Source organism: Terriglobia bacterium, from assembly GCA_020073205.1.
Classification (GTDB): domain Bacteria; phylum Acidobacteriota; class Polarisedimenticolia; order Polarisedimenticolales; family JAIQFR01; genus JAIQFR01.
Genome location: JAIQFR010000012.1, coordinates 1 through 56,438 on the forward strand (window position 1 = coordinate 1; position 56,438 = coordinate 56,438).

General features: G+C 71.1%; 54 protein-coding genes (1 of these 54 running past the window's edge). 35 read left to right on the forward strand and 19 right to left on the reverse strand.

All coding sequences use genetic code 11. The features are described 5' to 3' along the window. Positions 1-153: 153 nt before the first annotated feature. The 4 genes from LAO51_04080 to LAO51_04095 all read left to right on the forward strand — a co-directional run bounded on the left by LAO51_04080 (position 154) and on the right by LAO51_04095 (position 4,117). Complete coding sequence (locus LAO51_04080) at positions 154-471, forward strand: hypothetical protein (protein ID MBZ5637918.1); 318 nt, start codon at positions 154-156, stop codon at positions 469-471. Positions 472-499: 28 nt separating this feature from the next. Further along, positions 500-1,684 carry an aminotransferase class V-fold PLP-dependent enzyme gene (locus LAO51_04085; GenBank protein ID MBZ5637919.1) on the forward strand — a complete coding sequence of 395 codons (1,185 nt, stop codon included), beginning with the start codon at positions 500-502 and terminating at the stop codon, positions 1,682-1,684. 1 nt (position 1,685) lies between these two features. Next, positions 1,686-3,224, forward strand: coding sequence for a hypothetical protein (locus tag LAO51_04090; GenBank protein ID MBZ5637920.1), 1,539 nt, complete (start codon positions 1,686-1,688; stop codon positions 3,222-3,224). 305 nt (positions 3,225-3,529) lie between these two features. Continuing rightward, complete coding sequence (locus LAO51_04095; GenBank protein MBZ5637921.1) at positions 3,530-4,117, forward strand: hypothetical protein; 588 nt, start codon at positions 3,530-3,532, stop codon at positions 4,115-4,117. 12 nt (positions 4,118-4,129) lie between these two features. Here LAO51_04095 and LAO51_04100 read toward each other — a convergent pair whose 3' ends face one another. Beyond that, on the reverse strand, positions 4,130-4,657 hold the full coding sequence (locus tag LAO51_04100; protein ID MBZ5637922.1) for a flavin reductase family protein: 528 nt from the start codon (positions 4,655-4,657) through the stop codon (positions 4,130-4,132). A gap of 74 nt (positions 4,658-4,731) precedes the next feature. On the opposite strand from LAO51_04100, the gene LAO51_04105 reads away from it, so the two are divergent. Then, the gene (locus LAO51_04105) at positions 4,732-6,084 is read left to right on the forward strand and encodes a hypothetical protein (GenBank protein MBZ5637923.1); all 1,353 of its coding nucleotides are present in this window, start codon (positions 4,732-4,734) and stop codon (positions 6,082-6,084) included. A 5-nt stretch (positions 6,085-6,089) separates the two neighbouring features. Here LAO51_04105 and LAO51_04110 read toward each other — a convergent pair whose 3' ends face one another. From LAO51_04110 to LAO51_04120, 3 genes are all read right to left on the reverse strand, one after another. Further along, on the reverse strand, positions 6,090-6,740 hold the full coding sequence (locus LAO51_04110; protein MBZ5637924.1) for a hypothetical protein: 651 nt from the start codon (positions 6,738-6,740) through the stop codon (positions 6,090-6,092). Positions 6,741-6,865: 125 nt separating this feature from the next. After that, the gene (locus LAO51_04115; GenBank protein ID MBZ5637925.1) at positions 6,866-7,477 is read right to left on the reverse strand and encodes a hypothetical protein; all 612 of its coding nucleotides are present in this window, start codon (positions 7,475-7,477) and stop codon (positions 6,866-6,868) included. Beyond that, on the reverse strand, positions 7,474-8,106 hold the full coding sequence (locus tag LAO51_04120) for a hypothetical protein (GenBank protein MBZ5637926.1): 633 nt from the start codon (positions 8,104-8,106) through the stop codon (positions 7,474-7,476). The genes LAO51_04115 and LAO51_04120 overlap by 4 nt, the downstream gene beginning before the upstream one ends. A gap of 122 nt (positions 8,107-8,228) precedes the next feature. Here LAO51_04120 and LAO51_04125 point away from each other — a divergent pair, with 122 nt between their 5' ends. From LAO51_04125 to aroC, 4 genes are read left to right on the forward strand one after another with little or no spacing between them, the layout of a single operon-like run. After that, on the forward strand, positions 8,229-9,365 hold the full coding sequence (locus LAO51_04125; protein MBZ5637927.1) for a DUF2891 domain-containing protein: 1,137 nt from the start codon (positions 8,229-8,231) through the stop codon (positions 9,363-9,365). Between the two features lie 23 nt (positions 9,366-9,388). After that, on the forward strand, positions 9,389-10,441 hold the full coding sequence (locus tag LAO51_04130) for a 3-dehydroquinate synthase (GenBank protein ID MBZ5637928.1): 1,053 nt from the start codon (positions 9,389-9,391) through the stop codon (positions 10,439-10,441). Further along, on the forward strand, positions 10,438-13,521 hold the full coding sequence (locus tag LAO51_04135) for a hypothetical protein (protein MBZ5637929.1): 3,084 nt from the start codon (positions 10,438-10,440) through the stop codon (positions 13,519-13,521). Before LAO51_04130 ends, LAO51_04135 begins: the two co-directional genes overlap by 4 nt. Continuing rightward, positions 13,511-14,542, forward strand: a complete 1,032-nt coding sequence (gene aroC / locus LAO51_04140) for a chorismate synthase (GenBank protein MBZ5637930.1) — start codon at positions 13,511-13,513, stop codon at positions 14,540-14,542. The genes LAO51_04135 and aroC overlap by 11 nt, the downstream gene beginning before the upstream one ends. Before the next feature lie 12 nt (positions 14,543-14,554). Here aroC and aroF read toward each other — a convergent pair whose 3' ends face one another. Next, a complete protein-coding gene (aroF, locus tag LAO51_04145; GenBank protein MBZ5637931.1) occupies positions 14,555-15,349 on the reverse strand; it encodes a 3-deoxy-7-phosphoheptulonate synthase in 795 nt (264 codons plus the stop codon). Positions 15,350-15,497: 148 nt separating this feature from the next. Between aroF and LAO51_04150 the strand changes: the two genes are divergently transcribed. Genes LAO51_04150 through LAO51_04175 form a run of 6 tightly spaced genes read left to right on the forward strand, consistent with a single transcriptional unit; the run spans position 15,498 to position 21,942 of the window. Beyond that, a complete protein-coding gene (locus tag LAO51_04150) occupies positions 15,498-16,553 on the forward strand; it encodes a chorismate-binding protein (GenBank protein MBZ5637932.1) in 1,056 nt (351 codons plus the stop codon). Continuing rightward, entirely contained in the window at positions 16,541-18,157 is a 1,617-nt protein-coding gene (gene menD / locus LAO51_04155; protein MBZ5637933.1) for a 2-succinyl-5-enolpyruvyl-6-hydroxy-3-cyclohexene-1-carboxylic-acid synthase, read from the forward strand. The genes LAO51_04150 and menD overlap by 13 nt, the downstream gene beginning before the upstream one ends. Next, positions 18,154-18,942 carry an alpha/beta fold hydrolase gene (locus LAO51_04160; GenBank protein MBZ5637934.1) on the forward strand — a complete coding sequence of 263 codons (789 nt, stop codon included), beginning with the start codon at positions 18,154-18,156 and terminating at the stop codon, positions 18,940-18,942. The genes menD and LAO51_04160 overlap by 4 nt, the downstream gene beginning before the upstream one ends. Next, the gene (gene menB / locus LAO51_04165) at positions 18,942-19,772 is read left to right on the forward strand and encodes a 1,4-dihydroxy-2-naphthoyl-CoA synthase (protein ID MBZ5637935.1); all 831 of its coding nucleotides are present in this window, start codon (positions 18,942-18,944) and stop codon (positions 19,770-19,772) included. Before LAO51_04160 ends, menB begins: the two co-directional genes overlap by 1 nt. A gap of 17 nt (positions 19,773-19,789) precedes the next feature. Further along, entirely contained in the window at positions 19,790-20,689 is a 900-nt protein-coding gene (gene menA, locus LAO51_04170; protein MBZ5637936.1) for a 1,4-dihydroxy-2-naphthoate octaprenyltransferase, read from the forward strand. 29 nt (positions 20,690-20,718) lie between these two features. Further along, positions 20,719-21,942 (forward strand): AMP-binding protein, encoded by a 1,224-nt coding sequence (locus tag LAO51_04175; protein ID MBZ5637937.1) that lies wholly within the window; start codon positions 20,719-20,721, stop codon positions 21,940-21,942. Here the strand turns inward: LAO51_04175 and LAO51_04180 are convergent. Beyond that, a complete protein-coding gene (locus LAO51_04180) occupies positions 21,901-22,320 on the reverse strand; it encodes a thioesterase family protein (protein MBZ5637938.1) in 420 nt (139 codons plus the stop codon). The two genes, LAO51_04175 and LAO51_04180, sit on opposite strands and share 42 nt — an antisense overlap. 158 nt (positions 22,321-22,478) lie before the next feature. Here LAO51_04180 and LAO51_04185 point away from each other — a divergent pair, with 158 nt between their 5' ends. Both LAO51_04185 and LAO51_04190 read left to right on the forward strand, forming a co-directional pair. Beyond that, positions 22,479-24,284, forward strand: a complete 1,806-nt coding sequence (locus LAO51_04185) for a caspase family protein (GenBank protein MBZ5637939.1) — start codon at positions 22,479-22,481, stop codon at positions 24,282-24,284. After that, positions 24,281-25,486: a hypothetical protein gene (locus LAO51_04190; GenBank protein MBZ5637940.1), complete on the forward strand. Its 1,206-nt coding sequence runs from the start codon at positions 24,281-24,283 to the stop codon at positions 25,484-25,486. The genes LAO51_04185 and LAO51_04190 overlap by 4 nt, the downstream gene beginning before the upstream one ends. A 29-nt stretch (positions 25,487-25,515) precedes the next feature. On the opposite strand, the gene LAO51_04195 is transcribed toward LAO51_04190, so the two are convergent. Beyond that, complete coding sequence (locus tag LAO51_04195) at positions 25,516-26,454, reverse strand: hypothetical protein (GenBank protein MBZ5637941.1); 939 nt, start codon at positions 26,452-26,454, stop codon at positions 25,516-25,518. A 171-nt stretch (positions 26,455-26,625) separates the two neighbouring features. Between LAO51_04195 and LAO51_04200 the strand changes: the two genes are divergently transcribed. The 5 genes from LAO51_04200 (at position 26,626) to LAO51_04220 (ending at position 33,329) form a co-directional block, all read left to right on the forward strand. Continuing rightward, the gene (locus LAO51_04200; protein ID MBZ5637942.1) at positions 26,626-28,704 is read left to right on the forward strand and encodes an EAL domain-containing protein; all 2,079 of its coding nucleotides are present in this window, start codon (positions 26,626-26,628) and stop codon (positions 28,702-28,704) included. Between the two features lie 157 nt (positions 28,705-28,861). Then, the gene (locus tag LAO51_04205) at positions 28,862-29,821 is read left to right on the forward strand and encodes an ABC transporter ATP-binding protein (protein ID MBZ5637943.1); all 960 of its coding nucleotides are present in this window, start codon (positions 28,862-28,864) and stop codon (positions 29,819-29,821) included. Continuing rightward, entirely contained in the window at positions 29,814-30,554 is a 741-nt protein-coding gene (locus LAO51_04210; GenBank protein MBZ5637944.1) for an ABC transporter permease, read from the forward strand. The genes LAO51_04205 and LAO51_04210 overlap by 8 nt, the downstream gene beginning before the upstream one ends. Positions 30,555-30,557: 3 nt before the next feature. After that, complete coding sequence (locus tag LAO51_04215) at positions 30,558-31,991, forward strand: GldG family protein (protein MBZ5637945.1); 1,434 nt, start codon at positions 30,558-30,560, stop codon at positions 31,989-31,991. A gap of 9 nt (positions 31,992-32,000) precedes the next feature. Further along, positions 32,001-33,329, forward strand: coding sequence for a DUF4340 domain-containing protein (locus LAO51_04220; GenBank protein ID MBZ5637946.1), 1,329 nt, complete (start codon positions 32,001-32,003; stop codon positions 33,327-33,329). 224 nt (positions 33,330-33,553) lie between these two features. On the opposite strand, the gene LAO51_04225 is transcribed toward LAO51_04220, so the two are convergent. Together LAO51_04225 and LAO51_04230 are read right to left on the reverse strand one after the other, a co-directional pair. Then, positions 33,554-34,468, reverse strand: coding sequence for a phosphatidylglycerol lysyltransferase domain-containing protein (locus tag LAO51_04225; GenBank protein ID MBZ5637947.1), 915 nt, complete (start codon positions 34,466-34,468; stop codon positions 33,554-33,556). Further along, positions 34,468-34,887, reverse strand: coding sequence for a GNAT family N-acetyltransferase (locus LAO51_04230; GenBank protein MBZ5637948.1), 420 nt, complete (start codon positions 34,885-34,887; stop codon positions 34,468-34,470). The genes LAO51_04225 and LAO51_04230 overlap by 1 nt, the downstream gene beginning before the upstream one ends. Positions 34,888-35,004: 117 nt before the next feature. On the opposite strand from LAO51_04230, the gene LAO51_04235 reads away from it, so the two are divergent. Then, a complete protein-coding gene (locus LAO51_04235) occupies positions 35,005-35,625 on the forward strand; it encodes a hypothetical protein (GenBank protein ID MBZ5637949.1) in 621 nt (206 codons plus the stop codon). A 50-nt stretch (positions 35,626-35,675) separates the two neighbouring features. On the opposite strand, the gene LAO51_04240 is transcribed toward LAO51_04235, so the two are convergent. Beyond that, positions 35,676-36,578, reverse strand: a complete 903-nt coding sequence (locus tag LAO51_04240; GenBank protein ID MBZ5637950.1) for a zinc ribbon domain-containing protein — start codon at positions 36,576-36,578, stop codon at positions 35,676-35,678. A 147-nt stretch (positions 36,579-36,725) separates the two neighbouring features. On the opposite strand from LAO51_04240, the gene LAO51_04245 reads away from it, so the two are divergent. Together LAO51_04245 and LAO51_04250 are read left to right on the forward strand one after the other, a co-directional pair. Beyond that, positions 36,726-37,649, forward strand: coding sequence for a formamidopyrimidine-DNA glycosylase (locus tag LAO51_04245; GenBank protein ID MBZ5637951.1), 924 nt, complete (start codon positions 36,726-36,728; stop codon positions 37,647-37,649). A gap of 66 nt (positions 37,650-37,715) precedes the next feature. Continuing rightward, the gene (locus LAO51_04250) at positions 37,716-38,393 is read left to right on the forward strand and encodes a gamma-glutamyl-gamma-aminobutyrate hydrolase family protein (GenBank protein MBZ5637952.1); all 678 of its coding nucleotides are present in this window, start codon (positions 37,716-37,718) and stop codon (positions 38,391-38,393) included. 13 nt (positions 38,394-38,406) lie between these two features. On the opposite strand, the gene LAO51_04255 is transcribed toward LAO51_04250, so the two are convergent. The 6 genes from LAO51_04255 to LAO51_04280 form a co-directional block, all read right to left on the reverse strand. Continuing rightward, positions 38,407-39,294 (reverse strand): phosphatase PAP2 family protein, encoded by an 888-nt coding sequence (locus LAO51_04255; protein MBZ5637953.1) that lies wholly within the window; start codon positions 39,292-39,294, stop codon positions 38,407-38,409. A 75-nt stretch (positions 39,295-39,369) separates the two neighbouring features. Further along, a complete protein-coding gene (nrfD, locus tag LAO51_04260; GenBank protein MBZ5637954.1) occupies positions 39,370-40,659 on the reverse strand; it encodes a polysulfide reductase NrfD in 1,290 nt (429 codons plus the stop codon). 7 nt (positions 40,660-40,666) lie between these two features. Then, positions 40,667-41,431: a 4Fe-4S dicluster domain-containing protein gene (locus tag LAO51_04265; GenBank protein MBZ5637955.1), complete on the reverse strand. Its 765-nt coding sequence runs from the start codon at positions 41,429-41,431 to the stop codon at positions 40,667-40,669. 136 nt (positions 41,432-41,567) lie between these two features. After that, on the reverse strand, positions 41,568-42,104 hold the full coding sequence (locus LAO51_04270; protein MBZ5637956.1) for a hypothetical protein: 537 nt from the start codon (positions 42,102-42,104) through the stop codon (positions 41,568-41,570). A gap of 3 nt (positions 42,105-42,107) precedes the next feature. Continuing rightward, positions 42,108-42,584: a Crp/Fnr family transcriptional regulator gene (locus LAO51_04275; protein MBZ5637957.1), complete on the reverse strand. Its 477-nt coding sequence runs from the start codon at positions 42,582-42,584 to the stop codon at positions 42,108-42,110. Positions 42,585-42,590: 6 nt separating this feature from the next. Next, on the reverse strand, positions 42,591-42,905 hold the full coding sequence (locus LAO51_04280) for a hypothetical protein (protein ID MBZ5637958.1): 315 nt from the start codon (positions 42,903-42,905) through the stop codon (positions 42,591-42,593). Between the two features lie 257 nt (positions 42,906-43,162). Here LAO51_04280 and LAO51_04285 point away from each other — a divergent pair, with 257 nt between their 5' ends. From LAO51_04285 to LAO51_04315, 7 genes are all read left to right on the forward strand, one after another. Then, positions 43,163-45,037 (forward strand): PAS domain-containing protein, encoded by a 1,875-nt coding sequence (locus LAO51_04285; protein MBZ5637959.1) that lies wholly within the window; start codon positions 43,163-43,165, stop codon positions 45,035-45,037. Further along, the gene (locus LAO51_04290) at positions 45,034-46,395 is read left to right on the forward strand and encodes a sigma-54 dependent transcriptional regulator (GenBank protein ID MBZ5637960.1); all 1,362 of its coding nucleotides are present in this window, start codon (positions 45,034-45,036) and stop codon (positions 46,393-46,395) included. The genes LAO51_04285 and LAO51_04290 overlap by 4 nt, the downstream gene beginning before the upstream one ends. A 137-nt stretch (positions 46,396-46,532) precedes the next feature. Beyond that, positions 46,533-47,681: a hypothetical protein gene (locus tag LAO51_04295; protein ID MBZ5637961.1), complete on the forward strand. Its 1,149-nt coding sequence runs from the start codon at positions 46,533-46,535 to the stop codon at positions 47,679-47,681. 80 nt (positions 47,682-47,761) lie between these two features. Further along, entirely contained in the window at positions 47,762-48,223 is a 462-nt protein-coding gene (locus LAO51_04300; GenBank protein ID MBZ5637962.1) for a cytochrome c family protein, read from the forward strand. A gap of 11 nt (positions 48,224-48,234) precedes the next feature. Beyond that, positions 48,235-49,017, forward strand: a complete 783-nt coding sequence (locus LAO51_04305; protein ID MBZ5637963.1) for a 4Fe-4S dicluster domain-containing protein — start codon at positions 48,235-48,237, stop codon at positions 49,015-49,017. Positions 49,018-49,024: 7 nt separating this feature from the next. Next, the gene (gene nrfD, locus LAO51_04310; protein ID MBZ5637964.1) at positions 49,025-50,197 is read left to right on the forward strand and encodes a polysulfide reductase NrfD; all 1,173 of its coding nucleotides are present in this window, start codon (positions 49,025-49,027) and stop codon (positions 50,195-50,197) included. Positions 50,198-50,288: 91 nt separating this feature from the next. After that, on the forward strand, positions 50,289-50,699 hold the full coding sequence (locus LAO51_04315; protein ID MBZ5637965.1) for an iron-sulfur cluster assembly scaffold protein: 411 nt from the start codon (positions 50,289-50,291) through the stop codon (positions 50,697-50,699). Between the two features lie 69 nt (positions 50,700-50,768). Here LAO51_04315 and LAO51_04320 read toward each other — a convergent pair whose 3' ends face one another. Beyond that, positions 50,769-51,329 (reverse strand): DUF4382 domain-containing protein, encoded by a 561-nt coding sequence (locus tag LAO51_04320; GenBank protein ID MBZ5637966.1) that lies wholly within the window; start codon positions 51,327-51,329, stop codon positions 50,769-50,771. A 291-nt stretch (positions 51,330-51,620) separates the two neighbouring features. Here LAO51_04320 and LAO51_04325 point away from each other — a divergent pair, with 291 nt between their 5' ends. Both LAO51_04325 and LAO51_04330 read left to right on the forward strand, forming a co-directional pair. Next, positions 51,621-52,364 carry a hypothetical protein gene (locus LAO51_04325; GenBank protein ID MBZ5637967.1) on the forward strand — a complete coding sequence of 248 codons (744 nt, stop codon included), beginning with the start codon at positions 51,621-51,623 and terminating at the stop codon, positions 52,362-52,364. Between the two features lie 20 nt (positions 52,365-52,384). Continuing rightward, on the forward strand, positions 52,385-53,485 hold the full coding sequence (locus tag LAO51_04330) for an aldo/keto reductase (protein ID MBZ5637968.1): 1,101 nt from the start codon (positions 52,385-52,387) through the stop codon (positions 53,483-53,485). Positions 53,486-53,506: 21 nt separating this feature from the next. Here the strand turns inward: LAO51_04330 and LAO51_04335 are convergent, their stop codons facing one another. Further along, complete coding sequence (locus LAO51_04335) at positions 53,507-54,274, reverse strand: dimethylargininase (GenBank protein MBZ5637969.1); 768 nt, start codon at positions 54,272-54,274, stop codon at positions 53,507-53,509. 153 nt (positions 54,275-54,427) lie between these two features. Between LAO51_04335 and LAO51_04340 the strand changes: the two genes are divergently transcribed. Continuing rightward, positions 54,428-55,621, forward strand: a complete 1,194-nt coding sequence (locus LAO51_04340) for a trypsin-like peptidase domain-containing protein (GenBank protein MBZ5637970.1) — start codon at positions 54,428-54,430, stop codon at positions 55,619-55,621. A 16-nt stretch (positions 55,622-55,637) separates the two neighbouring features. On the opposite strand, the gene LAO51_04345 is transcribed toward LAO51_04340, so the two are convergent. After that, positions 55,638-56,438, reverse strand: partial view of a DHA2 family efflux MFS transporter permease subunit gene (locus LAO51_04345; protein ID MBZ5637971.1) — the 3' portion only. Its footprint extends 702 nt past the window's final position; 801 of the gene's 1,503 nt are visible here — the last part of the coding sequence; its start codon lies beyond the right edge, outside the window; it ends in the stop codon at positions 55,638-55,640.

The window sequence follows — 56,438 nt, forward strand, 5'->3', positions numbered from 1 at the left end:
GAATTACGAAGCGATGGTCGATCAGGCGCGGCAGAAAACCGCGCAGATGAACGCCGAGCTGCAAAAGTCCGGCGTCGCCGCGCAAGCGTCTTTTCGGCAAGTCGAGCAAAGCTCGATCAGTGGTCGGGCGCAGTTGGTTCCCTGAACCGACTGGTGGTGTCGGTCGGGGGCCTCGTCGGGGGCATCCTGGTCCAGGACCTCCTCCACCTCCTCGGCGGCCGCCTCCCGACCCTGACGCGCGACACCCTCGGAGCCGGGATCGCGGCTAGCTTGAAGCTCCGCAGGGGGCGGGCGACCCTCGCCGACCTCGAGGACGCGGTGCGCAGCATCTTCGTGAAGCGGCGTCACCGGGAGCGCCACCCGGACCGGCGCGCTTCGCTGCCCATCCTCGACGGCCTGTCGCTCGCTCTCGACATCGACACCGAGGACGAGGCGAAGGAGAAGACGGGGACGTCCCGCCTCTCCGCGTGAGCCGCTTCGCCGCTGGTAGACTGACCTCGTGAATTCCCTCGCGTCCTGCTTCTCGCTCGACCCCGGCATCGACTACCTCAACCACGGGTCGTTCGGGGCCTGCCCCGCCCCGGTGGTCGAGTTCGCGGAGGAGGTGAGGCGCCGGATCGAGCGCGAGCCGTTCCGCTTCCTTGCGCGCGACCTTACGCCGCTCCTCGACGCGGCGCGGGAGGAGCTGGCGCGCTTCGTGGGCGCCGCGGCGGACGATCTCGCGTTCGTTCCGAACGCGACCACGGGGGTCAACACGGTCCTCGCGTCGCTCCCGCTCGAGCCGGGGGACGAGCTGCTCACGACGGACCACGTCTACAACGCGTGCCGGAACGCGCTGGCGTTCGCCGCGGCCCGGGCGGGGGCCGTCGTCGTCATCGCGCCGGTCCCGTTCCCGATCGAGAGCGAGGATGCGGTGCTGGACGCCGTGCTGGCGCGCGTCTCGCCGAGGACGCGCCTCGCCCTCCTGGAACACGTCACCAGCGCGACCGCCCTGATCTTCCCGATCCGGCGGCTCGTGCGGGAGCTGCTTCGCGCCGGGGTCGAGACGCTGGTGGACGGCGCGCACGCGCCCGGGATGGTCCCGCTCGAGCTCGACGGGCTCGGGGCCGGCTACTACGCGGGAAACGCCCACAAGTGGCTGTGCGCGCCCAGGGGAGCCGCCTTCCTCCACGTGCGGCGCGACCTCAAGGACCGCGTCCATCCCCTGGCGATCAGTCACGGCCACGACTCCGCCCTCAGGGGACGCTCCCGGTTCCGCCTGGAGTTCGACTGGACGGGAACGCGGGACCCGGCACCGTGGCTCGCGATCCCCGAGGCGATCCGCTTCCTCGGCGGCCTCCTCCGCGGCGGGTGGACGGCGGTCATGGCCCGCAACCACGAACTCTGCCTGTCGGCCCGCGACATCGTCTCCGGCGCCTTCGGCGTCGCGCCCGCCTGCCCCGACTCGATGATCGGGTCGATGGCCTCGATCCCGCTGCCTCCACCCCGGCCCGGCTCCGATGCCGAAGCGCTCGACCCCGACGGACTCATGGATCGGTTCTTCGAGCGTCACCGGATCGAGACCTGGCTCTTCCCGCGGCCTTCGGGGGGTGGCCGCCTGATCCGGGTCTCGGCTCAGCTCTACAACGACGTCGCGCAATACCGCCGACTCGCGGAAGCCGTTCGGGCGCTGTGGGGGAAGTGAGGTGCGGCTCCGACCGCGCGGCCGGGAAGCGTGGGTGACCGGGCTCTTCTGGTTCGCCGTCGCGGCGTGCCTCCGCCTACACCTGATGTGGCCCGGCGACGCGCCTTTCATCAACGACGAGCCCGCGTTGCTGCACGCCGCGCTGGACGCCGATCGCACCGACCGCCTCGCGACCGAGGGGGCGCTCGGCACGGTCGGTGTGCGCTACGGGCCGCTGCCGACCTGGCTCTACCAGATCGCGCTGATGGCGACCCACGACGTGGTCGCGATCGTGCTCCTGAAGTCCCTGCTGTCCTTCGTGGCCACCCTGGCAGGCGTCCTGCTCATCTGCCGCTGGGTCGGCGCGAGCCGGTGGCTCGCGCTGACCGTCGCGGTCTCGCCCTTTCTCTGGCTCTACGATCGCATGCTGTGGGATCTCGTCTTCCAGATCCCGGTTTCGGTTTGGGCCGTGGCGGCCTATCTCGGGTTCGGCCGCCGGCGCTCCGGCTGGCGGCTGCTTGCGGTCGTGCTGCCGCTGGCGGCACTGGCAGGGATCCACCTCATGAGCCTGCCGACGCTGGCCGGCTTCTCGCTCTGCTTGCTCTGGCTCGACGGCCGCTGGCTGCTCCGCGAGTGGCGCCGGGCTCTGCCCGCCGTCGTGGCGGGAGCGGTCCTGTGCGTTCCCTACGCGTGGTACGTCGTGCACGTCGTCCAGTTCGGACGGGGAGAGCACACGTCCCTCGGATCGGCGCTCGGGGCCGGTTTGACGAGCGGCGGGATCTTCTCCTTCCTGGGATTCCACGAGTACTACGATCCGACTCTCTCGGCGAATGCGGGGCTGCTGAACGGCTCCACGCGCGAAGCTCTCGCGCTCGTCTCGGGGTCGGCGATCGCTGCGGTCCTCGCGGGCATCGCGATCGCCGGGTGGCTGCTTCTGCGCCGACGAAGCGCGTCCCGCGACGAGGCGGACGGCGCTCGCCGGGCCGCGGCGCTCGGGCTGTCGATCTTCGGTTTCGCGCTCCTGATGTTCGTGGTGCTGCGCCGGCAGCTCCACCCGCACTTCTATGCCGGCAGCGCCTGCGGAGTGCTACTGCTGCTGCTGCTGTGCGGACGTGCCGTCTGGAAGTTCCTGATCGCGCGGATCGTCTTCGGTCTTTACCTCGCCGTCATGACCGTGCTGCTGCTCGACCTCTCGCTTGCGCTGCACCGCAACGGCGGCGACTTGTCGCCCACGTACGGGCCCACCATCGGAAACCAGGTCGAGGTGGCCGGCCAGGCGGTCCGGATGGTCCGGGGCGGCGCGCGGACGGTGGTGCTGACCGGGCCCTACAGCATGTTCCCGTGGGCCTTCACGACGCTCTTCCGCCTGGATTCCGCTTGGAATGGCGCGCCGCTCGTCTACCGGAGCGAGCTGGGAGCGGGCTACGTCAGGCTGACGCTCGACGGCGGCGCGATGGGTCTCGGCCCGGCAAACGACGCGGGGGAGATCCTGGTGGGTATGCTTCCCGGTCCGCCGGTGAGGCTGGCCGCGGTGAGCCGCCCGCCGCGCCCGCGCTCCTGAGCGCTCGCGGTCGAGCGCGGTGCTTTCCGGATCACGGTATCGAAACGCGGGGTGCGAGTCCGTGACGGCCGGGCGGACCGAATGCCGGGCCGAGGCGAGATCTCGCGGTGCGCGATCCCGGCATGGACCTTGCGCGTCACCGCCGTGGGCGCGCGCCGTCGGTCCGTCGAGGAGGCGGATCCCGGCCGGCGCAGGGCGGGGGCACGATGCACGGCGCTTGCGAGTCTTGCGGCATCCTTCACGAGTCGTCGTCGGAATGTCCCGGTGACGCCCCGGCGGCGGGTCCGGAGAGGCCGGGCGCGAGGATGCGGGTCAGGACGGCGCGAGGGACCGAAGACGTCGGGGTCCTGATCGCCCGAACCCGAGGACGGTGGCGCGCCCGAATCGTGACCTACCCGAACGTGCTGTGGACGGCGCCGGGAGGGCGGACGACCCTGAAGTTCGTCTCGGACACCGCTGAGGAGGCCGAGAGGCAGGCGGTCGCTTTCATCCAGGGCCATTGCGCGCGGCGGCCGTCGGCCGCCCGGGGGATGCTGGTGCAGGTCGCGACGGCGGCCGAGCGATTCGAGTTCCCTGCGAAGCCGTCCTCCTCGAACCTGGCCGGAAAGCGGTGGCGAGTCGCCCTCCCGGTCCGGTACGGCGAGCTGCGCGCTTCGGATCTCGGCGCGACCGCGAACGTGTCGGCGGAGGGGATGTTCATCGCGGCCGCGTCGCCGAGCGAGGCGGGGTCGCCCCTCAGGATCCTCGTCGAGGTCCGCGGATGCACGATGCATCTCCGCGGCCTCGTGATGTGGAGCCGCCGCCGGCCCGAAGGGCGCCGCCCCGCCGGCATGGGGATTCGCCTCCTCCTCCCTCCGGCCCCCTGGGCGAGCTTCGTCGAGTCGATCTCCTGAGCGGGCCCACGGCTATCGGCCGCCCCGGCCCGCCACGAACCGCTCCTCGGCCCAGGCCGCGAGCACCTCGCCGAAGAACAGCCGGTGGTAGTCGTGCTGCGGGTACAGTTCCTCGATCTCCGGGTCCAGGAATCGTGACGGGTCCACGTCGACGGTGGACAGGACCCGGCACTCGAGCGACAGCTCGGCGCCCTCCACGCGAGGGACCGCGACGCGCTCGGACGGGACCTTCTCGATCCCGGCCAGGCGCCACTTGTCGAGGTCGCGCCCGGATCGCGTCCCGCACACGTCCATCGCCTCGCGCCGGGACTCCGGGAGGAAGTTCAAGGTGAACTCGGGATGCGCGTCGAGGAGCGAGAACGTGTGGCGCGTCGGCCGGACGTAGACGGTGACGACCGGGCGCTGCCAAAGGGTGCCGAGCCCGCCCCACGAGACCGTCATCGGGTTCGGGCGTTCCCTGCCCGCGACGAGAAGCGCCCACTCGAGGTCCAGCAGCTCGAACGGCCGGACGGCCAGGCTGGTCGGATCCACCTTCTTCACGTTCTCCTCCCCCGGAGCATTCTCCGTTGTCGAGGAGCTATATTAGCCGCGTCACGAGGGGAATGAGGAGGATCATGCGAACTCCGCTGTGGAAGCTCCTGGGACTCGCGGCCTTCGTCGGGCTGATGGTGTTTTGCGGCGCGTGCGTGGTGGCGGTCCGCGAAGGGCCCGCGAGGCGGGTCGACATGCCGCCTCCGCCTCCACCTCCGCCCCCCGCCGTTCCGGACGCGGCGGCCGACGACGACTTCGGGGCGTTCTACGACGGCCTGGCGCCGTACGGCGAGTGGTTCTGGCAGGATCCCTACGGCTGGGTCTGGGATCCCTCGACGGTCGACCCGGCCTGGCGCCCCTACACGGTGGGACACTGGATCTACACCGACGACGGGTGGTTCTGGAAGTCCGACGAGCCGTGGGGGTGGGCGACCTGCCACTACGGCCGCTGGTTCTTCGATTCGGATCGCGGATGGGTCTGGGTGCCCGGCCACGAGTGGGCGCCGGCGTGGGTCGCGTGGCGCCACGGCGACAGCTGGGTCGGCTGGGCGCCGCTTCCTCCCCGGGCCGTCTTCAGGGCGGGGATCGGCCTCGATCTGGGCGGCGTCGATCTGGACGTGATCATCCAGCCGTTCTGGTGGGGGTTCGTCGAGGAGCGCGACATCCTCGACCCGAGGATCGGCGTGAGGATCGCACCGGTCGCCCGCAACGTCACGCTGGCGCGGGTCACGCGAAATGAAACCAACTACGCCGTCGTCCGGAATCGTGTCGTGGTCCGGGGCATCGACGTGGCGGAGATCGAGCGGGAGAGCCACCGCCGCGTCGCCCCGGTCAAGATCGTCGACGAGGGCGCCCCCGGGAAGGATCGCCACTCGAAGTGGGTCGGCCAGGATCTCCACGTGTTCCGCCCGGCCATGAAGGATCCCCCGCCGTCCCGCGCGCCGCGCGGAGCCGTCCGGAACGAGGGCGGCTCGCCCGGGCGCGCGGCGCCCGACCTCGCGGTAGGGACGCCGCAGACGCCCCCGCGGCGCCCCGAAGAGCCGCAGCGCGAGCAGCGGGCCGCGCGCCCGGGTCCACCGCCCCGCGCCGCGGCCGAGACCCCGGCCGCCGTTCCCGAGCAGGTGCTACGCCGCCAGCAGGCGGAGGCTCGCGAGTTGGAGCGCCGCCACGCGGCGGAGCGTTCGGCGCTCGGGCGCCGGCATCAGACGGAGGCCAAGAGCGCCCCGGCGAGTGCCCCCCCCGAGGAGCTGAAGAAGCGCCAGGACGACGAGCGGCGCGCGATGGACGAGCAGACGAAGCGCGAGAAGCTCCTGCTCGAGAAGCGGCAGGAGCGCGAGCGCAAGGAGAAGGCCGCGGAGAGCAAGAACAAGCCGGCCGACGAGAAGAAGCCGAAGACCGGTGAGAAGAAGGCGCCGGAGGACCGGAAGGGAAGCTGACCGGGTCAGGGTGGGGTCGGCTCGGACGGGACCCGCCGCGCGGCGGAGATCAGCGTGGTGGCGGCGACGGCGGCGGCGAGGCAGCCCGCCATCCCGTACAGGCCGGCGCCGGGCTGCATCTCGAAGCGGGCGACGAGACCGCTCGCGGCGCGGTCCCGGAGGCTGTCGAGCGGGTGGAAGCCGTGGCGCCCTCCGGGGTCCGCGAACATCCCGTGCACTTGCCAGTTGATCAGCGAGATGTGGACGAGCGCCGCGAGGGCGAGGACCGCTCCCGCGGCCGAGAGCGCTCGCGCGCCGCGAGCCCCCCGGATCGCGAGGAGCGGCACGACCGCCGCGCAGGCGGTGGATCCGAGGAGCCAGAGCGCGAGGAGCCAGGTGAGGCGCACGGCGGGCGGCGTCCGGCGGGCCATCGGGCTCTCGGCGACCTTCTCCGCGGCCGCCTCCTGATCCCCGGCGTCGTCGGTCGCGGTCTCGGCCTCCGTGCGGAGGTCCCGGACCACTCGGGTCGCCTCGGTCACCAGGTCCGGGCCGCGCACGGTCCGGTCGTGCTTGATGGGAACCTGCAACCGGAAGAGCGGCAGGAAGAAAAAGGCCACCGCGGCGCACGCCAGGACCGACAGGACCGCCCGCTCCACCGCGCGCTTCGGCTCCGTCATCTCAATCTCGTCTCCGAGCGAGCTTCATCGGTGCAGTCTATCCCTCGCCTCGGCGGATCGACAAGACGAAAGGGCCTGGCTGCGGTGGGGACACCGCGACACCGCTTCGGCTTCGAGAGGCGGCGTCACCTCGGACGCGCGGCGAAGGGGCGGTGCCAGCCGATCTCGGGCTGGTCGCGGTACGGGCCGAGGTCGTGGAACGCGAAGAGCCGGGGGTTCGCCGAGTGGAGGAACCCCCAGCCGAGCCCGTTGATGCAGCAGGGGTCGAGCCGCGTCCCGTACGCGGCGAAGTGGTCGCGACCGTAACCGAGCGTGCGGTTGTACCCCGTGCGGTGGACCGGCCCCCGTTCGCGGCCGAGGAAATAGGGGTGGACGTGACTTCCGCAGAGCAGGAGCGCCGCGCCGCCCGCGTCGGGGAACGCCGGCCCCTCGGTGCGGTACCGCGGAACGAATACGTCGCCGCGGCGGGCGTCGTGCAGGATCCAGCCGGTGTGCCCGGCGAGGAAGTGGTCGACGAAGAAGTTCTCGCCGTGCGCGAGGCAGTAGATCCGCTCGCAGTCGTTGTACCGGTTCCCCGGGCCGGTCGCAGGCGTCCCGCCGCGTGCGCTCACCGGGTACGGCGACGGCTGGGCCCCGACGACGGGCGATGCGGCGCGCCGGACCACGGGCTCCTTGCCGCCGCAGCAGCCGGCCGCGGCGGCGACGAGGCAGAGGGACGCCATCGCCGCTCGCCTCATCGCAGAATCCTCGCGCCGAGGTGCCACGCAGCCTGGACCAGCCAGACGAGACCGACGAGGCGGAACAACCAGAGCGTGGCCCAAGTCCCGATCAGCGCCTGGACGTGGACGGGGAACGGGGAGCTGGCGCCGCCCGGGCGCGGCACCCCGCGCCAAGGGGCGAGCCAGCCGAGCGGGAGCACCGTGAGACTCACGCCGAGCTTGAACAGCGCGGCGGCGTCGGCGCCGGTCACGGGACCGAGGCGTCCCGTCCCCGCGAACAGCATCGCCGGCAGGTAGAGCGCGAGGGTGCCGAGGATCCCGGCGCGGAGGAGCCACGTCCGCCGGTCGGCCCAACCGAGGACCCGATCGAGACGCTCGCGGTGCCCGCCGGTGCAGGCGCGCCACGGGCCGCTCCCGATCGGTTCGGCGACGTCGAATCCCGGACCTCCCGACGCGCCGCCGCCGCACCAGAGGCATCTCCGGGCCGCGCGACGCAGCGCGAACGGGCGCGCGTAGAGCCGGTGCGTGACCATCAGCGCGACTCCCAGAACGAGCGACCCCGCCGCCCCGATCGGCGTCCGCGTGAACAGCCACAGGACCGCCGGGACCGGCAGGAAGAGCAGCGCTCCAAAGACGCGGTCGGCCACGGGGGATATGTAGGCCGCCGCGGTCTCCGGCGCAAGGGGCGGGGCGCCCCGAGCGCGTCTTGCCAACTCGCCGAGAGGCCGCTTAGCATCGACGCATGCGAAAACTCCACTTCGTCCTCACCATGGCCGCCACCCTCGTCCCGTCCGCCGCCCGGCATGCCATCGCGGCCGCGCCCGGGGCTCCGGTGCCCGCCGCCGCTCCGGCCGCGCCGGCCGAGGCGGAGGTGGGCCTCTCCTCGGCCGACGCGGGGCGCTTCGCCAAGCTCGCCCTGGACTGCGTCGGCAAGGAGTACCCGAACAAGATCGCGCACGTGATGAACGGGGACGGGGACGTCAAGCCGCCGCGCGAGCTGACCCCGGCGTTCTGCGGCTGCTTCGACTGGCACTCGGCCGTGCACGGGCACTGGCTCCTCGCGCGTCTCGCCAGGACGTTTCCGGACGCCCCGTTCGCTCCGGCATCCCGCTCGGCCCTCGCCCGGAGCCTGACGCCCGTGAAGATCGCCGCCGAGGTCGTCTACCTCGAGGGAAACGGGCGCGGGACGTTCGAGCGCCCGTACGGCCTGGCGTGGCTCCTCGAGCTGGCCGCCGAGCTACGGGAGTGGAACGACCCGGAGGCGAAGACCTGGTCCCTGAACCTCGCGCCGCTGGAGCGGGCGGCTTGGAAGCGCCTCGCCGAGTGGCTTCCGAAGCTGTCCCGTCCGATCCGCGTCGGCGAGCACGACCAGACCGCGTTCGCGCTCGGCCTGGCCCTCGACTGGGCGCGAGGCGCCGGGGACCGCGAGGCCGCGGCGTTGGTCGAGGCGCGCATCCGCGACTACTACCTCCGCGACCGGGACTGCCCGATCGGCTACGAGCCGTCAGGACAGGACTTCCTCTCCCCCTGCCTCGCCGAGGCGGACGTCGTGCGGCGGGTCCTCCCTCCCCCGCGCTACTCGGATTGGCTCAGGAGCTTCCTGCCGAAGATCCCCACGGTCGCGTCGTCGCGATGGCTGGCCCCCGCGGTCGTCACGGACCCGTCGGACGGAAAGCTCGCCCACCTCGACGGGCTCAACCTGAGCCGCGCTTGGATGCTCGAGGGGATCGTCGCGGGACTCCCCTCGGCCGACAAGCGGATTCCCGCGCTCAGGGCCGCGGCGGCCGCGCACCGGGATTCCGGCCTCAGGTCGGTGACCGGCGAGCACTACGAGGGCGGGCACTGGCTCGGTACATTCGCGGTGTACCTGGTGACGGAGAGAGGCCTCACGGCCGGGGGGACGTAGAGCATCGGTCGGGAGAGGGTCGCATGCGCCGTCCGTCTTCAGCGAGCCGCCTCGTCTTCGAGGACCGCCTGCCGGACCTCCGTCCTCGCGGCGAGGCGCTCGTCATCTGCGACGCGAAGCTCCCGTCGCTCTCGGCGGGCCTCGCGCGGTGGCTCGTGCGGTTCCCTCGGGTCTATCCCGTGCGAGCCGGAGAGAAACTGAAGACGCTCCCGACGTTTCACCGCCTGGTGGAGTGGGCGGCCGCCACTCTCCCCGCGACCGATCGCTCGAGGCTCCGCGTCGTCGCGATCGGGGGCGGCTCCGTCGGCGACTTCGCCGGGTTCTTCGCGAGCGTGTGGCTCCGGGGAGTCGACCTCGTTCTGGTCCCCTCGACCTGGCTCGCCGCCATCGACTCCGCCCACGGCGGCAAGACCGCCCTGAACGCGGGCGGCGCCAAGAACGCGATCGGGACGTTCCACCCGGCGAGCGAGGTCCGACTCGTACGTCGGCTCCTCGACCTTCAGGAGGCGGAGCGGGCCCGTGAGGCCTGGGGCGAGCTCGCGAAGATCGCGATCCTCGACGGGGGGGCGTGGGCCCGCGCGATGGCACGGGATCCGGCGCCGGACGGCGAGCTGCTGTGGAAGTACCTCGAGCCCGCCGTTCGCGCGAAGCTCCGCGTGGTCGCGCGCGACCCCGAGGAGAGAGGCGGGCCGCGGCGACTCTTGAACCTCGGCCATACGACCGGCCACGTCCTGGAAGCCTGGAGCGGCGTCGCTCACGGCGTCGCGGTGGCTCACGGCGTCGCGTTCGCGGTCGCCTGGAGCGAACGCCGCGGGCTCCTGACGCGTCGTGCGGCCGGCGACCTTCGCGAGTTCCTCGCGACACGCCTCGGACCGACGGGGAGCGGCCTCCCTCCCGGCGTGCGCCCGATCCCGAGGCTCGCCGCCGCTCGCCTCCTCTCCCGCGACAAGAAAGCAATCTCCGCGTCCCGCGTTCGGGAGGTGTTCCTCGAGGGCTGGGGGAAGCCGCGGATCGAGGCGGTCCGATTCGCGGATCTCCTCGCCGAGATGGTGCGGCAGGGCTGGGTCCTGCCGTGAGCCCGCGACGGCCGCCGCTCGACTTCGACGGCAAGATCCCGGCCTCGAAATCGATGTTCAACCGCGCCGCGGTCATCCGCTCGTTCGAGGAGCGCGTCGAGGTACGGGGACGCTCGAGCTGCGACGACGTGCGGCGCCTCGAAGAGGCGCTCCGCGTGATGGGGACCGGCGCATCGCTCGACTGCGGCGAGGGAGGCACGGTCTTCCGCTTCCTGACCGCCCGAGCTTCGCGGATACCCGGACGCCACGAGCTCGCCTGCGGCCCTTCCCTCTTCGCGCGGCCGCACGACGGCCTGTTCGACGCGCTCGCGCCGCTCGGGATCCGCGTCTCGAGCGATCGCGCGAGGCGCGTCGTCGTCGTCGAAGGGCGCGGCTGGCGCGATCCGGGGCGTCCGGTCCGGGTCTCGCGGGACGTCTCGAGCCAGTTCGCCTCGGCGGTTCTGCTGTCGGCTTGGGATCTCCCCTTCTCCCTGACGCTGGAGGCCGGGCAGGACGGGCCGAGCGAGCCGTATCTCTCGATGACGCTCGAGATGCTGCGCCGCGCCGGAATGGAGTGGCGCCGGAGCGGAACCATCCTGAGCGTGCCCCCGATGCAGCACCCGGCGGCGGGGACGCGCCTTCGGTTGGAGCCCGACCTCAGCTCCGCCTTCGCGCTCGCGGCGCTCGCCGCCGTCGCCGGACGCGCACGAATTCACCAGTTCCCGGCGGAGTCTCTCCAGCCGGACGCCGCGTTCGTGGGGATCCTGCTTCGCATGGGCGCGCCGGTTTGCCGCGACCGGAACGGCGTGCTCGAGGTGAGGTCGCCCGCGGGCGGCGTGCGCGCGCTCGAGGGCATCGACGTCGACCTCGGCCGCTCGCCCGATCTCTTCCCGGTGCTCGCGGTCCTCGCCTCCTTCGCTTCGGGGCCGAGCCGCCTCGCCGGCGCGCCCCACCTCGCCCACAAGGAGTCGGATCGGATCCGCAAGACGGCGGAGCTCGTCGCCCTCGTCGGCCGCGAGGCGACGGTCCTTCCCGACGGGCTCCGGATCGAGGAGGGCGAGCCGCGTTTCGGAGCGGAGCGCGCGTACGATCCGGCGGGGGACCACCGTCTCGCGATGGCGGCGCACGTCGCCGCCGCCGCCGGCGCCCCGATCGAGATCCTCCACAAAGAGGTGGTCGACAAGAGCTTCCCCGAGTACTGGCCGATCGTCCTCGGCGGCGGCCTCGCCGAGACGACGTTCCTCGCGGGGCAGCGGGGGGTCGGGAAGTCGTCCCTCCTGAGGCGGCTCCTCGTCGCGGCGCGAGACCGGGGGATCGCGCTCCACGCGCTCGACCTCGACGGAGAGATCGAGAGACGAGAGGGTGTCCCGATCCCGGACCTCTTCGAGGCGGGAGGAGAGGCGCGGTTCCGAGCGCTGGAGCGGCGCACGCTGGAAGCGGTCCTCGACGAGTTCGCGGCCGCGCGCCGCCGCGGGGAGCCGGCCGCGATCGCCCTCGGCGCGGGGTTCGAGGCGTTCGACCTGCCCGTCTTCCGCTCGCCGCTGACGAGGGTGATCTGGGTGCGGCGACGCACCGACGACGACGGCCGGATCTTCCTCGACCGGCCGCGGCTCGACGCGTCGGCCACGCCTCTGGCCGAGTTTCGGTCGCGCGCGCGGGATCGTGGCGCACGGTTTCGCGCGATCGCCGACCGCGAGCTCGTGCTGCGCGAGGGCCTCCCCGAGACCGCGGGCTCGGAGCGCGACCTCCTCCTCCTCGGCCGGGCGCGTCTCGGCGCGTGGCTCACGATGCCGCCCTCCGCCCTCGTGCGACCCGCGGGCATCGCGCAGTACTGGGAGGCGAGGCGGGACTGGGGGATCGAGCGGGTCGAGCTCCGCGACGACCTGCTCCCGCCCGACCGGATGCTCGCCGCGCGCGACGGGATTCCCGACGAGCGACTCGTCGTGAGCTTCCGCGTCCCCGGCGCTCCCGTCCCTCGAGACCTCGATCCGCCGATCGAGGTCGACTGGGCGCTCGAGCTGGGACCGCCACCCGAGGGACTGCGCCCGACGATCGCGTCGCTCCACGAGCGGCTCCCCGGCGAGAGCCTTAGGAGCGCGCTCGACCGGCTCGTTGAGACGGCCCCTGCCGGGACGCCGCGGCTCAAGGCGGCGCCGGAGGTTCGCGACTTCGCGGAGCTCGCGGCGGGCGACGCGTGGCAACGGCGCGATCCCCACCGCCGGTCGTTTCTTCCCCGCTCGCCGGACGGACGGTGGAGCTGGTACCGGCTTCGGCAGAAGGGCCGGCAGGCGATGGGATTCGTGCGGGACGGCGGGGACGCGGGGCCGGTGGGCGCTCCCGATCAGCCGACGCTGCTGGAGTGGCTCGACGAGCGGCCGGGCCTCTCACGCTTCGGCGCGGTGCTCGGCGACCCGGTGGCGGCGAGCCGCTCGCCGGCGCTCCACCTGGCGTGGGCCCTCTCGCGGGGGGCGTCCTACTACGCGATCCGCGTCGCCGAGACCGAGTTCGACGAGGCGATCGCCGTCCTGGAGCAGCTCGGCCTCGGGTTCGCATCGGTCACCGCTCCGCTCAAGCGCGCGGCGCTCCGTCTCGTGGGCGCCTCGGCATCGCCGCTCGCCGCCGAGGCCGGCGCCGTCAACACGCTGCTCCGGGAAGGGCGAGAAGCGGCATGGACCGGCGAGAACACCGACGTGCCGGGGCTCGCCGCTGGCGTCGAGGAGTGGAAGCGCGCCGAGGCGATCCCGGACTTGGCCGCGCTCCGGATCGCGCTGTGGGGTGGCGGTGGCACCCTCGAGGCGATGCGCCGCGCGTTTCCCGGTGCCGTGGCGTTCTCCGCCAGGACGGGACAGCCGCGGGACGGGAGCCTCGCTTCGGGCCCGTGGGACGTCGTGGTCTGGGCCGTGCCCCGCTCGCGCGCCGGTGCGTGCGTCGCCCCGGGTCCCGAGCTTGGGCCCCGCCTCGTCTTCGATCTCGACTACCGGGAGGACTCCCCCGGTCGGGAGTTCGCGCTGACGTGCGGGGCGAGGTACTTCTCCGGCCTGCATTTCCTGGAGCGGCAGGCGGCTCTCCAGCAGCGATTCTGGAGCCTCCATGAGCGCTAACCGTTTCGGCGAGCGGTTCGAGATCCTCACCTTCGGCGAGAGCCACGGCCCGGGCCTCGGCGTCGTCATCGACGGGTGTCCGGCGGGCGTCCCGTGGGACGCGGCCCTGCTCGAGCGCGAGATGGCCCGGCGCCGCCCCGGCCAGGCGTTCGGTTCGGGACGCGCCGAGCCGGATCGGGTGGAGGTTTTGAGCGGCGTGTTCGAGGGATTCACCCTCGGAACGCCGATCGCGCTCCTCACACGAAACGTCGACGCGCGATCCTCGGACTACGAAGCCTTGCGGGACGCCCCCCGCGTGGGGCACGCCGACGACGTCTGGCTCGTGAAGTTCGGCCGGAGCGACCCCAGGGGCGGCGGACGCTCGTCCGGGCGCGAGACGGTGGCCCGTGTGATGGCGGGAGCGGTCGCCCGCATGCTCGTACGCTGCCTCGAGCCCCGAATCGCGGTCCTCGGCTACACCTCCGCGATCGGCCCTCTCGCGCTGTCGGACGTGGACCGGACCGGCGCGGCGTCGATGGACGAGGACCGGCTCGAGGCGTTCCCGGCACGCTTCCCTTCCCCGACGCGGTCGGAGGCGATCGTGGAGCTTCTCGATCGAGCGAAGACGGAGGGGATGAGCTGGGGAGGGACCGCCGAGATCCTGGTCGAGAACCCGCCGGCGGGCCTGGGCCAGCCGGTGTTCCACAAGCTGAAGGCGGACCTGGCGTCCGCGATGCTGTCGACCGGCGCCACTGCCGCGGTCGAGATCGGCTCGGGTTCCGCGTCCGCCCGCGCGGAGGGGACGGCGTTCCACGACCCGCGTGCGGGAGGGAAGCCGTACGGCGGCATTCGGGGGGGGATCACGACGGGAGAGAGGCTGAGGCTCTCGGTCTCTTTCAAGCCGACGTCGTCGGTGCGTAAGTTCGCCAGGAGCGGACGCCACGATCCGTGCATCGTGCCGCGCGCCATTCCGGTCCTCTGCTCGATGACGTGGCTCGTGCTCGCCGATCACCTGCTGTGGCGGCGGCAGGACCGGGTCTGAGGGGCCGCGGGGCTACGGCGCGCGTCCGACCGCCGCGAGCACCGGCCCGAGCTCCCGCACGATCGCGCGGAACCCCTCGGGGGTCAGCGCCTGGAAGCCGTCGACGCGCCCGCCGGTGGGCGACGGGTGGACCTCGACCATGAGCCCGTCGAGACCCGCCGCGGCGGACGCGAGGCACATCGGACCGATCAGCTCGGGGCGCCCCGTCGCGTGCGACGGATCGACGATGACGGGGAAGCTCGAGTGCTGCCGCGCCCAGACGGCCCCGGCGAGGTCGAGGGTGTTACGCGTCTCGGTCCCGAAGGTCCTGATCCCTCGCTCGCACAGGACGATCGACTCGTTCCCGGCGCCCGAGACGTACTCCGCGGCGAGCAGCCACTCCCTCAAGGTCGCGGCGAAGCCGCGCTTCAGGAGGACCGGCTTCCGCGTCGCCCCGAGCTCCTTGAGCAGGTAGGAGTTGTGCATGTTGCGCGAGCCGACCTGGAACGCGTCGACGTGGTCCATGAGCAGCCCGATGTGATCGGGCGACGCCACCTCCACCAAGAACGGGAGGCCGGTCGCCTCCCGCGCGTCGTCGATCAGCTCGAGGGCTTCGGTTCCGAGCCCCTGAAAGGTCTTGGGGTCGGTGCGCATCTTGAAGACGCCGCCCCGCAGGACGTGGGCCCCGTCCTCACGCAGGCGCCGCGCGACCGAGAGGAGCTGCTCGCGCGACTCGACCGCGCACGGACCCGCGATCAGCGCGAAGCGCTGGCCGCCGAAGCGCGCTCCGCCGATCCCGACGATCCTCGTGTCCGACTCGACCCTCATCCGCTCCCCAGGGGGGTTCCCCCGCGACCGCAACATCGTACCGGGTGGGACAGGCCGTGTCGACGTCTCCGTTATGATCGTACCCGGCCTCTCCGGGGCCCGGTCGCGCCGATCGCGCGGGGCGATCCCGGAGTGCGGATCCCGAGCCATGCGCTCCGCCGTCGCGTTCGTCGAGACGTCGCCCGGCACCCTCGCGGTCGCCGAGGGGGATCTGCGCCGGCTCGCGAGCCCGCCCGACGGGGTGGGGGCTTTCTACGCGCCCGACTTCCGGCTCGCCGACCCCGCGCCCTGGCGGGTTCCGACCTCCGAGGCCCGCGCCACCCTCCCGTTGCGCGCCTTTCTCGAGGAGTTCTCGCGGCGGGGCCCGGCGGGATCGCTCCCGGAGTGGACCGCTCCCGACGAGCCCAGGTTCGTGCGCGCCTACCGCTCGCTCGCCGCGTCGTTCGCGCGCGGCGATCTCCTCAAAGGGGTCCCGGTCACGCGGGCCTGCGCGGCGTGGCCCGACGACGAAGCGGAGCCGCTGTTCCGGCGGCTCCTGTCGAGGATCGGCTCGCTGCCCGAGGGGCTGCACCCTTACGGCCTCCTGGGTCCCGCGCGCGATGGCGCGGGGTCCGAGTTCATCGTCGGCGCGACCCCCGAGATCCTCTTCGATCGTCGGGGACGCGGCACGATCCGGTCGGAGGCGATCGCGGGAACTCGCGTCGTCGGGTCGGCGGCGCCGCCGCTCCTCTCCGACCCGAGGATCCGCGAGGAGCACGGTCGCGTCGTCCACGACCTCGTCGAGCGGATGTCGCTCTGGGGCCCTCCCGAGGCGACCGCTCCGCGGCCGTGCGCCTTCGGGACGCTCGAGCACCTCGTGTCCGTCGTCGGGATCGAGACGGCCGGCGGGCCTGCCTTCGACGAGATCGCGCGGCACCTCCATCCGACCGCGGCGCTCGGGAGCTACCCGCGAGGCGCCGCGGGATCGCGCTGGCTCGAGGAGATCGACCCTCTGGGCGAGCGAGGGAGCTTCGGCGCCCCGTTCGGATTCAGGTACCCCGACGGGACCGGCCGCTGTCTGGTCGCGATCCGAGGAATCCGTTACCTTGGCGGGAGGCTCGAGATCTGGGCGGGGTGCGGGGTCGTCCCCTCGAGCCGTTACGACGACGAGTGGCGGGAGGCGTGCGACAAGATCCGGGCCGTGAGGTCGTTGTGGGGGATCTGAGCGCTCCCGGGGTGCCGGGTGCGGAAGGCGGGGTCAACGAGGCGCTCGCGATCGAGATCGTCGAGCGGCTGTGGCGATCCGGCGTGCGCACCTTCTGCGTATGCCCGGGGGGACGGAACGCGCCGATCGTGGAGGTCCTCGACGCGCTGCCTCGCGACCGCGCGTCGGTGCTCGGATTCTTCGAGGAGCGCGCGGCGGCGTTCTTCGCGCTCGGCCGCGCGCGCCGCGATCGCGCCCCCGTCGCGGTCGTGACCACCTCGGGCACCGCGGCGGCCGAGCTGCTGCCGGCCGCCGTCGAGGCGTTCTACGCGGGGGTACCGCTGGTCCTCGTCACCGGGGACCGCCCGGCCTCGTACCGAGGGACCGGCGCGCCGCAATCGATCGAGCAGGCGGACCTCCTCGGGCGCCACGTCGCGCGCGCGATCGACCTCGACCGGCCGGGGACGTCTTGGAGCCTCGGCGATCCGCGGGGCCCCGTTCACGTCAACGCGTGCTTCGACGAGCCGCTTCCCGGCGCGCGCGCCGGGGCCGGCCCGCTCCTCGAGGAGCGGCCAAGAGGCCTGCCGCCGTCCCCCGCCGACGCCGCGATCGCGCGCGAGGTCGGCACCTTCCTCAGGAGCCACGATCGTCCTCTCGTCGTCGTGGGGCCGCTCGACGACGAGCGCGACGCGGCGGACGTGCTGGCCTTCTGCCGCTCCCTCGGGGCGCCGGTCATCGTCGAGGCGTCGTCCGGTCTTCGGGAGCGTGTCGGCGCGCTCCGGCTCCGGGGTGGGAACCTGTCCGCCCGACTCGCGCTCGACCGCGGCGAGGTGAACGCGGTCCTTCGCCTCGGCGGCGTGCCGTCGTTTCGCGTCTGGCGCGATCTCGAGGCCGCGATCGCGGCGCCGGTCCTGTCGCTGTCGCGGTGGCGGTGGAGCGGGCTCACGCGTGGGCGCCATCTCGAGGTGCACTCCGGCGGGCCGTTGCCGCTCTCCCGCGTCGAAGCGGCGATCTCGCCGGCCGCCTTCGCGGCGACCTTCGCGCGCGACCGCGCGATCGCGTCGAGGGCGAAGGCGCTCGTCGAGCGGTTCCCCTTCAGCGAGCCCGCGCTCGTGCGGCGTCTGTCGCTCGCGATCCCGCGAGGAGCGCTCGTCTACCTCGGAAACAGCCTCCCGATCCGGGAGTGGAACGAGTACGCGGGGGAGGAGGATCGCGGCTTGAGGGTGCGGGACAGCCGCGGCGCCAACGGCATCGACGGGCAGGTGTCGACGTTCCTCGGCCTCGCCGGGCCCGATCGCGAGAGCTGGGCGATCGTCGGTGACCTGACCGCCCTCTACGATCTCGCGTCGCTCTGGGCCTTGAGGCACCTCGAAGGCCACGTGGTCCGGATCGTCGTCGTGAACAACGGGGGAGGACGGATCTTCGAGCGGATGTTCCCCAATCCCGTCTACCAGAACCGTCACGCCCTTCGCTTCGAGGCGTGGGCGAAGCTGTTCGACGCCGACTACCGCGAGGGAGTCCCCGACGCGCCCCTCGGCCGATTCGCGGTCGTCGAGTGTCGGCCCGACGATGCCGAGACGGCGGCCTTCTGGACCGAGCTGAGGCGCGGGGCGGTCCCGCCATGACGCCTCCCCCGCGGTTCCTGGTGGTGGCGATCCACGGGTTTCTCGGCCGGCCGTCGGACTGGGATCCCGTCGTCCCGCACCTCCCGCGGGCACGCCTCCGTCCCATCGACCTGTGGCCGGTCTTGGACGGCACTCGCGCGGGGTGGGACACCGTCGGCGCGTCCCTCGGGCGCGCCGTCGACGACGTGCTGGCCCGCGACACGCTGCGTCCCGCGATCCTCGCCGCCTACTCGTTCGGTGCGCGACTCGCGCTCGCCGTCCCCGGGCTCGATGCGGGCGAGGGGGCGCTCGCCGCCGCCTGCCTCGTCTCGGCCCACCCGGGTCTTTCCGACGAGAGGTCCCGCCTCGCGCGGAGGGCGGCCGACCGCGAGTGGGCGCGGCGGCTCCTCGAGGATCCGGAAGAGGACGTGCTGCGCGACTGGGACGCGCAGCCGGTGCTGGCACGGAGCGGCGCGCGGGGCGCGGGGCGCCGGTTTCCCGCCTCGCGCGAGACGCTCGCCGCGGCGATGACGGGGCTCTCCCTCGCGGAGCAGCCCGACTTCAGGCCCCGCCTGGCCGCGTGGCGGGCGCCGCTCCTCTGGATCGCCGGGGGGGACGACGCGAAGTTCGCGGGTCTCGCCGGCGAGATCGCGGCGATCGGGCTCGCCGCGGACGTCGAGATCGTCGCGGGGGCCGGCCATCGCGTTCCCTTCGACGCGCCCGCCGCGTTCGCGAGGGCCTTCACGAGCTGGGTCGACAAGCGCGTCCCGCGCCGCGGCGACGCCGACGGGACGAGGAGGACGTGATGGAGGTGGGCCAGACGGCGTGGGAAACGGTCAAGGAGTACGAGGACATCCGGTTCCTCAAGACGGCGGACGGCGTCGCCAAGGTGGTGATCGACCGGCCGGAGCGGCGGAACGCGTTCCGCCCGCGGACGGTGGCCGAGCTGATCGACGCTTTCGAGACGTGTCGCGAGGATCCGTCGATCGGCGTCGTCATCCTGACGGGAGCCGGGGACAAGGCGTTCTGCTCGGGGGGTGACCAGAAGATCCGCGGCGACCAAGGGTACCTGGACGAGCGCGGGGTGCCGCGGCTGAACGTCCTCGACCTGCAGAAGCTGATCCGTTCGCTCCCGAAGCCGGTCATCGCGATGGTGGCAGGGTACGCGGTCGGCGGAGGCCACGTGCTGCACGTGGTGTGCGACCTGACGATCGCGGCCGACAACGCCGTGTTCGGCCAGTCCGGGCCGAAGGTCGGCTCTTTCGACGGCGGCCTCGGATCGAGCTACCTGGCGCGGATCGTCGGACAGAAGAAGGCGCGGGAGATCTGGTACCTCTGCCGCCGGTACGACGCGCGGCAGGCGCTCGACATGGGGCTCGTCAACCACGTCGTGCCGCTCGCCGACCTCGAGCGAGTCACCCTCGAGTGGGCCCGCGAGATCCTGGAGCACTCTCCCCTCGCGATCCGCTGCCTCAAGGCGGCGCTCAACGCCGACTGCGACGGACAGATCGGGCTCCTCGATCTCGCGGGGAACGCGACGCTCCTCTACTACATGTCGGAGGAGGCGAAGGAGGGGAGGAAGGCGTTCGTGGAGAAGCGGAAGCCGGACTTCAGGAAGTTCACCCGCGTTCCCTGACACGCGGGAGGACGGAGTTGGCAAGAGTGTCCGCTCGTGTGTGGCTCCTCGCCGCGCGCCCGAAGACGCTGACCGCGAGCGTCGCCCCCGTGACGGTCGGCACGGCGCTCGCGACGGCCTTTGGGCCGCGCCCGATCTCGCTCCACCTCCCGGCCCTCGCGCTGCTCTCCGCGATCTCTATCCAGATCGGCACGAACCTCGTCAACGACGCGTCGGATTTCACGAGGGGAGCCGACGCCGACGGGCGGCTCGGACCGCTGCGCGTCGCGCAGGGCGGGCTCGCGACGCCCGGACAGGTCATGGCGGCGGCGGCGGTCTTCTTCGCGCTCGCGGCGTGCCTCGCCGTCCCGCTGGTCGTCGCGGGAGGGATCCCGGTGCTCGTCATCGGGCTCCTCTCGGTCGCCGCCGGCTACGCCTACACCGCCGGCCCGCTCCCCCTCGCGTACGTCGGCCTCGGCGAGGCGTTCGTGCTCCTGTTCTTCGGCTTCGCCGCGGTGGAGGGGACGTGCCTCGTGCTCGCGCGATCGACGCTGCCGCCGTGGTCCGAGGTGGCGTCGCTCCAGGTGGGGCTCCAGAGCGCGACGCTGCTCGCCATCAACAACCTCCGCGACGTCGAGGGAGACCTCGCCGCGGGGAAGCGCACGCTCGCGGCCCGATTCGGGATTCCGTTCGCCCGGGCGGAGATCGCGGTCACGGTGCTGGCGCCGTTCGTCCTCGGCGGGGCGTGGCTCGCGGCGGGCCGCCCTTGGGCGGCGGCGCTCCCGCTCGCCCTGCTCCCGCTCGCGATCTCGCTCGTGGTCGGCGCGGCGAGAGAGCCCCCGAGCCCACGATTCAACCCGCTCCTCGCGCGGAGCGCGCTCCTCCAGCTCGCCTTCGCGGTGCTCCTCGCGATCGGGCTCTCGATCCCGGGGAGGTGACGTGTGGAGGAGCCCGGGGGCGCGCCGTCGTGAAGCTCGGCTCCCACTTCGACGCCGAGACTCGATTCGACTGGCTCGACCGCGAGCCGGCCGTCGTCGCGAACCCCGAGTGGGCGCTCCGGCGCCCCGGCGATCTCGCGGCCGCGAAGCGCGCCCTGCCGAGGCTCGAGGCGCACGTGTGGGTCGCGACCTCCGGCACCTCGGGCCGGTCCGCGGGCGCCCGTTGGGTCGCGCTCTCGAAGGAGGCCTTCCTCGCCTCGGCGAGCGCGGTCAACGCACACCTCGACTCGCGCTCGCACGACGTGTGGGTCCACGCCCTCCCGCTCTTCCACGTCGGCGGGCTCGGCATTCTCGCGCGGGCCTCGCTGTCGGGAGCGCGGGTCGTCGCGGGGATCGAGGAGCGCTGGGACCCCGGGACCTTCGCGGAGCGCGCCGCGGCGGCCGGAGCCACGCTGACGGCGCTCGTCCCGGCCCAGGTCCACGACCTCGTATCGGCGGAGATCCCCTCGCCGCCGGCGATCCGGGCCGTCGTCGTCGGAGGCGACCGGCTCGATCCCGCGCTCTGGCGGGCCGCGAAGTCGCTGGGCTGGCCGTGCCTCCCGAGCTACGGGATGACCGAGACCTGCTCGCAGGTCGCGACCGCACCCCTCGCGTCGATCGAGGCACCCGGTCCGCCGTCCGCCCTTGCCGCGCTGCCGCACGCCGAGATCCGGTGCGGAGAGGAAGGGAGAATCGAGATTCGCGCCACGTCGCTCCTGACGGCCTACGCGGAAATCGAGGGCGACGCGGTCCGGGCATGGGACCCGAAGCGCGACGGATGGCTCGAGACGGACGATCTCGGCCGCGTGGCCGGCGGCTCCGTCGAGGTGTGGGGCCGGGCCGGCGAGGCGGTCAAGGTCCTGGGGGAGATCGTCCTCCTCCCTCGGGTGGAGTCGCGCCTCGAGGGATGGACCGCCGGCGACCCGTGGCTCAGGGAGAGGGTTCTCGACGTGGCCCTCGTCGCGAGACCCGATCCGAGGCTCGGCCACGAGCTGACGCTCGTGGTCGCGTCCGGCGACCCGGCGCTCGCCGCGCCCCCCGCGCTCGATCGTCTGGCGCGCTCCCTGCGGGAGTTCGCGAGAGCCGAGCTGCTCCCGTTCGAGCGGCCGCGGCGCGTCGTCTTCCTCGACCGGATCCCGAGGAACGAGCTCGGCAAGAAGCGCCGGGACGCGCTAGCGCTCGAAGTGGGCCTCCATACGGGCCTTGATGTCTGACGGGATCGGGACCTTCGCCCCCCGAACGAGGTCGGCGAAGACGTGCGTGACCCGCGTCTCGGCGCACCGCTTCGGCTCCCCCTGCTCCATGTCGAAGAACTGCGTCGTCACCTCGAACGAAGACTCCCCGATCTTGGTGATCCGGATCTCGGCGTCGTAGCTCCTCCCCGGCCGGAGCGGCTGCTCGAAGATCGCCTCCGCGCGGCGAATGGGCACCGCGACGCTCGCGTCCCGGAACCAGCTCGCCCACGAGGTGCCGAGCTCGTCGGTCACGAACCCCTCGTAGACGCGGTGCGCGACCTCGAGGAGCCGCGCGAAGAAGAGAACCCCGGCCGGGTCGGCCTGGTCGAAGTGGATCGTCACCGGTCGTCGATACATCGCTCGGATTCTCCACGCGGCGACGGCCGCCACGAGGACCATACACGAACCCCGGCCGCCGCCGCCAACGTCTCCCGGAGTATGCTTCGGGGTGCCGGGCCTCCGTTCGGACGGTCCCCAGGGTCGGGCCGATTCGAAGCGGGGACGAAAGGGCCGTCATGCGAACCCATCGCCCGGATCGACTCTCGGTCCTGTGCGTCCACGGGATCGGCCACGGCGACGCGGACGCGTCGCTCGTCCCGTCGTGGACCGACGCGATCACCCAGGTCGTCCATCGCTGGCAGCCGGGGTGCGCCGTCGACCTAGAGTTCCTGCGCTACGACGACCTCTTCGATCACGCCCCGCTCGATCTCGCCGTGTACGGCCGGGCGCTGGCGGAGATCCTGGCCAGCGGCGCCGTCCACGGAATCGGAGATTTCCTCGGCGGGGCGCGCGGGCTTCACGACCTTCCCGATCAGGTCCGCTGGACCGCCGGGATGATCGCGCAGTGGGCCACGGAGGACGGCCTCCGCGACGGGCTGCGCCGGCGTCTCCTCCAGGCGATGAGGGACCGTGAGCCCGATCTCGTGTGCGCGCACAGCCTCGGCTCTCTGATCGCCTACGACACGTTCCGCCGCAACCCGGGGGTCCTCGCGGGGAAGACGCTCCTGACATTCGGATCCCAGATCGGCAACCCGTTCGTCCGCGACGCGTTCGCGGGGCGGATCGAGCCGCTCGACGCCCGGGCCTGGTATCACCTCTTCAATCCCGCCGACCGCGTCTTCACGTCGCGGCTCAGGATTGAAGCGCCGAACTTCGTCGAGGTCCTGACGGAGTTCGACAAGCCGAACGACGTCATCAACCACGACCCCGTCTGCTACATGAGCCACCCGGACGCCCAGGCGCGGGTGTGGGCCGAGATCGCGGGCGGCGGCCCCCCGAGAAGCGTGGCGCGCGCGTTTCGCGCGATGCAGGGCTTCGCGAAGCGGCCCGACCGCCGCGCCCTCCTGGTCGGGATCAACGCGTACCCCGACCCTGCGAACCGCCTCGAGGGGTGCGTCAACGACGTGTTCCTGATGAGCTCGGTGCTCCAGGAGTGCGGTTTCGGCCCGGAGGAGATCCGCGTGGTCCTCGACGAGCGGGCGACGGCGCAAGGGATCCTCGAGCGCCTCCACTGGCTCCTCGACGACGTCGACGGCGGCGCCGAGCGGGTGCTCTTCTACTCGGGGCACGGCGCCCAGATCCCGAGCTACGACGTCCGCGGGGAGGTCGACCATCTCGACGAGTGCCTCGTGCCGTACGACTTCGACTGGACCCCCGCGCGCGCCATCCGGGACAAGCAGTTCGTCGAGTTCTACAGCCAGCTCCCCTACGACGCGCGCTTCGTCGCGATCTTCGACTGCTGCCACTCCGGGGGGATGAACCGCGAGGGCGGGGCCCGTCCGCGCGGCATCGAGCCGCCGGACGACATCCGCCACCGCGCGCTCGAGTGGGATCTTACGCTCCAGATGTGGCGGGAGCGCAAGCTCCGGCCGCAGAACCCGACCCTCGCGGGGTCGAAGGTGGGGAGCGCGTATCTCGGGCGGCGCGGCGTCACGCACCGGTTCGGCCGAGGGATGGCGCTGCGCTCCCTGCCGTCGTCGACCTACGACCGCGAGCGCAAGAGGCTCCGCCACCGCGGCGCCTATCTTCCCGTGATCCTCGAGGCGTGCCAGGAAGCCGAGCTCTCCTACGAGTATCGAGACGGGGCGACGTCTTACGGCGCGTTCACGTACTGCCTCGCCAAGGTGCTCCGGATCGTCCGCGGCCAGGGGCAGAATCCCACGTTCCGTGAACTCACCGAGCGGACCGCCGGCCGGCTCCGGGCGCTCGACTACCGGCAGACGCCGGCGCTCGTCGGCGCGAGGCCCCTGCTCGACGAGGCGATCCCGTGGTCACGGCGGCCGCGCCCGCGCCGGGCCCGGCGAGGAGGAACCGATCGATGAGCGAGATCGCGCAGTGGACCTGGATCGTGTACATGGCCGGCGACAACAACCTCGAGGACGCGGGGCGCTCGGACCTCGGGGAGATGAAGCGCATCGGCTCGACCGCGGACGTCAACGTCGTCGTCCAGTTCGACACCGAGTCGAAACGGACGACGAGGTACCGCGTCGAGAAGAACCGGCTCAAGACGATCCAGGAGATGCCCGGAGTGGACTGCGGCGATCCCAAGGTCCTGGCCGGGTTCGCGCAGTGGGCCGTGAAGACCTTCCCCGCGCGTCACTACCTGCTCGACGTCTGGAATCACGGCGGCGGATGGGAGAACCTCCCCGCGGACTACGACTACGATTCCATCCGCCTCGCCAAGCCGACGCGCGCCGCGCGCCTCCGCCGCCTCAAGCGCTCGCTGTTCCGCACCACCGTGGCGAAGATCCACCGGCGCGGCGCCGCCGCGCGCGCGATCGCGATCGATTGCGGCTCGCACGACTACCTCGACAACCGCGAGCTCAGGAGCGCGGTGTCGAGGGCGTTTCCTCCCGGACGGAAGCTCGACGTCCTCGGCTGCGACGCGTGCCTCATGAACATGATCGAGATCGCGTACGAGATGAAGGACGGCGCTCGCTTCATGGTCGGCTCCGAGGAAACGGAGCCCGCCGCCGGGTGGCCCTACGCAGCGATCCTGAAGGCGCTGGTCGGGAAGCCCGCGACGAGCCCCGCGGACCTCGCGAAGCGGATCGTCGTCGAGTACGGTAGGTACTTCAAGCGCAGAGGCGAAGCGGCGACGCAATCGGCCCTCGACCTCTCCCGCGTGACCGCCCTGGCCGGGGCCGTCGACGAGCTGGCCGTCGCGCTTCTCGCCGATCTCGAAGCGGTCGCGGGGACCGTGAGCCTCGCCCGGGACCGGGCGCAGAAATTCGAGATGCCGGAGTACGTCGACCTCGGAGACTTCGCCGCGCAGCTCGCCAAGCGCCTTCCACGGAGCGCCGCCGTGCAGGCCGCGGCGGCGAAGGTGCGAGCGGGACTCGATCCGGGCGGCGCCGAGCCGCTCGTCATCGGGAACGCGACCGCGGGGGCTTCCGTCGCCCGCTCGACCGGGGTATCGATCTACTACCCCCATCGCGAGGACTACTCGCCGGACTACGCGGAGTTGCGCTTCAGCAGGGACGTGAAGTGGCACCGGTTGCTGCAGGGGATGTTCAAGGCCTGAGGGAGAACCGGATCGAGCCGTCCGGAACGTCAGCGTGGCTCGGAGCCGGGCGACCACGTGAAGCGATGCGCGCGGCGCTCGCTTCCGCTGACCCAGTGACCGCGGGCCACGGCCGAGAAGGTGCGCGTCCGCTCGGCGAGGATCGGTCGCATCGTCGCGGTCTCGAGATCCACGGTCAACGTCTCGGTCACGGGGCTGAACTGCGCGTGCTCCAGGAATCGAGTGCTCGCGACCGTGTCGCCGTCTCCGAGCTCCCTGGCTTCGCGGGCCATGTCGATGAGGAACCCGCCCGTGTACCGGCGGACCGATTCCGACGGATAGACCGCCGCGGCCTCGAGCCGGGTCCGTCCCGCCGCGCCGCTCGACGACAGCCCTCGCCGCGTCGCCTTCACGGGCACGCGCGTGCCGTCGAGCTCCCATGCGCTTTCCGTCCGCGTCCACTCCCCCGGTTTCTGCCGGCTTCCGAGCCACGCTCCGACCCAGGCGTACCAGTCCCCGCTGGCGACGTCGCGAAGGAGGTTCTTGAAGGAGTCGAGACCCGGCGGCATTCCGGGGAATCCAGCGGCGGCGAGGACGCCGCGGGCGACTCCGTCGAGGTCGCGGCTTTCCGCGTAACGGCCGTCCCGGTCCACCAGGATCGTCGGCGTGGCGATCCTCATCACGCGCGCGACGGCGATTCTCATGCCCGCGGGGTTCACGGAGGCGATCGGGACGTTGTCCACCGACACGATGCGGGCGTCGGAGAAGCGCAGGACCAGGCGATCGGACGTCGAGTCGGGCTCGACGCGGAGGTGCATCTCGATCACGACCGACCGCCGCTCGTCCCCCACGCTCCGCTCGTCGGAGAGCTCGATCGTCGCGTCGCCGCGCACCGGCCACGCGAAGCGCAACGTGCCCTCCGGCTCCGCCGGCCGCGCGGGCGGGACGACGAGGCCGAGGGCGAGGACCATCGCACGGAGAGCGCGCATGCCGATGATCCTAGCGCATTCCCGCCCGGGTCCCCGGGGCACATCGAGGCACGGCCTCGGCGCTACCGCGAATCGGGGCCCCCCGCTCTCCTTTTCTGCTAGAATGGCGCCGCCCCCTTTCCGACATTCGGGGCGCACATGACGGATTCCGCGCACTCCAACGAAAGACCCGTGTCTGTCGAAGATCCCTTCGCCGCGCAGGCCGCGGCGCTACGCCAGTTCGACGAAGCGATCCTCAGCGCCAGAACTCAACTGGAGGAGTACGTGGCGGCCTGGATCGCGGACCTGACGTCCGCCCGGGCCAGCCAGCCTCAGGAAATCGACGACAGCATCACGGCGCGTCTCGCGGAAGCCGAGGGGCGGCTCGATCATCTTCGCGACGCGCTTCGGGATGGCCCGGCGGCGCTCGGGGCGCGGGTTCAGTCGAGCGAGGCCGCGCGCACGGTCGCCCTAAGGGATCTGAGGCGCACGGTCGAGGAGCACGAGGAAGCGGGGAGGGTTCTCGCGGCCGCCAACGTGGAGCTGCGCGGTCAGATCGCGGATCGTGAACGGCTCGAAACCGAGCGGCGCGGTGCCGACCAGGACCTGCAGGAGATTCAGGCGCGCTTCGAGAACGCCTTCGCCAGCGCCCCGATCGGCATGGCCCTCGTCGACATGGAGGGTCGCTGGCTCCAAGTCAACGACGCTCTCTGTCGAATCACCGGCCATACGAGGGCCGCGCTGAAGGCGACGACGCTTCCGGCCATCACGTTTCCGGACGACATCGATTGCGACGCCGATGCCCTCCGGGATCTCCTCGCCGGCCGGGTCCCGAGCTACCAGGCCGAGAAGCGCTATCGCCACGCCTGGGGGCACTATCTCTGGGTGATGCTCACGGTCTCCCTCGTCCGCGATCACCGAGGTCGGCCGCTCTACGTCATCTCGCAGGTCCAGGACATCTCGGAGCGGAAGGAGATGGCGGCACGCCTCGATTTCCTGCTCGATCACGATTTCCTGACCGGTCTCTTCAATCGTCGTCGGTTCGAGCAGGAGCTGGCCCGGGAGGTCGAGCGGGCCTCGCGCTACGGCGCCAAGGGCGCCGTGCTCATGATCGATCTGGACAACTTCAAGGACGTCAACGACGCCTTCGGCCACAAGGCCGGCGACGATCTCCTCAAGGGCGTCGCCGGCGCGCTGAGGCATCGGGTGCGCCAAACGGACGTCCTGGCGCGGGTGGGAGGGGACGAGTTCGCCGCGCTGCTGCCGGAGACGGATGCCGACCAGGCCCAGATCGTGGCCGACGGGATCGTCAGAACCCTGCGGCAGAACGTCGCGGTCCTCGGCGAGCAATCGATCCGCGCCACGGCCAGCGTCGGGGTCGCCCTGTTCGACGGCCTGAGTGCCGCGGAGGTGCTGGCCTTCGCCGACCTCTCGATGTACGAAGCGAAACAGGCGGGTCGGAATCGAGTCGCGATGTACCGCCCGAGCGGGGGGCACCGCGAGCACGTGTCGGCGCGGCTCGCCGAGGCGGAGCTGGTCCGCAACGCCTTGGAGGAGGATCGCTTCATCCTCTACTGCCAGCCGATCGTCGACCTGAAGCGGAACGAGGTGCTCCAGTACGAGCTGTTGCTCAGGCTCCGCGGCGACGAGGGGCGCGAGCCGCTCCAGCCCAGCTCGTTTCTCTATGTCGCCGAGCGGTTCGGCCTGATCCAGGAGATCGACTGCTGGGTCGCGCGCCAGGCGGTCGCGCTGATCGCCGAGCACGCGCGCGCGGGCCGCAAGCTCGTGCTCCACGTCAACCTCTCGGGGAAGTCTATCGGCGATCCCAACGTGGCCGCTCTCGCCGAGAAGGCGATCGCGGACGCGGACATCGATCCCGCCTGTCTCGTCTTCGAGCTGACGGAGACGACGGCGATCGCCAACATCGAGGAGGCGAAGGCGTTCGCCCATCGTCTGCGCGCCCGCGGTTGCCGGTTCGCACTCGACGACTTCGGCGCGGGTTTCGGCTCCTTCTACTACCTCAAGTCCCTGCCTTTCGACTACTTCAAGATCGACGGCGACTTCATCCGAGGCATCGTCGCGAGTCCCATGGACCAGCTCGTGGTCGGGGCCATCGTCGGCATCGCCAAGGGAATGGGCAAGAAGACGATCGCCGAGTTCGTCGCGGACGACGAAACCGCCCAGCTGCTCGAGAGGAGCGGCGTCGACTACGGGCAGGGCTACCACCTCGGCCGTCCGGGACCCGTGAGAGACGTTCTACCGTCGACGTGAGGCGGCGCGCTCCCGGAGGGAGCATGACGTCGCCTCCCCCGCCTACGTGGTCGGGTTCGGTGGCGCTCGCCTGACCCTGTGGCGTGACGCCGCCACCTGGAAGAGAATTCCGTCCGCCGCCGATCCCCGGGAGGGATCCGGCAATGGGAGGTGTCGCGTGATCGCGGTCGAAGGCCTGACCAAACGTTTCGTGGACCGGGACGCGGTCGCCAACGTGTCCTTCTTCGTGCCGGAGGGGGAGGTGCTCGGCTTCCTCGGCCCCAACGGCGCCGGCAAGACGACCACCATGCGGATGATCACCGGCTTCCTGCCGGCGACGTCCGGCAGCGTCCGCGTCGCCGGGATCGACCTCGCGCGCGACCCCCTCGGCGTGCGGGCCCGGATCGGCTACCTCCCCGAGAACGTGGCGCTCTACCCCGAGATGCGGGTCTCGGAGTACCTGCGCTTCCGGGCCGCCATCGAGGGGGTGCCGCGGAAGGATGTCGCCGCGCGGGTCGACGACGCCTCCGGCCGCACGATGATCGGCGACGTGCGGCGTCAGCTGATCGGCACTCTCTCGAAGGGTTACCGCCAGCGCGTCGGCCTCGCCAGCACGCTCTTGCACCGACCGCCGGTGCTGATCCTCGACGAGCCGACGGTGGGGCTCGACCCGCGCCAGATCGTCAACATCCGCGAGCTGATCGTCGCGCTGGGGAAGGACCACACGGTGATCCTCTCGACGCACATCCTCCCCGAGGTCGAGCAGGTGTGCCGACGGGTGCTGATCATCGACGAGGGCAAGCTGATCGCCGACGGCACGCCGGAGCAGCTGCGCACCGGCCTCGCCGGCGCCGCCGAGGTGGTCACGGAGCTCGACGCCCCCGAGGCGGACGCCCGCGCCGCGCTCGAGCGGCTCCCCGGCGTCGGCGCCGTGCGCGCGGACGGCCCCGGCCGATTCCGCCTCTCGGTCGAGGGGGGCGGCGACCTGCGCCGCGCGGTGTTCTCCCTCGCGGTCGAGAAAGGATGGGTGCTGCTCGAGCTGAGCCAAACCGTTCCGTCGCTCGAGGACATCTTCCTGCGCCTGACCACCCGCGACGCCGCGGCGCCCGAGGCGGCGGCGGAGGTGGCCCGTGCGTAAGAGCCTGGCACTCGTCCGGCGCGAGCTCACGGCGTACTTCTCGTCGCCGCTCGCCTACGTGGTGCTGACCGCGTTCCTGTTCTTCAACGGGTACGTGTTCTGGCTGATCATCGCATTCCTCAACGACCCGCGCACGCAGGCGATGGCGCCGCTCAGGCTGATGTTCGGCGGCACGCTCTTCTTCTGGCTGCTCCTGCTGTTCGTGGTGCCGGTGATCACCATGCGGCTGCTCGCCGAGGAGCGCCGCACCGGCACCCTAGAGGTGCTGCTCACCTCGCCGGTGAGCGAGGGCCAGGTGGTGATCGCGAAGTTCGTCGCGGCGCTGATCTTCTACCTGTTCCTCTGGCTACCGACGGTGGTCTACGTGCTCATCCTCGGCAGCTACTCGAGCATCGACCCGGGGCCGGTGGGAGCGGGCTACCTGGGCATCGCTCTCTTGGGCGTCCTGTTCGCCGCCATCGGTTTGCTGACCTCGGCGCTCACGCGGAACCAGATCGTCGCCGCGATCTTCGCGTTCGCGCTCCTGATGGTGCTGTTCTCGATCGGGCTGCTCGAGCAGCTCGCCACATCTCCGTCGCTCAAGAGCGCGCTCTCCTACATGAACCTCTGGGACCACATGGACGACTTCGCGCGCGGCCTCGTCGACACCCGCCACGTCGTCTACGACCTCAGCCTCGCAGGGCTGTTCCTCTTCCTCGCGACCAAGGCCCTCGAGGCCAAGAAGTGGAGGTGAGCGGTGAAGAAGGAGACCGTCGTCACCACCTCGGCGACCGCCGTCGCCGTCGTCCTCGCCGTCGTCCTCACCGGGATGGTCAACTGGCTCGGCTTCCGCCACTACGCGCGCGGCGACTGGACGAGGTCGCGGATCTACTCCCTCTCCGGGAAGACCCTGGGCGTGCTCAAGGGGGTCGCCTCCGAGGTCGACGCGGTCGTCTTCATGACCCCGTCGACGCCGCTCTACGCCGAGGTCAAGGAGCTGCTCGAGCGCTACCAGGCCGAGGCGCCGAAGCTGAAGGTCGAGTTCATCGATCCCGAGCGCGACCCGCTCCGGACCCGCAAGCTCGTCCAGGACTTCGGCGTTTCCGCCCCCAACACGGTGGTGTTCTCGTCCGCCGGCCGGAAGAAGTACGTGACCTCCGACGAGCTCGCCGATTACGACTATTCCGGGATGCAGCTCGGGCAGCAGCCCAGGATGACGGGGTTCAAGGGCGAGGAGCAGTTCACCGCCGCGATCCTGGGGGTCGCGAACCCGAAGCAGCCGAAGATCTACTTCTCGACCGGCCACGGGGAGCGCGATCTCGGCGGGACGGCGGAGGACGGCCTCTCGCAGTTCAAGGAGGCGCTCAAGCGGGACAACCTCGACGCCGGGACCGTCAGCCTGCTCAAGGGGAAGGTGCCGGCCGACTGCGACCTCTTGGTGATCGCCGGCCCCGGCGCGCCGTTCGCCGATCTCGAGCGCGCGGCCGTCAGGGCGTACCTCGATCGGGGGGGGCGCGTGCTGATCCTGCTCGACCCGGTGCTCGGGGCGAAGGCCCGACCCTCGGGGCTCGAGGACCTCGTCAAGGCCTACGGCGTGCAGTTCGACGACGACCTCGTCGTCGATCCCGACAAGGCGGTGCCGTTCGTCGGCCTCTCGACCGTGTTCGCCGACGAGTTCCGCAGCCACCCGGTGGTCGACTCCATGAAGGGGCTGGCGGTGGTGCTGCCGGTGACCCGCTCGGTGACCACCGCCACCGCCGACGGCGCGACGTCGACGCAGCTCCTCACGACCTCCGCGGGAGGGTGGGGCGAGCGCGATCTCGCCGCGGTGGAGGCGGGCAGGGGGATCAAGAAGGACCCGACCGACGTCCAGGGCCCGGTGCCCCTGGGCGTGGCGGCCGAGTCGGCGAAGGACAGGAAGAACGGCTTCAGGCTGGTGGCCTTCGGGAACTCGTACTTCGTCTCCAACGGGGAGGTCTCCAACGCCGGCAACCTCAACCTGGCCCTGAACTCGGTGAACTGGCTGGCCCGGCGGGAGGAATCGCTCGGCATCGCGCCGCGCGCGCCGGAGCAGGTGCAACTCCTCCTGTCGCGCGGGCAGATGCGCTCCATCACCCTGATCTCGCTGCTCGGACTGCCGGGGATGGCGATCGTGCTCGGGGCCGCGGTCTGGTGGCGGCGGCGGCGGTAGGAGTCCGCGATGCGTCTCCTAAGGCTCGCCGTCCTCGCGGTCGTGGTGCTCTCCCTCGGCGCCTACATCTACTTCGTGGAGCGGCACGGCCCCTCCACCGACGAGTTCAAGCAGAGCCAGGACAAGCTGTTTCCTGGCCTGGACCCGGCGAAGATCCGCCGCGTCGTGGTGACCCATCCGAAGGGCCGGTTCGATCTCGAGAAGGAGAACGGCTCCTGGAAGATCATGGCGCCGATCGCCGACGAGGCGAACGACGGCGCCGTCACCGCCTTGCTTTCCTCGCTCGCAGGACTGAAGGCCGAGCGGACGCTGGCGGCGAAGGACGTCAAGCTCGGCGATTACGCGCTCGACAGGCCGGCGACGTCGGTCGTCGTCACCGACGACAAGGGCCAGGAGAGCACGCTCTCCCTCGGCGCCGAGATGCCGCTCGGCAACACCCGAGCCGCTCGAACCCGTGGCGACACGGTCTACGTGATCGCCAGGACCATCGCCACCGACGTCGAGAAGGACCTGTCGGGGTGGCGCTCCAACGCCCTCGTAAGGGTCGACGCGGCCGACGTCGCGTCGCTCACCATCATGGACGCCCGCGGGCGGGTGGCGCTGGCGCGCGCGGGAAGGGAGTGGACGCTGACCGAGCCGGTCGCCGACCTCGCCGAGCGGGAGAAGGCCGACGACGTCGTCTCCGATCTCTCGGCGGCGCGGATCAAGGAGTTCGTCGACGCGCCGGGCGACCTCGGGACGCTCGGCCTCGAGCCGCCGCAGCTCGAGATCACCCTCGTCCGCAAGGACGGCAAACCGCCGGTCCAGCTCGCCTTCGGCAGCGAGCGCGAGAAGGACGGCACGAAGCAGCGCGCCTGCAAGCGCGCCGGGCGCGTCACCTGGGTCGACGCGACGGCCGCCGCCAAGGCGTCCACCGCCCTCGCCGATTGGCGGTCGAAGAAGCTCGTCCGCCTCGACGCCTGGTCGGCGGACATAGTCGAGATCACGGCCGGCAAGGAGAAAGCGAGCGTCGAGCGCAAGGACGGCGTCTTCAAGGCGGGCAACGTGGAGGTGGACGGCGACGCGGTTTCGAATCGCCTCGACATTCTGGCGGACATGACGGTGACCGCCTTCGACAGGCCCAAGCCGACCGGCGACGCAATGGGCCTCGTCAAGGTGACCGCGGGGGGCGGTGCCACGGTGGAGGCGACCTTCTACGCCGGCGCAGGCGCGGGCGAGTCGATCGCCGTCGTTCCCGGTCGCGCCGGTGCGCTCGCCGTGGACGGCGCCAAGGTGAAGGAGCTGCTCAGCGACCCGGCGTCGCTCTCGAAACCCAAGGCCGAGCCGAAGACGAAGTAGGCGTTCTCGCCCGGGAGATCGCATGAACGGTCGAGGAGCGGATGCGGGCTGGCCAGCCCTTCGGGAGGGACAGGTTCCTGCCGACCGCAGCGTCGAGCATCAGCGGCCTCCCGGTGGGTGGGGTGGAGGCTGGGCTTCCCCCGATTTGGTGGACACCAGCGAATAGAACGGGTGCAACCGATCGATCCCCGCTCGCCACGGCATCCCTACGCGAACCCATCGCCTCAGCGTCGGAGCGTGAGCGTGTGCTTCATCTCCAGCCGCACCGGGAAGTAGGAGAGCTTCCCCTTGCGCAGCCCCGGGTCGCCGAGATCCTCCTCGCGGTTGATCAAGGTGAACCCCTGGCTCGCGATCACCCGGGCGGTCTCCCGGTTGATCACCTGGTAGAGGCCCTTCCGGCTCCTGAGCGCTCGCTCGAAGAAAACGACGGCCGTCGTCGGGTTGAGGCGGTCGAAGATCGAGAACGCCGAGGGTTCCCCCTCGACGCGTACGAGAAGGCCCTGGAGCCCCAGCGGTCCGAGATGGCGGAGGGCACGCTCGAGGGCCTGCGTCTCCTGAGCCAGCGTCACCGCGGATTCGGCGGTGCGCTTGCGCGCGATGTCGTCGCCGATCACCAGGCATTCCTCGACGTGCTCCGGACCGAGACGCTCGACGGACCAGGCGTAGAGCCTCGAGGCCTGGGCGAGCAGGTTGCGCTTCCCGGCGTAACGGCGGCCGCGGAGCTCGGCGAGGTCGGAGGCGGCGTAGACGTAGTTCGCCGCGTCCCGATTCGCGACGACGTCGAAGTGCGCGGCGAACGCAGCGTGCCGTTCCAGGAACTCCGCGCTCACCGCTTCGATTCGCAGCGCTTCGGGAAGCTCGCCGGCGCACGAGAGGAGCGTCTCCTGGAGTTCCACGGGGAACGGGCCGACGGGCTGCAGGAGGCTCGGGGGACGTCCGGCCCCGGGGTCGGAGCCCACGAGGAGCGTGTCCGGCTCGACGACGACGTGGAGGTACCGGAAGACGGGCGCCCAAACGAAGAGCGAAGCGAAGCTGTAGTCGGAGAGCGGCTGAGCGTTTCGCGCCAAGAGATCCGCGAGGCGCGGGCGGTGCTCCATCTCGACGGGGACGAACCGAAGCCCCAGGAAGCCGGCGTCCATCAGCCTCGCTTCTCGTAGAGCATCAGCTCGTGGCCGGCGCGCACGCGGTATCCCAGCGGCTCGTAGAACGCCCTCGTCCCGGGCTCGGCGACCAGGCCGATCCAGCCGATCCCGGCCTCGACGCACCGGTCGGTCAAGCGGCGGACGATTTCGAGGCCGATGCCGCGGGCGCGGTAGGCCTCGAGCACGACCACGTCCTGGAGGTACGCGTCGCTCGCCCCGTCCGAGATCACGCGGCCCATCCCGACGATGCGCCCCCCGGGCTCGCGCGCCACCAGGAATCGGAAGCTTCCGCTCACCATCCGGGGGATGACCGCGCGACTTGCCGGGTCCTCGTGCCACCAGCCGCCGGCCCGGTAGAGCTCGACGAGGGCCTCCGTCGGGGCGCTCGCGACGATCTCGTAGACGATATCCGACATCGCTTGCCGTCTCCACGCGCCGTCGGCGCGTCCTCCGAGAGTCTACTCCGGGTGGATCGCCGGACCGCCGGTGGCGCAGCGGCCGTCCGCGTACAATTGTCACCGGAGGAACCGGGGATGCGCGGCGCGCGAAAGCGACGGCCCGGTGGCGGCACGGCGGGCGCGGCCGCGTCCAGTGCCTTGCCGGCGTACGCGCGGATCGACCGGTCGCTTTCGGCCGGGGACCACCCGTACCTCCGGATCCTGCCCGAGGTCGCAGCGAGCCCGGCGCTGGAACGGATCGCACCGTCGGGAGCCGCCCGGACGCGGCTCCTCGAACGAGCGCGCGTCGAGATCCGCGACGTCCAAGGCTACGCCTTCGTGGACGACGAGGTGCCCTGCATTGTCGTGGCGGAGTGCTACTTCCGCGAGGGCACGCACCTCGACCTCTACCTGGATCTCCTTCACGAGATCACCCACCTCCGCCAGCTCGAGGAAGGCTTCGATCTCTGGGACGAGCGGTTCGCTTACGTGGACCGGCCCACCGAGATCGAGGCGTACGCCGTCGCCATCGAGGAGGGGCGGCGCCTCGGCATGAACGACGCCGAGGTCATGACGCACGTCTCGAACCCGTGGATGACCCCGATGGAGGTCGCGCGGCTTCTCGGGCACGTGGGCGCTTTCCTGGAGACCGGGATGCTCGCCAACCTCGAGGCGGCGAAGCGGCCCGCTCCGCGCCGCTCGCGCCGTCCCTGGTGACCCGCGCGATCAGCGATGAGGAAGACGCCGGTCCCGAGAAGCGTCCCGGGTCAATTCGCGGAGGGTGTCCAGGCTCCAGACGGCTCGAGGATCCGCGCAAGGACGGCCTCGAGCCTCGGGCGGTAGCGATGCGCGAGGATCGCGAGGAGCGGCGGGAGCGCGCACGCCGCGAGGAACAGGAGCGCGACGGCGCCAAGACTGGTGTGGAGGTAGTCGTCCGCGAGGCGGCTGAAGTCCATCCAGTGGCCGCCGCCCTTCGCCTCCTCGTAGATCGCGCGCTCGAGCGGGCTCCCGAGAAGGCGCAGCGCGAACCGCACGTCGAACAGCAGCGTGAAGATCGCGACGAACGCGTAGGCCGGCCGCTCCGCGCGCGCCACGAGGCCCTCGCCGGACAGTGCGCGGTGCAGGAAGATCCCGGCGAACACCAGCTCGCTGCCGTGTCCCATGAAGAGGACCACCGCCTCGTGCCCCCTCGTCCAGGCCAGGAGCGAGTAGAGCGCGGTCGCGGCCGCAAGGACCGCGAGGGCGACGCGGCGGCCGCGGAGGAGCCAGCCGCCGAGCGCGATGGCGGCGTACACCAGGACCACGAGCGCCGCCTGCCGGTCCTGATGCATCGTGACCCCGCCGCCGTACGAGAAGTCGAAAGCCGGGACGGAGGGGTAGCCGAAGATCCAGCCGGCGGCGGCGTGCCCCAGCTCGTGGAGCAAGACGAGGAAGTACGAGAACACGAAGCTCGTGAACGGCACGAGGAACACCACGATCGCCGCGCCCGCGCCGATTCCCAGCGCCCTCCACCCGTCCCCGTCGATGGGGCGGACGTCGCTCCCGGCCGCCGCCGGCCCGGGAGCCCGAGGACCGGGTCCCGCCCCCTCGAACCTCGCGAACACGATCCCGCAGCGCGGGCACTCGGCCCCGCCTTCGGGCTGCTCGAATCCGCACTTGGGGCAGTACAACCGAGAGGCCTCCGGGACGTGGACAGAACTTAGGCTCCCGAGAAACGACCGGCAACCGAGGGGCCGGTCGCGGACGCGCTTGCCCGCGGCGGCGAAACGGGTTAGCGTGCCCGTCGTTCGCGGAGCGCGCTCCCTCGGAAACGTGCGATGCCCGAGCTACCCGACATCGTCGTCTACGTCGAACGGCTCGAGGCCAGGATCCTCGGCCGTGTGCTCGAGCGGGTGCGCCTCAAGAGCCCGTTCCTGCTTCGCACGGTGACTCCTTCCGTCCGCGAGGCCGAGGGACGGACGGTCGTGCGCCTCGGACGGTTCGGGAAGAGGATCGCGATCGGGCTCGAGGGCGACCTCCACCTCGTGATCCACCTGATGATCGCGGGGCGGCTGCGCTTCCGCAAGGCGGGCGCGGCGGTTCCCGGGAAACTCGGCCTCGCGGCGCTCGATTTCCCGACCGGTACGCTCCTCCTCACCGAGGCGGCGAGCAAGAAACGGGCCTCGCTCCACCTGGTCCAGGGTCAGGCGGCGCTCGCGGCGCTCGACGCGGGAGGTCTCGAAGTTCTGGAGACCGACCTCGCGGCGTTCGAAGGCGCCCTCGCCCGCGAGAGCCACACGCTGAAGCGCGCGCTCACCGATCCTCGCCTCTTCAGCGGAATCGGGAACGCGTACTCCGACGAGATCCTCCACCGGGCGCGGCTGTCGCCGATGAAACTCAGCGGAAGCCTCGACGCCGAGGAGACCGAGCGGCTCTGGCGGTCCGCCCGGGAGACGCTCCTCGAGTGGACGGACCGCCTCCGCCTCAAGGCGGGCGACGGATTCCCCGAGAAGGTCACCGCGTTCCACGAGGAGATGGCGGTCCACGGCCGGTACGGGAAGCCGTGCCCCGCGTGCGGGACCCGAGTGCAGCGGATCGTCTACGCCGAGAACGAGGCGAACTATTGCCCCACCTGCCAGACCGGCGGACGGCTCCTCGCGGACCGCGCCCTCTCCCGTCTCCTGAGGGGGGACTGGCCTAGGACCCTGGAGGAGCTGGAGGCGGGGCGGGCGCCTACCAGCTCACGACCCGAGACGTCGTGAAGTTCGCACCCACGGCGCCGAGGCCCGCCGTGTGCCACAATCGGAGCGCGAGCTCGAGGAGCCGCGATGCCGCGTACGCCCCGCCTGCTGATCATCGATCCGTCGGTCGCGTTCCCCGAGGACGAGGGCGCGGCCGAGGCGGCGCGCGGCTGGCCGGGAGAGGTCCGCGTGCTCCGGCCGGCGCTCCGGCCGGGGGACGGCCCGCGGCCGGGGGACGGGTACGAGGCCGACGGGATCGTCCTCCTGGGCTCGCGCGCCTCGGCGAACGACGACCTCCCCTGGCTACGGGATCTCGGCGCCTGGCTCCTTCCGGTCCTTCGCGGCGAAATGCCGCTCCCCCTCCTCGGGATCTGCTTCGGGCACCAGCTCGTCGGGAAGCTCGCGGGAGGGACCGTGGGCTACCTGCACGAGGACCGGCACGCGGAGCTGGGCGTCCGCGAGTCGATTCTCGACGGCAGCCGCCTGCTCCCCGACACGCTCCGGATGCGGGTCGTCGCCTCCCACGGCGAAGAGGTCAAGGAGCTGCCGCCGGGGTACCGGATCGTCGCGCGCCGGCCTCCCCTGGTCACCGACGGGCTCGAACACCAGCGGCTTCCGATCTTCACCGTCCAGTTCCATCCCGAGGCGCGGCAGAGATTCCTGACCCGCCGGGGGGCCGACCCCTCGGGGCTCGACGCGGTAGCGATCGTGGACAACGATCGCCTGCTCGACGCGTTCCGGCGCCTCGCGCTCGCCCCGGGCTAGCCGCCGCACCCAGTTACCGCGGTGCCGATTCCGAGGAGACCAGCGCGATCCGTACTCCGACGGCGCTCCCGGAGACGAACGGGAGAATCTCGGGCCGGACCGCGCGCGACCGTGCGTGGAGGTGAACCATCCCCTTGCCGATGGCCCGGCCCAGCATCGCCGCGCCCACCACGTCGGAGAGCCAGTGGGCGTCGTGCTCCAGCCGGTGGACGCCGACGGCGCCGGCAAGCGCGTAGAGCGGCCACCGCACCGAGCGGTAAGGGTAGACCTCGCTCACGCTGGCCGCGAATGCGAAGGCGCCGATGGCGTCGCCGGAGACGAACGACGAGCTGCCACCGACCGTCGACCCGCGGGGCCCTTGGAAGTCGTACGGCCCGTTCGCGGTCGGCGGCCGCTCCCGGTGGGTGAGCGACTTGATCACCGCGCTCGCGCGGACCGCCCAGAACGCCGACTCCGCCGCGAGGAAGCCCGAGTCCGAGAGGCGCTCGTCCCGGAACGCGAGCCCCGCCACGAAGAGCCCCGCCCCGTAGAGCGTCAGCCGGCTTCCGATGAAGCGGTCGCGGATCGGGTCCACCAGGTCGATGACGGTTCTCGATCGGCGATCCTGGACGAAGTCGCGCGCGCGGCCGTCGAGCGGGATCAGCCCCACCGTGACCGCCGAGCCGGCGGCGGCCCTCCCCCACTCGGCGGCGCTCCACGCGGCAGGGCGCGCCGCGAGGTTCAGCGGGTCCTTCACGAGCCACTCGAGGTACTTCGAGGCCCCCCGCTCGCGAACGTAAGGGAGGAAGGGTCCTTCGCCGGTCGCCGCGCACGCTGGCAGCGCCGTCGAGAGGCTCGCGGTAAGGTAGACCGCCATGGCGGCGAGCCGGACGGCTCGAGCGGCATTCCGCGGAGCGGTCATGCGCCGAGCATGCTCTTCCCTACGTCACGGCTCAACCCCCGCCGGGAGGATCGGTGAGGCGGTGTCCCGGTCAGCTCACGCTCGCGAGGGGATCCCGTCCGACGCGGCGGGCTCCTGCGGGAGCCCCTCGAGGACGTCCGTCCTCGCGTCACGGTCCGCGCGGAACTCGCCGAGGGCGATGGGGACCGCCACCTTGAGCATGAGCGTGAAGATCAGGAAGCCGACGGAGAAGATCCCCGCGGCGATCCGAAGCTCGGTCAGCGTCGGGCTGTACTCGTAGATCTCGCCGAGCGTGTCGGGAGTCAATCCGGGGATGATGAGCCCCATCCCCTTCTCGATGTACACGCCCGCGTACGTCGCGAGGCAGCCGAGGTTGAGCGTCAGCCAGCGCCTCCGCGTGGCCGGAACGATGAAGAGCGCGAAGGCGAGCAGATTCAGCGCCACCGCGGACCAGGCGTACGGGACGAGCGTGCGGTGCGCTCCCAGCCCCGAATACCAGTACTTCGTGTAGAGCAGGTGCTGCGTGTCGGAGTAGAACTCCTTGAACGCCTCCGCGCCGTGGAGGAACAGGTTGAGGAACATCGCGTACGCCATCAGCTCCGCGATCTTGTGGATCGCGTCGTCCTGGATCTCGAACCGCGTGAATCGTCGCAGGAGCTGGAGCATGATCAGGAGGATCGCCGGACCGGAGCAGAACGCGGAGGCGAGGAACTGGGGGGCCAGGATGGACGAGTTCCAGTACGGGCGGGCGGCGAGCCCGTTGTACAGGAACGCCGTGACGGTGTGGATTCCCACCGCCATCGGAATCGAGAGGAGGACCAGCGGCACGACCAGACGCGTCGCGTACGGCCGGCCGGTGAAGGCCCGGTACAGGATGTGGGTCACCACCACGAGGTTGACGAGGAAGTACAGGTTGAGCACGATGACGTCCCACGCCAGGAGGGACGAGGGGAAGTTCAGGTGCCCGACCCACGGGATCAGGTGCCAGACCCGGTCCGGCCGCCCGATGTCCACGAGGACGAACAGGAAGCACATGACGATGGCGCTCACCGCCAGTAGCTCGCCGTACACGACGATCTGCCGGATCGGCTTCCAGTCGTAGACGTAGGCCGGGATGACCAGCACGACGGCGGCCGCGGCCACGCCCACCAGGAACGTGAAGTTGCCGATGTAGAAGGCCCAGCTGACCTGATCCCGCATGGCCGTGACGACGAGACCCGTCGAGAGCTGGCGGGCGTAGGCGAGTGCGCCCGACGCGATCAGCACGAGGAGGAACGCGACCCAGGTCCAGTACCCGGCGCTCCCGCGGAGGACCCGCCACAGGCTTCCCGCGACGAAGTGAGCGAAGAGTCGTGCGGTTCTCAAGGCCGCCCTACGTGCCGTAGAAGTAGAGGAACTTCGGCATCGTGCTCAGCTCCTCCTTCAGGACGAGCACGCGCTTGTGCTCGATGATGTAGCGGATCTCGCCGCCCGGGTCGAGCAGGTCGCCGAACTTCCGCGCGCCCGCGGGGCAGACCTCGACGCACGCGGGGTACCGCCCGACGCGCGTGCGCTGGATGCAGAAGGTGCATTTCTCCACGACGCCCTTCGGCCGCGGCCGGTTGCCGAGGACGTGCATCCGCGGGTTGAGCTCGCCCGCGGGTATGGACGGCTCCTTCCAGTTGAAATGGCGGGCACCATAGGGACACGATGCCATGCAGCAACGGCAGCCGATGCACCAATCGTAGTCGATCACGACGATGCCGTCGGGCTCCTTCCAGGTCGCTCCGCTCGGGCACGTCTTCACGCAGGGCGGGTTCTCGCACTGCTGGCAGGCCACGGGAACGTAGAAGTGGCCTTCCTCCGGAACCTCCGCCGGATGGTAGTAGGGATCGGCGTGCGAGAAGTCCACGCCCCGCTCCTTCTCCATCGCGAGGACGCGGATCCACTGCACCGCTGGGTCCCGCGACGGGTTGTTCTCCTCGACGCAGGCGTACACGCAGCGGCGGCAGCCGACGCAGCGGGACAGGTCCAGCGCGTACGCGAACCGGACTCCCGGGATGGCGGGGGTGTCCGCGACCGTCACCGGCACGCCGTAGGTTTCGGTGTATCGGCGCTCCAGCTCCCGGAGCGACGCGCGCAGCCTCTCGCGGGGCATCTCGACGAGGCGTTTCGGCCCGCACGCCGTCAGGATCCAGGCGGCCCCGGCCGCGGCGGCGCACGAGACGAACTTCCTCCGCGAGAGACATTCCTCGCCGTTCCCGTCGCCTTTCACGCAGGGTCCCCTTCCGTGCCTAGGGTCGCGACGGCCGCAGCGGCGCGGGCTTCGGTGCCAGCGGCCGGAACCTGGGCTGGTGCGGATTGTGACAGTTGGCGCACAGGAGGTACTTCTTTCGGCCGTTCCACTCCCCGGTGCGCCGGCCATGAACCCCCGCCCTCCAGTCCCTGAGCTTCTCGCCGTGGCACTGGCCGCACAACAGGTAGGACTGCTCGAACGCGATCGGCTCCCCGCTGGCCAGGTGGAGACGGTCGCGGTTCTCCGCGTCGTGGCAGTCCAGGCACCACCGGTGCTGCTCGTCGTGCCGGAGCTCGATCTCCTGGTGCATGTCCGTGAGCCGGCGCCGCGTGCGGTTCGCCTCCATACCCGCGTGGCAGCTCGAGCACGGGAAGATCCCGTCGGAGAACGGTGGAGGAGGAACCTCGAGGTGCTGGTCGGACGACCCCGGCTCGTCCGGCGTCTCGGCGCGTCCCGCGGGCCCGCTGGCCAGAAGCACCGCGATCGCCGCGAGGCGCAGCGCACCCGGGAGGCGGGATTCCACTCGGAGCCTCATCGTCTACGTGTAGCGGAGCTCGACGACCCGCTGCATCTCGCGGAGCCACATCGTCTGGAAGACCTGGAGGCGGTGGCCGATCACGGCCGCGACGTTCCGGGTCACCACGTACGCCACGGACGGATGCGCGGAGAAATGGTCGAGCAGCGCGGCCCGCGAGAACGCGGTCAGCTCGCTGTCCACCGCCGCGGTGGCCTTCAGCGTGAACCGGTGGGGGGGGACGAGCCCCGACCATCCGAGGGTCTCCCCCGGGAGCCTCTCCTCGATGAGCACGTCCTCCTCCGCGCCGCGGACCTGCATCGGCAGCGTGAGCGTGACGCGCCCGCGCACGACCTGGAACACGCTGGCGGCCGGCTCCCCGAGGCGGAACAGCACCCCGCCGGCCGGGACGGCCATCGGGGTCCCGATGGCCAGCAGGCGGTCCGCCTCGTCCCCGGAGAGCCCTTTCAGGAGATCGGTCTGAGCGCTCGGCATCGTCACGACACCTCAGTTCACGAAGGGCGACGCCGTCCGGGAGTGGAGCGACTCCGGCGTCGGGACGTCGAGGAACGACTCCGCGGCGGCCTGCTCGAGCCGCACGTGGCGCTCGATGTGGCTGAGCAGCACCTCGAGCGGGATGGGGGGGGGCACGGCCGGCTTGGCCGATCCCCCGGCGAAGAACCTCGGCGTATCGAGGGCAAGCCTCGGATCGGGCCGGACCTCGGGACGGATCTCGGCGGCGTGACCGGTCCTGTCGAACATCAGGACGCACACCGCCGTGGCGATCACGCTGGTGAACACGATGGTCAGGAACATCATCATGGCGAGCCCTCCTCCGTGCGCCGACGGGGTCAGCGATTGCATTCCGCCTGCCAGCGGCGGCAGGGTCGCCGGAACGCCGTGAAGCGCGGTTTCCCGGGACCTTGGCGCGGCGAGACCCGCGAGATCCGGCTCGGTCCCGACAGATTGTCAGGACCTGCCTGACGGAATGTCAGAAGTTGACACCGCCGATTCGCCCGCGCAGTATGGGAAACGTCGCTGCCGGCTCGCCTTGCGCGTGGGATTTCCCCGGAGCCCGGATGAGACTCCGCCTGACCAGCATGACGGCCGGGCTGACCGTGGGGGTCACGGCTGCGGTGGCGATCGCCTGCGCCGCGGGCACCTACCTGTACTCCGTCCATCACTTCCGGACCCTCCTGGAGACCGCGAGGTCGACGGCGCTGGCCCAGGGACAGATGATCCGGGCCGGCCTCGAGCACCAGATGATGGAGAACGACCGCAGCCTCATCGGGAGCATGATCGAGACCTTCGGCCGGGAGCCGAACGTCGAGAAGGTCATGCTGCTCGACCGCGAGGGGCAGGTGCGGTACACCAGCGCGCCGCAGGTGACCGAGCGGCAGCTGAAGATCGATTCGCCGACCTGCCAGGCGTGCCACCGCCTCCCGCCCGAGCAGCGAGCCTCGAGCCGGGTCATCGAGACGGGCCAGGGGACGCTGCTGCGCACGGTGATCCCGGTGCGCAACCGGGAGGCGTGCCACCGGTGCCACGATCCGGGCCACCGGATCAACGGCATCCTCATCGTGGACGTCGACGCCGGCGAGATCCGGGCGACGATGAATCGCGATCTCCGGTGGATGGTCGGGGGGAGCGCCGGCCTGGCGCTCCTCCTGGTCGGCGCCATCGCGGTAGTGGTGCGACTCTCGGTGATGGGCCGGCTCCAGCGATTCGAGACCACCGCGCGCCGGATCGCGGCGGGCGATCTCGAGCGGCGCGTGCCCGTGAAGGGCTCCGACACCCTCGCCTGGCTCGGCCGGGAGTTCAACTCCATGGCCGACACCATGACGGGACTGCTCGCGGACGTCCGCGACCAGCGCCAGGAGCTCGAGACCGTCATCAACGGCATCGACGACGGCATCGTGGTCCTGGACCGGGATCGGAAGATCCTCGCCGCCAACGACGCGTTCCTGCGCCGCACCGGCCGGGATCGCGCCGGCGTCCTCGGCTCTTCGTGCCTCGAGACCGCGGCGGGCGCGTGCGGCGCCGTCGATTGCCCGACCCTGGCGTGCCTCAGGACCGGGGAGCACCAGGTCCGGATCTGCCAGCGCCGGACGCCGTCGGGCGAGCCCGCCTGGGAGGAGGTGCACGCGTCGCCGATCCGGCGGCCTTCCGGCGCCATCGCGCAGGTCGTCGAGGTCTGGCGGGACATCTCGGAGCGGCGCGCGGCCGAGGCCCGCCTCGCGGAATCCCACCGGCTGGCGTCGCTGGGGCTGCTGGCGTCGGGGTTCTCGCACGAGCTGAACACGCCCCTCGCCACGATCCTCGCCTGCGTCGAGGGAATCCAGCGCTCCGCGCGAGCGGAGGGCCGCTCGGACCCCGAGGACTGGCGCCGGATCGGGGAAAACGCTTCGATCGCGCGGGAGCAGCTTCTCCGGTGCCGCGGGATCACGCAGCACTTTCTCCGCCTGTCGAGAGGGCAGCGGTCGCCCGGCGACCTCGTGGACCTCCCGGAGACCCTCGCGGCCGTGACCCGGCTGATCGAGCCCACGGCCCGCGCGGCCTCCGTGACGATCCGCGTGGAGCCCGTCGCGCCGGGGACGTCCGTCCGGGTCAATGAGGCCGACCTGCACCACGTGCTGCTGAACCTGGCGCTGAACGCGATCCAGGCGTGCGGGCGGGACGGCCGGGTCGTCCTGGGCGCCGAAGGCGGCGATCCCGTCCGGATCCGCGTCATCGACGACGGGTGCGGCATCGCGTCGGAGAAGCAGCAGCGGATCTTCGAGCCGTTCTTCAGCGATCGGCGTGGAGGAACGGGACTCGGCCTGTTCCTGTCCCTCGACCTGGTCCGCCAGTGGGGCGGCGACATCCGCGTCCTAAGCGCGCCCGGGCGCGGCTCCACGTTCGAGGTGTCGATTCCCGCCGCGGGAGGCACCGCGCCGCCCGGAGGGGCCCCATGAAGCCTTCGGTGTCCGTGCTCCTCGTGGACGACGACGCGACCTTCCGGCAGGTGCTCGCCTCCGAGCTTCAGCGCCTCGACTTCGCGGTCTCCGCGGCCGGCTCGGGCCAGGAGGCCGTGAGGATGGCCTCGGAGCTGCAGCCCGACGTGGTTCTCCTCGACCTCCAGCTCCCCGACATGGGCGGGCTCGAGGTCCTCGAGGCCGTTCGAGAGAAGAGCCCCGCCACCGAGGTGATCATGCTGACGGGACACGGCTCGATCGACACCGCCATCGAGTCGATACGCAGGGGGGCGTTCGATTACCTGGCCAAGCCGTGCCCTCTCGACGAGCTGGAGGTCCGCGTCCAGCGCGCGCTCGAGAGGCAGGCGCTGACGCGGCGCGCGAGCCTGCTCGAGCGCGGCCTCACCCCGCGCGATCCGGGGGCGTCCTTCGTCGGAGCCGGCCCGCAGTTCCGCCGCACGCTCGGCCTGATCGATCGCGTGGCTCCGACCGACTCGACGGTCCTGATCCGCGGCGAGACCGGCTCCGGCAAGGAGATGGTGGCCAAGCTGCTCCACGCCCGCAGCCCGCGGAAGGACCGCCCGTTCGTCGTGATCGAGTGCGCCGCCCTCCAGGAGGAGCTGCTCCAGAGCGAGCTGTTCGGTCACGAGCGCGGCGCCTTCACGGGAGCCGACCGCGCGAAGCCGGGCCTCTTCGAGGTCGCGCACCAGGGCACGATCTTCCTCGACGAGATCGGCGACGTGAGCCAGTCGACCCAGGTGAAGCTGCTCCGCGTCCTCGACACGTCGACGTTCCGGCACGTCGGCGGTACCGCGGAGATCCGCGTGGACGTCCGGGTGCTCGCCGCGACCCACCGCGACCTCGCGGCCCTGGTCCGGCAGGGGCTCTTTCGCGAGGACCTGTACTACCGCCTGTCCACCATCACCATCGCGCTCCCTCCGCTGCGCGAGCGGAAGGAGGACGTCGAGCCGCTGGCGGAGCACTTCGTCGGGCTCCTCAACGACCGGTACGGCTTCCGCAAGCGCATGGGACCCGGCGCTCTGGATCTCCTCCGCCGGCACGACTGGCCGGGAAACGTCCGCGAGCTCCTGCACGTGATCGAGGCGGCCATGGTCGTCTGCGAGGGACCGGAGATCCTCCCGGAGCACCTCGCCGCGCTCTCGAGGACGCCTCCCTCCCCCGCGACGCGGGACGCCGCGGCCGGCGACCGGTTCCTCACGCTCCAGGAGCTGGAGCAGGAGCACATCGAGCGTGCGCTCAGGGCCTCCGGCGGTCACCGCGGGAACGCCGCGCGCATGCTGGGCATCAGCGAGCGCAACCTGTACCGGAAGCTCAGGGACCTCAGCCTCCTCTCCTGAGTCCGAGCACGCCGCCGCATCGCCCGGGTTCCGCCGCGCGGGACTTTCATCTTGACATCGACGCGATACCTGGTAACACATGACGCCCGAGAGGGCGTCCATTGCGGACATTGGAGTCCTCTTTCCAGGAGGCACGGATGAGGCGCGTGGGGTTCGTCGTGGCGGTCGCGTGCGCGCTCGCGTGCTCGGCGCCGGGTCTCGCGACCCCGATCGTCAAGGGACGGTTCAGCCGGAGCGACACGTGCGGGGAGTGCCATCGCGACATCTACCGGATGTGGCGGGCGTCGGCGCACGCCAGGTCGATGGAGGATCCGGTCTTCCTCGACGCGTACCGCCAGACGAAGGACCGCGAGGGAGCGGCGGTGGGCCGAACCTGCCTCGAGTGCCACGCGCCCGTGGTGAGCGTGACGAAGGACTACGACCTCACCCAGAAGCTGTCCTGGGAGGGCGTCAGTTGCGACGTGTGCCACTCGATCACCGCGGTGGAAACCTCGGCGGCGGGAGCGAGGTACACGCTGGACGTCGGGGTCGTGAAGCGCGGGCCGATCAAGGACGCGTCCTCGCAGGCGCACGACGTGCGTTACTCCGAGCTGCACGCGCAGGCGCTGGTGTGCGCGCCGTGCCACGAGTTCGCCAGCCCCGACGGCACGCCGCTCATGACCACGTACTCCGAGTGGCGGCAGAGCGAAGCGGGGAGATCCGGCAAGAGCTGCCAGCGCTGCCACATGGGGCGGACGAAGGCCGACGTCGTGGATCCCATCGTCAAGAGGGTGCCCGACGCCGAGGTGAACCTGCACGAAGTTCCGGGGGGACACTCCCTGGAGCAGCTCAATCGGGCCCTGGACGTCGCCCTCCTGCCGAGGCGCGAGTCCGACGCGATCCTCCTCGACGTGCGGCTCCGGAACCGCGGAGCGGGCCACGCCGTTCCCACCGGAATGCCGGGCCGCCATGTGATCCTGAGCGTGAAGGTCCGCGCCGGCGGCAAGGACCCCGACGAGGAGCGGCGGACCTATGGGAAGAACTTCGTCACCGCGGGAGGAGAGCCGATCTCCAGGGACAGCTCCTACTTCGCCCGGGGCGTCCGTCTCGCCTCCGACACCCGGCTCAAGGCCGACGAGGAGCGCACCGAGCACTTCCGCTTCAAGGTCCCGGCGGACGCCACCGCGTTCGTCACGGTGAAGCTGGAGTACGAGCACGCTCCGACCGGGACCGACGAGAACCGGACCTCGATCACGTTCTTTTCCGAGGAGCGCGCGCTGCTCCCCGGGAAGCCGCCCGGGTCATGACGGGAGGCTCGGCCCGCGCGCGCGGCGTCGAGCGGCCCGGACGAGGAGGGGACGGTGGGAATTCAGAGGGTGGCATCGGCATGAGGGGACGATTCCGGGAGGTTCAGCACCTCGTCCGCGCGGCGCTCCTGTTCCTGGCGGGCGTCGCCGCGTTCCTCCTGCTACGGCAATCGCTGGTGCCCAAGGGCTTCGGCGAGTACGGGCACTTCCGGAGCGGAGCGCTCGAGGACAACCGCGGCCGCCCGCTCCAGTTCGCGGGGATGGCCGCCTGCGAGGAGTGCCATTCCGACGTCGTCGAAGCGAGGAAGGGGAGCAAGCACGCGGCGGTGCGCTGCGAAGCCTGCCACGGACCCCTCGCGGCCCATGCCTCGGACCCGACGACGGGAAAGCCCGTTCGGCCGGACCCGAAGACCGTCTGCCTCGTCTGCCACCGCGACAACGTCGCCAAGCCGAGAGGGTTCCCGAAGGTCGATCCCGGGGAGCACGGCGGCGGCGAGGCGTGCAACACCTGCCACAAGCCCCACCATCCGGAAGTCGCCTAGGAGGTTCGCGGATGTCCGTCGATCGCCGGGGATTCCTGAAGGAGGGCGGGAGGCTCCTGGTCCTCTCCGCCGCGGCCGCCAGCGCCCTCGATCTCGTGCTGGCCGGCCGCCCCGAGGAGGCCGATGCCTACAAGCTCGCCGACCACTGGTGGGGCATGATCATCGACATCAACAAGTGCATCGGCTGCGGCAATTGCGTGCGCGCGTGCAAGATCGAGAACGACGTCCTCAAGGAGCCGTACTACTTCCGCACCTGGGTCGAGCGATACCACGTGCCGGCCAAGGACCTCGTGCGCCCCGAGGCCGAGGACCACCCCGAGGTGGACTCCCCGAACGGCGGGTTCGACGGGTTCAAGGAGAAGTACCACGCCGGGGACGGCTCGAAGAACTTCTTCGTCCCGAAGCTCTGCAACCACTGCGCACATTCCCCGTGCGTGCAGGTCTGCCCGGTGGGCGCGACGTTCGAGAGCCCCGACGGCGTCGTGCTGGTGGACAAGACGTACTGCCTCGGCTGCCGGTACTGCGTCCAGGCGTGCCCCTACGGCTGCCGGTTCATCGACCCGCGCACCGAGACCGTGGACAAGTGCAGCCTCTGCTACCACCGGATCACGAAGGGGCTGACCACCGCCTGCTGCGAGACGTGCCCCACCGGCGCGCGGACCCTCGGCGACCTCAAGGACCCCCGCGATCCGATCCACGAGTTCCTGAGGACCCACGGCGTGCAGGTGCTGAAGCCGCAGATGGCCACCGGCGCCAAGGCCTACTACAACGGCCTCGACGGCTCGGTGAGGTAGCGAAGCGATGGAGAGCGTGCTGCAGGGCGTCCAGGGCTTCATGTACCCCAACGAGGTGGAGCTCCAGTGGAGCATCCTCATCGTGCTCTACCCGTTCGTGACCGGGCTCGTCGCCGGCGCGTTCATCCTCGCCTCGCTCGAGCGGGTCTTCAACGTCGAGGCGGTGAAGCCCACCTACCGGCTCGCGCTCCTCACCGCACTGGCGTTCCTGATCGCGGCGCCGCTCCCGCTGCAGCTCCACCTCGGCCACCCGGAGCGCTCGTACGAGATGTACACGACGCCGCACACCAGCTCCGCCATGGCGATGTTCGGCTTCGTGTACCTGTGGTACCTGCTGGCGGTGCTGGTCTTCGAGATCTGGCTCGACTACCGCAAGGACATCGTGCTCACGGCCCGGGCCAGCCGCGGGGCGAAGCGCCTCCTGTACCGGGCCCTCTCCCTGGGCTCGGACGACATCAGCCCCCGCTCGCTCGAGATCGACTCGAGGGTCGGGAGGTTCGTCACGATCGTCGGGATCCCGTCCGCGTTCCTCCTCCACGGCTACGTGGGGTTCATCTTCGGCTCCGTGAAGGCGAACCCGTGGTGGTCGACGCCGCTGATGCCCATCGTGTTCCTGTTCTCGGCCATCGTGTCCGGCATCGCCGCCGTGCTGCTCCTCTACATGGCCCTGTCGTGGGCGCGGGGACGCCAGCCCGACATGGCGTGCGTGGACACCATGGGCCGCTACCTCCTGTACGCGTTCATCATCGACTTCTCCCTCGAGATGCTGGACCTCATCCACCGGATCTACGAGGCCGACGAGTCGTTCAAGAGCCTCGACTTCATGGTCCACACGCGGCTGTACACGTCGCAGGTGATCCTGCAGATCATCGTGGGCACCCTCGTCCCGATCGGGCTCCTCGCCCTGGTCCAGGTCGTGCGGACCACCGCGCCCGCCCGGAAGGGGTTCTACGTCGCCGCCGGGGCGCTGACCCTCGTCGGCATCTTCGCGATGCGCTGGAACGTCGTGATCGGCGGGCAGCTGTTCTCCAAGAGCTTCCTCGGGTACACGACCTACAAGATGCACTTCGCCACCCGCGAGGGACTGTTGCCCGCGATCCTCGTGCTGCTCCTTCCGTTCGGGATCCTCTGGGAACTGCTGAAACTGCTGCCTCCCTGGCCGGACGAGGGATCCGCGTAGCCGTTCCCGCCGGCCGCGCCTCGCTGGACGCGGAGGGGATCGGGGTCCACGTTGTCGGCCGGGCCGTCCGGCGGCCCGAGGGGGCGAGATCATGGACAAGGACCGAGGCGAGCTGTTGAGGGATCTCGGATACTCCGAGAAGGCGATCCGGTTCATCGCCGAGGACAGGAACTTCGGCCAGCTCCCGGTCTTCTCGGTGAAGTCGTCGCACCAGGGACAGTGCGGCGACGTGCTGCGACTCTACCTCGACGTGGACCGCGGCGTCATTCGCGAGGCCAGCTTCGAGCACGTCGGGTGCACGGGGCTCCAGGCCAGTGCGGCCGGCGTGACCACGATGATCCGCGGAATGACGCTCGACGACGCGGCGAAGCTCGACGTCAAGGACATCGTGGACTTCCTGGGGAAGATCCCGGACGCCAAGCTCGACTGCGCCCAGCTCGCCCGCGACACCTTGCGGAAGGCGATCCAGGAGCTGAAGCAGGCCTCGACCCCGGCCTCCTGAGGAGCGAGAAGGCGGGACCCGGCCGGGGATCGGCAGCGATCCCCGGCCGGGCAGGCGGTGAGACGGGGGTCAGTGTTCGTGCTCGACGCTTTCGACGTCGATTTCGGGCTCGAACTGACACTCCATCCCTTCGAGGAGCTTGAACGAAAGGTCCACTTTGAAGTCGAGGGTGATGGTCACCGGCTGGCCTTCCACCGCCGTGAACGAGACCATGCGCTCCACCGTCACGCCGGCATGAGGCAGAGTGATCGTGATCGTGGTCCCGTTGGCGAGGACCAGCTCCGAGCCGGCGATCGTCACGCGAATGCGGTCATACGTCCCGGCGGGGACCGCTCCCGCGGCCAGGGTCAGCGTCTTGCCGTTGACGAGGGTCAGCAGGTCGATGGTCATCGGGAACGTTCCGGACACCGGGACCCAGACCCCCTGCGAATCACGGACCTCGATGGCGGAGAACGTGACGTTCGCCTGGGAGAAGGCCGGCGAGGTCTCGTCGTGGATCACGATGTTGAGACGCGCCTGCCCGGGGCCGAGCATCCCGCCGCTTCCGCCGCCGGAGCTCGAGCAGGCGGCGGAGACCATCGCGACGACGACCAGGGCGAGCAGCGAAAGCGATCTTCGCGTGGGGGCCATGGCGGGTTCACCTCCGTGCGACGTTCGGAACCGGGAACTTCCCCCCGCGCCGATGAATGCGCAAGCCACGTGCCCCTACGCCCTCGGCGACTTGACCCGGGTCAACAGGGGCCGAACGGGCCGGAATGGGGAGCATTCGGCCCACCGCGCGCGTCCCGGGCGACCGGGAGGCCGCGCGGGTCGGCCGGCGAGGGGTGTAACCGTTACCGAGGGCGTGCAAAGAGGAAGGGCCCCTAGGGCATCGCCTCGTGGGGTGGTGGCTGCGGAGCCGGGTGCCGGTAGAATGTCCTCATGCGAATCTACCTCGCCCGTTGGGTATGCCTCGACGTGGAATCCAACCTGGAGCGCGTGGGAGTGGAGGCCACCGCCGCGGCCGTCGCGGGAGCGGGGGTCTGCGTGTACCCCGAGGGATTCCTCCACGGCTACGAGCGGAAGGTCGAGCCCGACCGGGTTCGGAGGACCTTCGCGGCGGTGTCGCGGGAGCACCCGGAGATCGCGTTCTGCTTCGGCTCGTTCTCCGAGGATCGCCGCAACCGGATGACGCTCTGGCGAGCCGGCGAGGAGATCGCCCGCTACGACAAGGTCCACCTGTTCCGCCCGTTCGGCGAGCCGACGATCTGGGAGCCGGGCGACCGGTACGTCGCGGTCCGCCTGGGGGAGTGGACCGTCGGGCTCGTCCTGTGCAACGACCTGCGGTTCCCCGAGCAGGCGCGCGCCATGCGCCTCGCGGCCCGGGTCGATGCGCTCCTGGTCGTGGCTTGGTGGCCCTGGCGGCGGGACCACGTCTGGCGAACCCTGCTGAGGGCGCGCGCGATCGAGAACGGCGTGTTCGTCGCCGGGTGCTGCGTCGCCGCGTCCGAATTCCCGGGGGAGCGCTTCGCCGGGGCGGGCAACCACGTGTTCGACCCGCTCGGCGATGCGGTCCGGACCGCCGACGACCGGGTCTACGACCTGGACCGGGCGCGCCTCGGCGCGCTCGTGGTGGACCCGCTGGAGGACCACGTGAGGATCGATCGCGTCGAGGTGCTCCCTTGAGCGATCCCGAGGAGGGTGCCATGGACGAGGGCTCGGGTCGCCGCATTCGCGGCTTGGCGGAGTACCACCTTCTCGGCCGGAGCGGGCTCAGGGTCTCGCCGCTCTGTCTCGGCACGATGACGTTCGGCACGGAGTGGGGGTGGGGCGCCGACGAGACCGTCGCCCGTGCGATGTTCCACCGGTACCTCGAGGCCGGCGGGAACTTCATCGACACCGCGGACGGGTACACCGGCGGCCGCAGCGAGGAGATGCTGGGCCGTTTCCTCCGCGACGCGGGAAACCGCGACCGGGTGGTGCTGGCCACGAAGTTCACGTTCAACGGGTTCCCCGGCGATCCCAACGCCGGCGGGAACGGGCGGAAGAACGTCTTCCGCGCCCTCGAGGGCTCGTTGCGGCGGCTCCAGACCGATTACATGGACCTCTACTGGCTCCACGCCTGGGACGGGCTGACCCCCGTCGACGAGGTCCTGTCCACCCTCGACGCGCTCGTGCGCGCGGGGAAGGTCCGGTACATCGGGCTGAGCGACACGCCGGCGTGGTATCTCGCCCGGGGCCAGACGATCGCAGAGCTCCGCGGCCTGGAGCGGATCTCGGCGCTCCAGCTCGAGTACTCGCTGGTCGAGCGGAACATCGAGCGGGAGCACGTCCCCGCCGCGCTCGAGCTGGGCATGGGGATCTGCGTGTGGAGCCCTCTCGCGGGGGGCCTTCTGAGCGGCAAGTACGCGCGCGCCGGCCAGGGGGCGTCCGGCGAGGGACGCCTTCAGGCAACCGCAGGCTCTCCGAATCCTGCGTTCCGGAAATTCACCGATTGGAACTGGCGGATCCTCGACGTGCTTCGGGACGCGTCGAACGAGATCGGCCGCTCCCCGGCGCAGGTCGCGATCAACTGGATCACGAAGCGGCAGGCGGTCGCCTCGACGATCGTCGGCGCCACGCAGGTCGATCAGCTCGAGGACGACCTCCGGGCGCTCGAGTTCGACCTCCCCGACGGGATCGCGACGCGGCTGGAGGAGGCGGGGCGCCCCGACCTCGTCTTCCCGTACATGTTCTTCTCCCCGGTGCTGCAGGGGATGATCAGCGGCGGCGTCCCGGTGCGGAGGGAGCCGCGCTGGTTCCGCTGATCGAGGCCGCAGACGCGGCGCTCAGGCGACGTCGAAACAGAGGCTGCAACAGGTCACGGCGCCCTCGGCCTTCGCCAGCTCCGACACGTCCACGGTCACCACCCGGATCCCCCGCGCCTCGAGACGGCGGAGGGTCCTGGGAAATGCCGAAGGGTAGACGACCGTTCCGCCGACGAGCAGGGCGTTGGCGGCGAACGGCTCCGACGGCTCGATCTCGATCCGGTCGTGGGCGGCGAAGGCGCCGGGGTCCGCCCAGCCCGGATGGATCAGCACGCCGTCGTCCGAGATCCGCGTGACCGCGGACTTCAGGTGCAGGCAGCCGGAGAGGGACACGGGCCTCACCTCGTATCCGAAGGGCGACACGATCCGGCAGAGCTCATCGACTCCCCGCGCGTCCGTCCGGGACGACCGGCCCACGAAGATCGTCTTCTCGAGCACGAGGACGTCGCCGCCGTCCAGAGTCGCCGGCGACGGGATCGTGGCGGTCGGCCGGTACGGTCGAACCGCCTCGGCGACGGCGACCACCTCGGGCCGCCGCGAGGGCGCACCCGGACGGGTCAGGATCGCGATCTCGTCCAGCACGACCGCGACGTCCTCGACGAAGACGGAGTCGGGCATGTCCGGCTCCGCCGGGAGCCGCAGGATCGCGCAGCCCAGGTCCGTCAGGCGGCGCTCGTACCGATGGTGCTGATCCCGCGCGCGCTCGGGGTCGATCGGCTGGCGCGCGACGTGGGTCAGCTCGCATCGTGCGAGGGCCGGGCTCACTTCCCTGGTGATCGCCAGCTTCATGGAGCGTTGCCTCCCGGAGCTCCGGAATCCGCGGGACGCGCGGACCCGCATAGCATACGATGGCTGAACGCCCGGAGGCTGCGACGGCTGATCGCGACCGCGCTCGCCGATCCGCAGGGAGTCCGCCGCGCGCCCCGCAACGTGGAGGTCGCCATGCGCCATCGATCGTCGATCCCCCGCACCGCCCTCGCAGCGATCCTGGCCGCCGCCGGATTCGCGGCCCAACTCCCCGCCCGCGCCGAGGAGTCGAAGCCGCCGGCCCCTCGGGCCCGGTGCGAGGAAGCGATCCCGGCCGTGTACGACCGGGTCTCGCCCGCCGTGGTCTCGATCGCGGCGATGTCCGTGAACCCCTACGATCTGGACGAGCGCATGACCCGGGTGGTCGGCTCCGGAGTGATCGTCGACAAGTCGGGGCTCGTCCTGACCAACTCCCACGTGGTCTTCTCGCGGCAGGTCATCACGGTGACGCTGGACGATGGGTCCACGCTCCCGGCCCGCCTCGTCGGGGCCGACCCGATCTTCGACGTCGCGCTGGTCCGCATCCCCACGCCGAGTTCCGGCGAGCTGCCCGTCGCCCGACTCGGAGATTCGGAGAACGTCCCGGTGGGTGAGGAGGTTCTCGCGATCGGGAACCCGTTCGGCCTCGACCAGACGCTCACCCGTGGGATCGTCTCCGCGGTCAACCGGCTGCTCCCCAACATCCCGCTCTCGCTCACCGAGCCGCTGATCCAGACCGACGCCCCCATCAACCCCGGGAGCTCGGGAGGGCCCCTGATGGACCGATGCGGCGACGTGATCGGCATCACGACCGCGATCCTCCCCGAGGCGCAGAACATCGGATTCGCGATCCCGATCGATCTGATCCGGGGGGTGCTCCCGTCGCTGGTCGAGCACGGCCGGGTGATCCGGCCCTGGCTCGGAGTCCAGGGCCAGCTCGTGAGCCGACCCCTCAAGGACCTCCTCCGCGTCCCTCTCGTGGACGGCTTCCTGGTCGAGGTCGTCGAGCCCGGTAGTCCCGCGGAGAAGGCGGGACTGCACGGCGGCCGGCTCGACCTCACGATCGGCGGCGACACCGTGTTGATCGGGGGGGACGTGATCACCGAAATCGACGGATCGCCCGTGTCGGATCTCGAGAAGATCGACAGGGCGCTGCGTTCGCTCGAGGTCGGCGCGACGACACACCTCAAGATCTTTCACGACGGAGCGACGCGCGAGGTGGACATCACCCTCGTCGAGCGGCCGCTGCTCCCGGAGGACGTCCCCTTCCGCCGCTCGGAGAGCCCGAGGAATACCACCGCGAGGTCGGGCGCCCACGCTCCCTTCCGCGGCATCCGGCGCGGAATCTGACCTCGAACGCCGAGGCTCAGTGCGCGCCGGGCACAGGACCGTGGTGCTGCGGCTTCCGCATGAGCGGGATCAGCAGCAGCATGGACGCGAACATCACCGCCATCAGGAAGAAGACGTCGTTGTAGGACATCATCGCGGCCTGCTGCTGGACGCGTCCGAAGAGCGCCGCCGCTGCCTGTTTCTCGGCGGTCGCCGGGTCCACGCCGCGCTGGACCAGAGCGCCGGCGATCCCCTGGAGCTCCGCGCGCGACGCGAGGCCGTAGACGTCCACGTGCCCGCCGAGGAAGTTGGTGTGGATCTGGGCGCGGCGGGCCAGGAGGGTCGTCGAGGTGGCGATGCCGACGGAGCCGCCGATGTTGCGCAGCAGGTTGAAGATGCTGGTGGCGTTCCCCATCCGCTCCTTCGGAATCGGGTCGTTGGTGATCGTGGTCAGCGGGATGAACAGCAGACCCATCGCCCCTCCCTGGATGACCAGGGCCCAGAAGAAGTTCCAGTACCCCACGTCGAGCGACATGCGCGACAGCAGGATCAGGGACGACGACACGAAGACGACCCCGGCGGCCAGGAGCTTCCTCGGCTCGACCTTGGTCATCATGAGGCCGATCAGCGGCATCATGACGAACGAGGTCGCCCCCCGCGGCAGGGTCGCGAGACCGGCCTCGAACGCGGAATACCCGAGCAGCGTTTGCATGAACAGGGGAAGGAGCACGGTGCTCCCGTAGAGGACGAAGCCGAGCACCGTGATGAGAAATACTCCGGCCGCGAACGTCCGGTTTCGGAAGACGGAAAGATCCACGATCGGGTGCTCCGCGCGGAG

Coding starts and splice junctions, on each gene's coding strand:
- LAO51_04095 (MBZ5637921.1), top strand. CDS start 3,530: ATGCGGGTCAGGACGGCGCGAGGGACCGAAGACGTCGGGGTCCTGATC.
- LAO51_04105 (MBZ5637923.1), top strand. CDS start 4,732: ATGCGAACTCCGCTGTGGAAGCTCCTGGGACTCGCGGCCTTCGTCGGG.
- LAO51_04110 (MBZ5637924.1), bottom strand. CDS start 6,740: ATGACGGAGCCGAAGCGCGCGGTGGAGCGGGCGGTCCTGTCGGTCCTG.
- LAO51_04115 (MBZ5637925.1), bottom strand. CDS start 7,477: ATGAGGCGAGCGGCGATGGCGTCCCTCTGCCTCGTCGCCGCCGCGGCC.
- LAO51_04125 (MBZ5637927.1), top strand. CDS start 8,229: ATGGCCGCCACCCTCGTCCCGTCCGCCGCCCGGCATGCCATCGCGGCC.
- LAO51_04130 (MBZ5637928.1), top strand. CDS start 9,389: ATGCGCCGTCCGTCTTCAGCGAGCCGCCTCGTCTTCGAGGACCGCCTG.
- aroC (MBZ5637930.1), top strand. CDS start 13,511: ATGAGCGCTAACCGTTTCGGCGAGCGGTTCGAGATCCTCACCTTCGGC.
- aroF (MBZ5637931.1), bottom strand. CDS start 15,349: ATGAGGGTCGAGTCGGACACGAGGATCGTCGGGATCGGCGGAGCGCGC.
- LAO51_04150 (MBZ5637932.1), top strand. CDS start 15,498: ATGCGCTCCGCCGTCGCGTTCGTCGAGACGTCGCCCGGCACCCTCGCG.
- LAO51_04160 (MBZ5637934.1), top strand. CDS start 18,154: ATGACGCCTCCCCCGCGGTTCCTGGTGGTGGCGATCCACGGGTTTCTC.
- menB (MBZ5637935.1), top strand. CDS start 18,942: ATGGAGGTGGGCCAGACGGCGTGGGAAACGGTCAAGGAGTACGAGGAC.
- LAO51_04180 (MBZ5637938.1), bottom strand. CDS start 22,320: ATGTATCGACGACCGGTGACGATCCACTTCGACCAGGCCGACCCGGCC.
- LAO51_04185 (MBZ5637939.1), top strand. CDS start 22,479: ATGCGAACCCATCGCCCGGATCGACTCTCGGTCCTGTGCGTCCACGGG.
- LAO51_04190 (MBZ5637940.1), top strand. CDS start 24,281: ATGAGCGAGATCGCGCAGTGGACCTGGATCGTGTACATGGCCGGCGAC.
- LAO51_04195 (MBZ5637941.1), bottom strand. CDS start 26,454: ATGCGCGCTCTCCGTGCGATGGTCCTCGCCCTCGGCCTCGTCGTCCCG.
- LAO51_04220 (MBZ5637946.1), top strand. CDS start 32,001: ATGCGTCTCCTAAGGCTCGCCGTCCTCGCGGTCGTGGTGCTCTCCCTC.
- LAO51_04225 (MBZ5637947.1), bottom strand. CDS start 34,468: ATGGACGCCGGCTTCCTGGGGCTTCGGTTCGTCCCCGTCGAGATGGAG.
- LAO51_04230 (MBZ5637948.1), bottom strand. CDS start 34,887: ATGTCGGATATCGTCTACGAGATCGTCGCGAGCGCCCCGACGGAGGCC.
- LAO51_04235 (MBZ5637949.1), top strand. CDS start 35,005: ATGCGCGGCGCGCGAAAGCGACGGCCCGGTGGCGGCACGGCGGGCGCG.
- LAO51_04245 (MBZ5637951.1), top strand. CDS start 36,726: ATGCCCGAGCTACCCGACATCGTCGTCTACGTCGAACGGCTCGAGGCC.
- LAO51_04250 (MBZ5637952.1), top strand. CDS start 37,716: ATGCCGCGTACGCCCCGCCTGCTGATCATCGATCCGTCGGTCGCGTTC.
- LAO51_04255 (MBZ5637953.1), bottom strand. CDS start 39,294: ATGACCGCTCCGCGGAATGCCGCTCGAGCCGTCCGGCTCGCCGCCATG.
- LAO51_04265 (MBZ5637955.1), bottom strand. CDS start 41,431: ATGCCCCGCGAGAGGCTGCGCGCGTCGCTCCGGGAGCTGGAGCGCCGA.
- LAO51_04270 (MBZ5637956.1), bottom strand. CDS start 42,104: ATGAGGCTCCGAGTGGAATCCCGCCTCCCGGGTGCGCTGCGCCTCGCG.
- LAO51_04280 (MBZ5637958.1), bottom strand. CDS start 42,905: ATGATGATGTTCCTGACCATCGTGTTCACCAGCGTGATCGCCACGGCG.
- LAO51_04285 (MBZ5637959.1), top strand. CDS start 43,163: ATGAGACTCCGCCTGACCAGCATGACGGCCGGGCTGACCGTGGGGGTC.
- LAO51_04290 (MBZ5637960.1), top strand. CDS start 45,034: ATGAAGCCTTCGGTGTCCGTGCTCCTCGTGGACGACGACGCGACCTTC.
- LAO51_04295 (MBZ5637961.1), top strand. CDS start 46,533: ATGAGGCGCGTGGGGTTCGTCGTGGCGGTCGCGTGCGCGCTCGCGTGC.
- LAO51_04300 (MBZ5637962.1), top strand. CDS start 47,762: ATGAGGGGACGATTCCGGGAGGTTCAGCACCTCGTCCGCGCGGCGCTC.
- LAO51_04305 (MBZ5637963.1), top strand. CDS start 48,235: ATGTCCGTCGATCGCCGGGGATTCCTGAAGGAGGGCGGGAGGCTCCTG.
- nrfD (MBZ5637964.1), top strand. CDS start 49,025: ATGGAGAGCGTGCTGCAGGGCGTCCAGGGCTTCATGTACCCCAACGAG.
- LAO51_04315 (MBZ5637965.1), top strand. CDS start 50,289: ATGGACAAGGACCGAGGCGAGCTGTTGAGGGATCTCGGATACTCCGAG.
- LAO51_04320 (MBZ5637966.1), bottom strand. CDS start 51,329: ATGGCCCCCACGCGAAGATCGCTTTCGCTGCTCGCCCTGGTCGTCGTC.
- LAO51_04325 (MBZ5637967.1), top strand. CDS start 51,621: ATGCGAATCTACCTCGCCCGTTGGGTATGCCTCGACGTGGAATCCAAC.
- LAO51_04330 (MBZ5637968.1), top strand. CDS start 52,385: ATGGACGAGGGCTCGGGTCGCCGCATTCGCGGCTTGGCGGAGTACCAC.
- LAO51_04335 (MBZ5637969.1), bottom strand. CDS start 54,274: ATGAAGCTGGCGATCACCAGGGAAGTGAGCCCGGCCCTCGCACGATGC.
- LAO51_04340 (MBZ5637970.1), top strand. CDS start 54,428: ATGCGCCATCGATCGTCGATCCCCCGCACCGCCCTCGCAGCGATCCTG.